The 57036-nt window shown below is 69.4% G+C and carries 54 protein-coding genes (2 of these 54 cut by a window edge); 22 read left to right on the top strand and 32 right to left on the bottom strand.

Annotation, left to right across the window (positions count from 1 at the left end; all coding sequences use genetic code 11):
* Together LCL87_RS11185 and LCL87_RS11180 are read left to right on the top strand one after the other, a co-directional pair.
* Nucleotides 1–660, top strand: partial view of a sigma-70 family RNA polymerase sigma factor gene (locus LCL87_RS11185; protein ID WP_225019556.1) — the 3' portion only. The gene continues 6 nt to the left of window position 1, outside the view; only the last 660 of its 666 coding nucleotides appear in the window; its start codon lies off the left edge, out of view; its stop codon occupies nucleotides 658–660.
* Nucleotide 661: 1 nt separating this feature from the next.
* The gene (locus tag LCL87_RS11180; protein ID WP_225019554.1) at nucleotides 662–1381 is read left to right on the top strand and encodes an anti-sigma factor; all 720 of its coding nucleotides are present in this window, start codon (nucleotides 662–664) and stop codon (nucleotides 1379–1381) included.
* A gap of 70 nt (nucleotides 1382–1451) precedes the next feature.
* Here the strand turns inward: LCL87_RS11180 and groL are convergent, their stop codons facing one another.
* The 4 genes from groL to LCL87_RS11160 form a co-directional block, all read right to left on the bottom strand.
* A complete protein-coding gene (groL, locus tag LCL87_RS11175) occupies nucleotides 1452–3065 on the bottom strand; it encodes a chaperonin GroEL (protein ID WP_225019552.1) in 1614 nt (537 codons plus the stop codon).
* Between the two features lie 116 nt (nucleotides 3066–3181).
* Nucleotides 3182–3484 carry a co-chaperone GroES gene (gene groES, locus LCL87_RS11170; protein ID WP_005518479.1) on the bottom strand — a complete coding sequence of 101 codons (303 nt, stop codon included), beginning with the start codon at nucleotides 3482–3484 and terminating at the stop codon, nucleotides 3182–3184.
* Nucleotides 3485–3682: 198 nt separating this feature from the next.
* Complete coding sequence (locus tag LCL87_RS11165; RefSeq protein WP_225019550.1) at nucleotides 3683–4117, bottom strand: hotdog fold thioesterase; 435 nt, start codon at nucleotides 4115–4117, stop codon at nucleotides 3683–3685.
* Nucleotides 4114–5085, bottom strand: a complete 972-nt coding sequence (locus tag LCL87_RS11160; RefSeq protein ID WP_225019548.1) for a zinc-binding dehydrogenase — start codon at nucleotides 5083–5085, stop codon at nucleotides 4114–4116. Before LCL87_RS11160 ends, LCL87_RS11165 begins: the two co-directional genes overlap by 4 nt.
* Nucleotides 5086–5323: 238 nt before the next feature.
* On the opposite strand from LCL87_RS11160, the gene LCL87_RS11155 reads away from it, so the two are divergent.
* From LCL87_RS11155 to LCL87_RS11110, 10 genes are all read left to right on the top strand, one after another.
* Nucleotides 5324–6661: an aromatic ring-hydroxylating dioxygenase subunit alpha gene (locus LCL87_RS11155; RefSeq protein WP_225019546.1), complete on the top strand. Its 1338-nt coding sequence runs from the start codon at nucleotides 5324–5326 to the stop codon at nucleotides 6659–6661.
* Nucleotides 6658–7005 (top strand): bifunctional 3-phenylpropionate/cinnamic acid dioxygenase ferredoxin subunit, encoded by a 348-nt coding sequence (locus LCL87_RS11150; RefSeq protein WP_225019544.1) that lies wholly within the window; start codon nucleotides 6658–6660, stop codon nucleotides 7003–7005. The genes LCL87_RS11155 and LCL87_RS11150 overlap by 4 nt, the downstream gene beginning before the upstream one ends.
* A gap of 8 nt (nucleotides 7006–7013) precedes the next feature.
* On the top strand, nucleotides 7014–8240 hold the full coding sequence (locus tag LCL87_RS11145) for an FAD-dependent oxidoreductase (protein WP_225019542.1): 1227 nt from the start codon (nucleotides 7014–7016) through the stop codon (nucleotides 8238–8240).
* Between the two features lie 8 nt (nucleotides 8241–8248).
* On the top strand, nucleotides 8249–8806 hold the full coding sequence (locus LCL87_RS11140; protein ID WP_225019540.1) for a 3-phenylpropionate/cinnamic acid dioxygenase subunit beta: 558 nt from the start codon (nucleotides 8249–8251) through the stop codon (nucleotides 8804–8806).
* A gap of 64 nt (nucleotides 8807–8870) precedes the next feature.
* Nucleotides 8871–9752: an alpha/beta fold hydrolase gene (locus LCL87_RS11135; RefSeq protein WP_225019538.1), complete on the top strand. Its 882-nt coding sequence runs from the start codon at nucleotides 8871–8873 to the stop codon at nucleotides 9750–9752.
* Entirely contained in the window at nucleotides 9749–10585 is an 837-nt protein-coding gene (gene hcaB, locus LCL87_RS11130) for a 3-(cis-5,6-dihydroxycyclohexa-1,3-dien-1-yl)propanoate dehydrogenase (protein WP_225019536.1), read from the top strand. The genes LCL87_RS11135 and hcaB overlap by 4 nt, the downstream gene beginning before the upstream one ends.
* Entirely contained in the window at nucleotides 10582–12183 is a 1602-nt protein-coding gene (locus LCL87_RS11125; RefSeq protein WP_225019534.1) for an acyl-CoA synthetase, read from the top strand. The genes hcaB and LCL87_RS11125 overlap by 4 nt, the downstream gene beginning before the upstream one ends.
* Nucleotides 12180–12578 (top strand): hypothetical protein, encoded by a 399-nt coding sequence (locus LCL87_RS11120; protein ID WP_225019532.1) that lies wholly within the window; start codon nucleotides 12180–12182, stop codon nucleotides 12576–12578. Before LCL87_RS11125 ends, LCL87_RS11120 begins: the two co-directional genes overlap by 4 nt.
* A gap of 120 nt (nucleotides 12579–12698) precedes the next feature.
* Nucleotides 12699–13535 (top strand): class I SAM-dependent methyltransferase, encoded by an 837-nt coding sequence (locus tag LCL87_RS11115; protein ID WP_225019995.1) that lies wholly within the window; start codon nucleotides 12699–12701, stop codon nucleotides 13533–13535.
* Nucleotides 13536–13610: 75 nt separating this feature from the next.
* Complete coding sequence (locus LCL87_RS11110; protein ID WP_225019530.1) at nucleotides 13611–14609, top strand: endonuclease/exonuclease/phosphatase family protein; 999 nt, start codon at nucleotides 13611–13613, stop codon at nucleotides 14607–14609.
* Here the strand turns inward: LCL87_RS11110 and LCL87_RS11105 are convergent.
* The 5 genes from LCL87_RS11105 to LCL87_RS11085 form a co-directional block, all read right to left on the bottom strand.
* Complete coding sequence (locus tag LCL87_RS11105) at nucleotides 14582–16249, bottom strand: HNH endonuclease signature motif containing protein (RefSeq protein ID WP_225019528.1); 1668 nt, start codon at nucleotides 16247–16249, stop codon at nucleotides 14582–14584. The genes LCL87_RS11110 and LCL87_RS11105 overlap by 28 nt on opposite strands.
* A gap of 43 nt (nucleotides 16250–16292) precedes the next feature.
* Nucleotides 16293–17684 (bottom strand): decaprenylphosphoryl-beta-D-ribose oxidase, encoded by a 1392-nt coding sequence (dprE1, locus tag LCL87_RS11100; protein WP_510850741.1) that lies wholly within the window; start codon nucleotides 17682–17684, stop codon nucleotides 16293–16295.
* A gap of 49 nt (nucleotides 17685–17733) precedes the next feature.
* On the bottom strand, nucleotides 17734–18582 hold the full coding sequence (ephH, locus tag LCL87_RS11095) for an epoxide hydrolase EphH (RefSeq protein WP_225019526.1): 849 nt from the start codon (nucleotides 18580–18582) through the stop codon (nucleotides 17734–17736).
* Between the two features lie 78 nt (nucleotides 18583–18660).
* A complete protein-coding gene (locus LCL87_RS11090; protein WP_225019524.1) occupies nucleotides 18661–19593 on the bottom strand; it encodes a 3-carboxyethylcatechol 2,3-dioxygenase in 933 nt (310 codons plus the stop codon).
* A 65-nt stretch (nucleotides 19594–19658) separates the two neighbouring features.
* Nucleotides 19659–20465 carry an IclR family transcriptional regulator gene (locus tag LCL87_RS11085; RefSeq protein ID WP_225019991.1) on the bottom strand — a complete coding sequence of 269 codons (807 nt, stop codon included), beginning with the start codon at nucleotides 20463–20465 and terminating at the stop codon, nucleotides 19659–19661.
* Nucleotides 20466–20673: 208 nt separating this feature from the next.
* Between LCL87_RS11085 and LCL87_RS11080 the strand changes: the two genes are divergently transcribed.
* Together LCL87_RS11080 and LCL87_RS11075 are read left to right on the top strand one after the other, a co-directional pair.
* Nucleotides 20674–21270 carry an XRE family transcriptional regulator gene (locus LCL87_RS11080; protein WP_225019522.1) on the top strand — a complete coding sequence of 199 codons (597 nt, stop codon included), beginning with the start codon at nucleotides 20674–20676 and terminating at the stop codon, nucleotides 21268–21270.
* Between the two features lie 82 nt (nucleotides 21271–21352).
* Nucleotides 21353–23092, top strand: a complete 1740-nt coding sequence (locus tag LCL87_RS11075; protein WP_225019989.1) for a TIGR03767 family metallophosphoesterase — start codon at nucleotides 21353–21355, stop codon at nucleotides 23090–23092.
* Nucleotides 23093–23107: 15 nt separating this feature from the next.
* On the opposite strand, the gene LCL87_RS11070 is transcribed toward LCL87_RS11075, so the two are convergent.
* A complete protein-coding gene (locus LCL87_RS11070) occupies nucleotides 23108–23689 on the bottom strand; it encodes a potassium channel family protein (RefSeq protein WP_225019520.1) in 582 nt (193 codons plus the stop codon).
* A gap of 246 nt (nucleotides 23690–23935) precedes the next feature.
* Here LCL87_RS11070 and LCL87_RS25855 point away from each other — a divergent pair, with 246 nt between their 5' ends.
* Entirely contained in the window at nucleotides 23936–25345 is a 1410-nt protein-coding gene (locus LCL87_RS25855) for a DUF7159 family protein (protein WP_510850740.1), read from the top strand.
* Here the strand turns inward: LCL87_RS25855 and tsaD are convergent.
* From tsaD to tsaB, 3 genes are read right to left on the bottom strand one after another with little or no spacing between them, the layout of a single operon-like run.
* On the bottom strand, nucleotides 25290–26330 hold the full coding sequence (tsaD, locus tag LCL87_RS11060; protein WP_225019518.1) for a tRNA (adenosine(37)-N6)-threonylcarbamoyltransferase complex transferase subunit TsaD: 1041 nt from the start codon (nucleotides 26328–26330) through the stop codon (nucleotides 25290–25292). The two genes, LCL87_RS25855 and tsaD, sit on opposite strands and share 56 nt — an antisense overlap.
* A 5-nt stretch (nucleotides 26331–26335) precedes the next feature.
* On the bottom strand, nucleotides 26336–26833 hold the full coding sequence (gene rimI / locus LCL87_RS11055) for a ribosomal protein S18-alanine N-acetyltransferase (protein WP_225019516.1): 498 nt from the start codon (nucleotides 26831–26833) through the stop codon (nucleotides 26336–26338).
* Nucleotides 26830–27486, bottom strand: a complete 657-nt coding sequence (gene tsaB, locus LCL87_RS11050) for a tRNA (adenosine(37)-N6)-threonylcarbamoyltransferase complex dimerization subunit type 1 TsaB (protein WP_225019514.1) — start codon at nucleotides 27484–27486, stop codon at nucleotides 26830–26832. The genes rimI and tsaB overlap by 4 nt, the downstream gene beginning before the upstream one ends.
* Before the next feature lie 161 nt (nucleotides 27487–27647).
* Between tsaB and LCL87_RS11045 the strand changes: the two genes are divergently transcribed.
* Nucleotides 27648–28526, top strand: coding sequence for an oxygenase MpaB family protein (locus LCL87_RS11045; protein WP_225019512.1), 879 nt, complete (start codon nucleotides 27648–27650; stop codon nucleotides 28524–28526).
* A 10-nt stretch (nucleotides 28527–28536) separates the two neighbouring features.
* On the opposite strand, the gene tsaE is transcribed toward LCL87_RS11045, so the two are convergent.
* The 5 genes from tsaE to LCL87_RS11020 all read right to left on the bottom strand — a co-directional run bounded on the left by tsaE (nucleotide 28537) and on the right by LCL87_RS11020 (nucleotide 33663).
* Nucleotides 28537–29049 carry a tRNA (adenosine(37)-N6)-threonylcarbamoyltransferase complex ATPase subunit type 1 TsaE gene (gene tsaE, locus LCL87_RS11040; protein ID WP_225019510.1) on the bottom strand — a complete coding sequence of 171 codons (513 nt, stop codon included), beginning with the start codon at nucleotides 29047–29049 and terminating at the stop codon, nucleotides 28537–28539.
* Nucleotides 29039–30133 carry an alpha/beta fold hydrolase gene (locus tag LCL87_RS11035; protein ID WP_225019508.1) on the bottom strand — a complete coding sequence of 365 codons (1095 nt, stop codon included), beginning with the start codon at nucleotides 30131–30133 and terminating at the stop codon, nucleotides 29039–29041. Before LCL87_RS11035 ends, tsaE begins: the two co-directional genes overlap by 11 nt.
* A complete protein-coding gene (gene alr / locus LCL87_RS11030; RefSeq protein WP_225019987.1) occupies nucleotides 30130–31317 on the bottom strand; it encodes an alanine racemase in 1188 nt (395 codons plus the stop codon). Before alr ends, LCL87_RS11035 begins: the two co-directional genes overlap by 4 nt.
* A gap of 100 nt (nucleotides 31318–31417) precedes the next feature.
* Nucleotides 31418–32881: an NAD(P)H-hydrate dehydratase gene (locus tag LCL87_RS11025; protein ID WP_225019506.1), complete on the bottom strand. Its 1464-nt coding sequence runs from the start codon at nucleotides 32879–32881 to the stop codon at nucleotides 31418–31420.
* A gap of 5 nt (nucleotides 32882–32886) precedes the next feature.
* Nucleotides 32887–33663, bottom strand: coding sequence for a VOC family protein (locus LCL87_RS11020; RefSeq protein ID WP_225019504.1), 777 nt, complete (start codon nucleotides 33661–33663; stop codon nucleotides 32887–32889).
* Between the two features lie 73 nt (nucleotides 33664–33736).
* Here LCL87_RS11020 and LCL87_RS11015 point away from each other — a divergent pair, with 73 nt between their 5' ends.
* Nucleotides 33737–34108, top strand: a complete 372-nt coding sequence (locus LCL87_RS11015; protein ID WP_225019502.1) for a cupredoxin domain-containing protein — start codon at nucleotides 33737–33739, stop codon at nucleotides 34106–34108.
* A 40-nt stretch (nucleotides 34109–34148) separates the two neighbouring features.
* On the opposite strand, the gene glmS is transcribed toward LCL87_RS11015, so the two are convergent.
* Nucleotides 34149–36017: a glutamine--fructose-6-phosphate transaminase (isomerizing) gene (glmS, locus tag LCL87_RS11010; RefSeq protein WP_225019501.1), complete on the bottom strand. Its 1869-nt coding sequence runs from the start codon at nucleotides 36015–36017 to the stop codon at nucleotides 34149–34151.
* 67 nt (nucleotides 36018–36084) lie between these two features.
* On the opposite strand from glmS, the gene LCL87_RS11005 reads away from it, so the two are divergent.
* Nucleotides 36085–36969 (top strand): dienelactone hydrolase family protein, encoded by an 885-nt coding sequence (locus tag LCL87_RS11005; RefSeq protein WP_225019499.1) that lies wholly within the window; start codon nucleotides 36085–36087, stop codon nucleotides 36967–36969.
* A gap of 7 nt (nucleotides 36970–36976) precedes the next feature.
* Here LCL87_RS11005 and LCL87_RS11000 read toward each other — a convergent pair whose 3' ends face one another.
* The 10 genes from LCL87_RS11000 to eccCa form a co-directional block, all read right to left on the bottom strand.
* Nucleotides 36977–38548, bottom strand: coding sequence for a hypothetical protein (locus LCL87_RS11000; RefSeq protein WP_225019497.1), 1572 nt, complete (start codon nucleotides 38546–38548; stop codon nucleotides 36977–36979).
* Nucleotides 38548–38850 carry an N-acyl-D-amino-acid deacylase gene (locus tag LCL87_RS10995; protein WP_225019495.1) on the bottom strand — a complete coding sequence of 101 codons (303 nt, stop codon included), beginning with the start codon at nucleotides 38848–38850 and terminating at the stop codon, nucleotides 38548–38550. The genes LCL87_RS11000 and LCL87_RS10995 overlap by 1 nt, the downstream gene beginning before the upstream one ends.
* A 73-nt stretch (nucleotides 38851–38923) precedes the next feature.
* Nucleotides 38924–40261: a phosphoglucosamine mutase gene (gene glmM, locus LCL87_RS10990; RefSeq protein ID WP_225019493.1), complete on the bottom strand. Its 1338-nt coding sequence runs from the start codon at nucleotides 40259–40261 to the stop codon at nucleotides 38924–38926.
* 142 nt (nucleotides 40262–40403) lie between these two features.
* Entirely contained in the window at nucleotides 40404–40862 is a 459-nt protein-coding gene (rpsI, locus tag LCL87_RS10985; RefSeq protein ID WP_225019985.1) for a 30S ribosomal protein S9, read from the bottom strand.
* A gap of 44 nt (nucleotides 40863–40906) precedes the next feature.
* Nucleotides 40907–41350: a 50S ribosomal protein L13 gene (gene rplM / locus LCL87_RS10980; protein WP_225019491.1), complete on the bottom strand. Its 444-nt coding sequence runs from the start codon at nucleotides 41348–41350 to the stop codon at nucleotides 40907–40909.
* A 187-nt stretch (nucleotides 41351–41537) separates the two neighbouring features.
* A complete protein-coding gene (rocD, locus tag LCL87_RS10975) occupies nucleotides 41538–42779 on the bottom strand; it encodes an ornithine--oxo-acid transaminase (protein WP_225019489.1) in 1242 nt (413 codons plus the stop codon).
* Between the two features lie 166 nt (nucleotides 42780–42945).
* A complete protein-coding gene (locus tag LCL87_RS10970; protein WP_225019487.1) occupies nucleotides 42946–43227 on the bottom strand; it encodes a WXG100 family type VII secretion target in 282 nt (93 codons plus the stop codon).
* 79 nt (nucleotides 43228–43306) lie between these two features.
* Nucleotides 43307–43621, bottom strand: coding sequence for a WXG100 family type VII secretion target (locus tag LCL87_RS10965; RefSeq protein WP_225019485.1), 315 nt, complete (start codon nucleotides 43619–43621; stop codon nucleotides 43307–43309).
* Between the two features lie 180 nt (nucleotides 43622–43801).
* Nucleotides 43802–45109, bottom strand: a complete 1308-nt coding sequence (locus LCL87_RS10960; RefSeq protein ID WP_225019483.1) for a type VII secretion-associated protein — start codon at nucleotides 45107–45109, stop codon at nucleotides 43802–43804.
* Entirely contained in the window at nucleotides 45106–49101 is a 3996-nt protein-coding gene (gene eccCa, locus LCL87_RS10955) for a type VII secretion protein EccCa (protein WP_225019481.1), read from the bottom strand. Before eccCa ends, LCL87_RS10960 begins: the two co-directional genes overlap by 4 nt.
* A gap of 227 nt (nucleotides 49102–49328) precedes the next feature.
* Between eccCa and eccD the strand changes: the two genes are divergently transcribed.
* On the top strand, nucleotides 49329–50813 hold the full coding sequence (gene eccD, locus LCL87_RS10950) for a type VII secretion integral membrane protein EccD (protein ID WP_225019480.1): 1485 nt from the start codon (nucleotides 49329–49331) through the stop codon (nucleotides 50811–50813).
* Complete coding sequence (gene mycP / locus LCL87_RS10945) at nucleotides 50813–52207, top strand: type VII secretion-associated serine protease mycosin (protein ID WP_225019479.1); 1395 nt, start codon at nucleotides 50813–50815, stop codon at nucleotides 52205–52207. Before eccD ends, mycP begins: the two co-directional genes overlap by 1 nt.
* Here the strand turns inward: mycP and eccB are convergent.
* The gene (eccB, locus tag LCL87_RS10940; protein WP_225019478.1) at nucleotides 52204–53676 is read right to left on the bottom strand and encodes a type VII secretion protein EccB; all 1473 of its coding nucleotides are present in this window, start codon (nucleotides 53674–53676) and stop codon (nucleotides 52204–52206) included. The two genes, mycP and eccB, sit on opposite strands and share 4 nt — an antisense overlap.
* Before the next feature lie 112 nt (nucleotides 53677–53788).
* Between eccB and eccE the strand changes: the two genes are divergently transcribed.
* A complete protein-coding gene (gene eccE, locus LCL87_RS10935; RefSeq protein ID WP_225019477.1) occupies nucleotides 53789–55429 on the top strand; it encodes a type VII secretion protein EccE in 1641 nt (546 codons plus the stop codon).
* 3 nt (nucleotides 55430–55432) lie between these two features.
* Here eccE and LCL87_RS10930 read toward each other — a convergent pair whose 3' ends face one another.
* Both LCL87_RS10930 and LCL87_RS10925 read right to left on the bottom strand, forming a co-directional pair.
* Entirely contained in the window at nucleotides 55433–55987 is a 555-nt protein-coding gene (locus tag LCL87_RS10930) for an NAD(P)H-dependent oxidoreductase (protein WP_225019476.1), read from the bottom strand.
* Nucleotides 55988–56025: 38 nt separating this feature from the next.
* Nucleotides 56026–56595: a TetR/AcrR family transcriptional regulator gene (locus LCL87_RS10925; RefSeq protein ID WP_225019475.1), complete on the bottom strand. Its 570-nt coding sequence runs from the start codon at nucleotides 56593–56595 to the stop codon at nucleotides 56026–56028.
* Between the two features lie 71 nt (nucleotides 56596–56666).
* On the opposite strand from LCL87_RS10925, the gene LCL87_RS10920 reads away from it, so the two are divergent.
* Nucleotides 56667–57036, top strand: the 5' end (the start) of a protein-coding gene (locus LCL87_RS10920; protein WP_225019473.1) for an acyl-CoA dehydrogenase family protein. Its footprint extends 773 nt past the window's final position; only the first 370 of its 1143 coding nucleotides appear in the window; it begins with the start codon at nucleotides 56667–56669; its stop codon lies off the right edge, out of view.

Here is a 57036-nt window from a genome sequence, read left to right as displayed (position 1 = left end):
GCTACGGTTGTCCACTATGCACCCGAGCGAGCACGTGTGAGTTCGGCCGGATCCTCCGGTGGTGACGACTCCTGCCCGGCGGACAACGGCGGCCTCGTCGCAGTCCGCCGCGCCGAGTCCGACGAACTGCGGACACTTCTGACGCGCGTCGCGCGCGGCGACGAGGTCGCGTTCGCGACGTTCTACGACCGCACCGGCCCGCGCGTGTACGGACTCGTGCTGCGGGTGCTCCGCGACCCGGGATTCTCGGAGGAGACGACGCAGGAGGTCTACCTCCAGGTGTGGAAGTCGGCCGCCACGTTCGATCCCGGCCGCGGGTCGCCGCTGTCGTGGCTGATGACTCTCGCGCACCGCAGGGCCGTGGACCGCGTCCGATCGGAACAGTCGCACACCGATCGCGAGATCGTGTACGAGACCACCAACCGGACCGACGAGTTCGACGAGGTCACCGAGGAGGTCACGCGACGTGCGGAACGCGAGGCGGTGGTCGACTGCATGCAGGCGCTCACGGACATCCAACGCCAGTCGGTGACGCTCGCGTACTACGGCGGCCGAACCTACCGCGAGGTCGCGAGCGAACTGGGCGTCGCCGTTCCGACGGTGAAGACCCGCATCAGAGATGGATTGGCAAGGCTCAGAGGATGTCTGGGGGTGATGTGACATGGACGACGACCTGATCGAGTGGGCGCACCTGTACGCCCTCCACGCCCTCGACGACGAGGACCTGCGGGCACTCGACGCCCGACTGGCGGACGCCGACGCGACGACCCGGGCCGAGTTCGACACGGCGGTGCGTCTGGCCCGCGAAACGATGGCGGCCGCGAGTTCACTCGTCGCCGTCACCCCGCCCGCGGCGCTGCGCCGCAACCTGCTGCGGCAGGTGTCGGGCGACGATCTCGCGAAGCGCCGCAACGACGGGCGACGAAACGGCAAGCGCCGCTGGCAGATCGCGGTCGCTTCGGCGGCCGCGGCCGTCGTGTTCCTCGTCGGCGGTGTCGTGATCGGCCGGCAGTTCACGGAGGCGCCCCCGGCACCGTCGGTGACCGCGCAGATCCTCGACGCCCCGGACATGCAGTCGTCGTCGACGGACATCCCGGGCGGCGGCACCGCGACCGCGATGTTCTCCAAGGACGCGAACGCCGCGATGCTCGTGATGAACGGGGTCACCCCGCCGCAGCCGGACACGGTGTACCAGATGTGGTTGGTCCGCGGAGACGAGCCGGTACCGGCCGGCACGATGGGTCCGGATCAGGTCTCCCCCACCACGACTGCGGTGCTCGAGGATCTCGACGGCGCGACACAGCTCGGTTTCACGGTGGAACCGCCCGGCGGGTCGTCGTACCCGACGGGAACCATGTTCGCGTCCATCCCGCTCACCTGATCGCGAAAGCACGAGACCCCCGAACGAATTCGTCCGGGGGTCTCGGCGCGTTCAGCCGGAGCCGAGCAAATCAGTGAGCGTGGCCGTGGCCGTGATCCGCTGCTTCCTGAACCGGCTTCTCGACGACGGCCGACTCGGTGGTGAGCACCATGCGGGCAACCGACGCGGCATTGACGACCGCGGAGCGGGTCACCTTGACCGGGTCGACGACACCGTCGGCGAGCAGGTCGCCGTAGGTGAGGGTCGCGGCGTTGAAGCCGTGGCCCTTCGGCGCCTCGGACACCTTGCTGACCACGACGGCACCGTCGAGGCCGGCGTTGGTGGCGATCCAGTACAGCGGGGCCTCGAGCGCGGTGCGCACGACCTCGACACCGGTGGCCTCGTCGCCGGAGAGCGACGCGGCGACGTCGGTGAGTACCCGGCCGGCCTGCACGATGGCGGAACCGCCACCGGGGACGATGCCCTCCTCGACTGCAGCCTTGGCAGCGTTGACCGCGTCCTCGACCCGGAACTTGCGCTCCTTGAGGTCGGTCTCGGTGGCCGCGCCGACCTTGATGACGGCGACGCCGCCGGCCAGCTTCGCGAGGCGCTCCTCGAGCTTCTCGCGATCCCAGTCGGAGTCGGTGTTCTCGATCTCGCGCTTGAGCTGACCGACGCGGGTCTCGATGTCGGCCTCGGTGCCTGCGCCGTCGACGATCGTCGTCTCGTCCTTGGTGACGACGACGCGACGGGCGCTGCCCAGCAGATCCAGGCCGGCGTCCTTGAGCGTGACGCCCATGTCGGCGGTGATGACGGTGCCGGCGGTGACGACGGCGAGGTCGTCGAGGAACGCCTTGCGGCGGTCACCGAAGAACGGCGCCTTGACGGCGACGGCCTTGATCGTCTTGCGGATCGAGTTCACGACGAGGGTCGAGAGCGATTCGCCCTCGATGTCCTCGGCGATGATCAGGACCGGCTTGCCGGACTCGGCGATCTTCTCGAGCAGCGGCAGGAACTCGGGCAGGGAGCTGATCTTCTCGCGGTAGAGAAGGATCAGCGCGTCCTCGAGCACGGCCTGCTGCGCATCGATGTCGGTGATGAAGTACGGCGACAGGAAGCCCTTGTCGAACTGCACGCCCTCGGTCACGACGAGTTCGGTGTGCAGGGTCGAGGACTCCTCGACCGTGACGACACCGTCGACGCCGACGCGGGTCATGGCCTCGCCGACCAGCTCGCCGATCTCCTCGTCACGCGACGAGACGGTGGCGACCTGCGCGATGGCGTCCTTGCTCTCGACCGGCGTCGCGGCGGCGAGCAGCGCCTCCGAGACCGCGTCGGCGGCCTTGGCGATGCCGACGCCGAGGGCGATCGGGTTCGCGCCTGCCGCAACGTTCTTCAGGCCGGCCTTGACGAGGGCCTGGGCCAGCACGGTGGCGGTGGTGGTGCCGTCGCCCGCGACGTCGTTGGTCTTGGTGGCGACGCTCTTGACGAGCTGGGCGCCGAGGTTCTCGAACGGGTCCTCGAGCTCGATCTCGCGCGCGATGCTCACGCCGTCGTTGGTGACGGTGGGGCCACCGAATGCCTTGGCGAGAACCACGTGCCGACCGCGGGGGCCGATGGTGACCTTGACGGCGTCGGCGAGCTGGTCGACGCCGCGCTCGAGCGCGCGCCGGGCCTTCTCGTTGAACTCAATTTGCTTGGACATTGATTCAGCTACTCCTGAGATTCAGGGTTTCGTCCCGAAACGGATTTCAGGGTTACCGCCGGAAACGCACTCCGCCCCGGGTCCGTTGAGGAACTCCGGGGCGGGAGGCGTGAGGCCTACTTCGCGACGACAGCCAGAACGTCGCGAGCCGACAGGATCAGGTACTCCTGGCCGGCGTACTTGATCTCGGTTCCGCCGTACTTGCTGTAGATGACGGTGTCGCCCTCCTGGACGTCCAGGGGGATGCGCTTCTCGCCATCCTCGTCCCAGCGGCCGGGGCCGACGGCGACGACGGTGCCCTCCTGGGGCTTCTCCTTCGCCGTGTCGGGGATGACCAGGCCGGAGGCAGTCGTCGTCTCGGCCTCGTTGGCCTGGACGAGGATCTTGTCCTCGAGCGGCTTGATGTTCACGCTCGCCACGATGAGCCCTCCACTTTCAGGGGTTTGTCGGGCCCGAGGCTGTTCCTCGGACCACCATAAGTTCAGTCACCACGGTGACTCCTCACGTGCCCCGTCGTCGCGGGTGCCGGGACTCGCTCAGCGTCGACTAGCACTCTATACATGCGAGTGCCAGCACTCAAGGCAAACCTGAGTGCCGGCACCCGGGGACTGTGGTCGTCAGTACTGCGACGGCATCTCCAGCACCGCCATGGTGCAGCGGGACACGCAGACCAGCTTGCCCTCGTCGTTCACGATCTTGATCTCCCACACGTGCGTCTTGCGCCCCAGCGCGAGCGGCGTCGCCTCGCCGTAGACCCATCCCGAGCTCACGGGACGCACGTGGTTGGCGTTGATCTCCATACCGACACAGTGGAACTTGCTGCGATCGACAGCGAAGATCGCCGCCCAGCTCGCGAGGGTCTCGGCGAACGCGACGGACGCGCCGCCGTGCAGGACCCCGGCGGGCTGCTTGGTCCGCTCGTCGACCGGCATCCGTCCCTTGAGGGAGTTGTCGGTGAACTCGGTCAGCTCGATACCGAGGTTCCGGTTGAGCGTGTCGACGCCCTTGCTGTTGACGATCTCGACGGAGGGCTCGCCGAACCAGATGCTCACGAGACCTTCACCACGACCTTTCCGTTGACGTCGCCGTCGATCATGGCCTGGAAGCCCGCGTGGATGTCCTGCAGCGGGATGACGCGGTCGATCTTCGGGCGCAGGCCGGTGGCCTCCATCATCCGCAGCATCGACACCAGTTCGGCGCGGGTGCAGCCGGTCGAGCCCAGGATGCGCTGCTGCAGGTAGAAGATGCGGGTCAGGTCGGCGGGCGGGTTGGAACCCGATGTCGCGCCGGCGATGACGATCGTGCCGCCGGGACGCAGCGAGCGCATCGAGTGCGCCCACGTGGCCTCGCCGACGGTCTCGATGACGACGTCGACCTTCTCGGGCAGGCGGGCGCCCGCCTCGACCGCCGTGTGCGCACCCAGCTCGAGCGCGGTGGCGCGCTTCTCGGCGCTGCGGCTCGCGGCGTACACCTTGGCGCCCGCGGCCGCGGCCAGGCTGATCGCTGCGGTCGCGACGCCGCCACCGGCGCCCTGCACCAGCACGCGGTCGCCGGCCTTGATCTGGGCCTGCGTGAACAGCATCCGGTACGCGGTGGTCCACGCGACGGGCAGGCACGCGGCCTCGTCGAACGACAGCCAGTCCGGCTTGGGGATCAGGTTGCGCTCGGGCACCACGAGGTACTCGGCGAACGCGCCGTCGTGCTGCTCGGACAGCAGCGCACGGCCCGGGTCGAGCGTCTCGTCACCCATGCCGCCGTCCGGGTCGGCGATCACCGGGTAGACGATCACCTCGTTGCCGTCCTCGTCGACGCCGGCCGCATCGCAGCCGAGGATCATCGGGATGCGGTCGGCCGGGTGCCCGACGCCACGCAGCGTCCACACGTCGTGCATGTTGAGGGCGGACGAACGCACCGCGACCTTGGCCCAACCGTCCGGGACGACCGGGTCGGGGACCTCGCGAAGTTCGAGTCCTCCCAGCGGGTCGTCCGCGTTCTGGGCGACGGCGACGGCTGCGAGCATGGAATCTCCTGTGCTGTCGGACACAGCGACCGGGTGCGGCGCTGCGAAACATCTGTTCGGGTACCCATGTTCGGCCCGCCCATATATCCCGCGCGAGCGCGCGTGCCGCACCTCGGCACGACCGCTGGCATCGAAAGCCGTCGCGGCTGTCTCCTGTTGTCATACCCAGCTGGGTCTCGCGCCCGGCTGGTCGACGTCACGTCACCGTCCGTATCGTCCAAGTTCAAGGAGACGACACATGTGTACCTCCGATGGAGGGGGCCCGATCAAGGGCTCGATCCAGAGGCCGGCCGCCCTCACCAAGTTCGTCGACGTTTCGACCATGGTCGACACCGACAACGGCTACGTCGACCGCGCCGTCTTCACCGACCAGTCGATCTACCAGCAGGAGCTGCGTCGCATCTTCGCGCCGAGCTGGCTGTTCCTCGGTCACACGTCGCAGATCTCCAAGCCCGGCGAGTTCCTCACGACCTACATGGGGGAGGACCCGGTCATCGTCTCGATGGGCAAGGACCGCAAGATCCGGGCGTTCCTCAACTCGTGCCGTCACCGCGGTGCGCGGGTGTGCCGTGCCGACTTCGGCGCCACCAAGAACTTCACGTGCACGTACCACGGCTGGAGCTTCGACACCGCCGGTCAGCTGGTCAGTGTCCCGAACGAGGCCGGCTACCCGGAGACCTTCGACAAGAAGGACTGGGGCCTGGTCGAGGTCGCCCAGATCGACACGTACCTCGGGCTGATCTTCGCAACGTGGAACCCGGCCGCGCCTCCGCTGAAGGAAGCGCTCGGCGGCATGACCTACTACATGGACGCGATGCTCGATCGCGACCCCGAGGGCACGGTCGCCGTCGGCGGCATCCACAAGTGGGTGCTCGACGGCAACTGGAAGCTGGCGGCCGAGCAGTTCGCCACCGACTGGTACCACGTCAACATGTCGCACGCGTCGGCACTGATGGTGCTCTCCCCCACCGGCCGCGGGCCGAAGTCCGAGATCGTCAACACCCCCGGCCGTCAGTTCAGCGACCCGATGGGTCACGGCGCCGGCTTCCCGACGCATCCGCGCAGCCGTTTCGACGCGCAGCCGGTGCACGAGTACTACGACTACGACGCACTGCGTGAGCGCCTCGGCGACGAGCGCGTCGAGGGTCCGATGACCACCGGACACGCGACCGTCTTCCCCAACTTCTCGTACCTGCCCGTCAACGGCAGCATCCGGGTCTGGCACCCCAAGGGGCCGGACAAGATGGAGGTCTGGGCGTGGACCATCGTCGACAAGTCGATGCCCGAGGACGTGCGTGAGGCGCAGCGTCTCTACAACCTGCGCACCTTCGGTCCCAGCGGCATCTTCGAGCAGGACGACGGAGAGAACTGGAGCGAGTGCCAGTCCATCGCAGGCGGTTTCATGACCAACAGTGTGCCGCTGAACTACCAGATGGGCCTGGGCTCCGAGCGTGAGGACGGCGTCTACCCCGGCAAGACCAGCGAGCTGTACAGCGACGCTGCCGGACGCGGTTTCTACCGGCGCTGGGCAGAACTGATGAACACACCGGCATGGCACGAAAAGGGCGCGAAGTGAGCGAGACCATCACCAAGATCAAGGTCGGCGCTGTCGGCGACATCGAGGACGGCGAGGCGCTGGTCGTCGACGCCGAGCAGACCGGCACGGGCGAGCCGATCGCGGTCTTCCACGACGAGGGCGAGTACTTCGCGCTCAACGACCGGTGCAGCCACGGCGAGGCGTCCCTCGCGGACGGCTGGATCGAGGGCGGCCAGGTCGAGTGCCCGCTGCACTCGGGCAAGTTCTGCCTGCGCACCGGCTCCGTGTTGTCCATGCCCGCCACCGAGGACGTCGCGGCCCACAAGGTCGAGGTCACCGGCGACGAGATCTGGCTGTACCCCGGCCAGGCAGCCGCGGAGTGACTGATCCGATGAGCACTCCCGAGCGCATCGTCGTCGTGGGTGGCGGACTCGCCGGCGTCAGTGCCGCCGGCGAACTCCGCGCCCGCGGCTTCGAGGGTGAGATCACGCTGGTCGACGGCGGACCCACGCCGTACGACCGTCCGCCGCTGTCCAAGGCGTTCATGTTCGGCACCGCCGACGAGGCCGACCTCGCACTGGCAAAGCCGGATTGGTATGTCGTGCAGCGGATCACGCTGCGCACCGGGTCCGCCGTAACGGCCCTGAAGCCGGACGAGGGCCTCGTCGAACTCGCCGACGGCACCCGCCTGGACGCCGATGTGACGATCCTGACCACGGGCGCCGGCGCCCGTCCGCTGCCGGTGCCCGGCGGCGACCTGCCGCAGGTTCACCTGCTCCGCACGATCGACGACGCCCGCGCCCTCAAGGCCCGGCTCGTCCCCGGTGCACGCCTCGTCGTGATCGGCGCCGGCCTGATCGGCGCCGAAACCGCTTCGGCGGCATTGCAGCTCGGCGCCCAGGTCACGCTGGTCGACCCGATCGATCCGCCGATCGTTCCCGCGGTCGGCCCGGAGATGGCGCGCTACCTGCACGACCAGCACGCCGAGCACGGCATCGCCCTGCACACCGCGGGTGTCACGGAGATCCGGGAGACCGGCGACTCGGTGACCGTCGTGCTCACCACCGGTGAGGAACTTCCCGCCGACGCGGTGCTCGTGGGAATCGGGTCGATCCCGTCGACCGAACTCGCCGAGTCCGCCGGCCTCGACGTCGAGGGCGGTGTGCTCGTCGACGAGAACTTCCGCACCAGCCACCCGGCGGTGTTCGCCGCGGGCGACGTCGCTCGCCGCCGCGAGTCCGACGGCACGCTGCACCGGCGCGAAGAGCATTGGGAAGCAGCACAACTGAACGGACGTGCGGTTGCCGCCCGCGTCCTGGGGCAGGAACCCGAACCCGAGTGCGCGGGTTGGTTCTGGTCCGACCGGCACGGCATCCACGTGCAGGGCGTCGGATCGATGGCCGCCGAGGGCGAGACCGTGATCCGGCCGCACCCCGACGACGCCGCCCGCCCGCAGATGGTGTTCCGGGTCCGGGGCAACACCCTGGTCGGAGCCGCGTTCATCGACGGCGGTCCCGCAGTGCGGGCCGCGCGCATCATCATCGACCGCGCACTTCCGGTGGATCCGGCCGCTCTGGCCGATCCGTCCGTCAATCTGCGCAAGCTCGCCAAAGGATGACTCGACTCATGGCAACCGACACCACCGCGGCCGCCCAGCGGCAGGCCGCTGACGCCGACACCCACTTCCGGGTTCAGCAGTTCTACTTCCACGAGGCCGAACTGCTCGACGACGGCCGCTTCACCGACTGGCTCGACCTGCTCGCGGAGGACCTGCACTACTGGGCCCCCACCCGCAGCAACCGTCTGCGCCGCCAGCAGTCGCTCGCGATCGCCGCGCGCGGCGAGGCCGCGTTCTTCGACGAGACGCGGGCGAGCCTGGCGTGGCGCATCCGCCGCTTCGACTCCGGCATGGCGTGGGCCGAGGATCCGCCGTCGCGCACCCGCCACCTGGTGAGCAACGTCATCGTCCGTCACGCCGACGAGGACGAGCAGGAGTTCGGGCAGTGGTACGTGCGCTCTAACTTCCTCGTCTACCGCAACCGGCTCGAGCGCGAGGTCGACATCTACTCCGGTGGCCGCGAGGACATCCTCCGCGAAACCGAGAACGGCCTCGTCGTTGCCCGCCGCACGATTCTCCTCGACCAGAACGTGTTGCTGGCCAAGAACATCAGCACCTTCTTCTGATTTCTCATTCCCCTCGGAACAACCAGGCGACGATCCTCCCCAGACACAAGGAGCGCGTGACACAGTGACAACGAATGCAGCGGCAGAGACGGCCGTGACCACCCGCGAGGTCGAGACCTCGCTCGGCACCATCAAGGTGAGCGAGGCCGGTAGCGGCCCGGTCCTGGTGATGCTGCACGGCGGCGGCCCGGGCGCGTCGGCGATCGCCAACTACAGCCAGAACCTGCCGGCTCTGACGCCGCACTTCAAGGTCGTGCTGCCGGACCAGCCGGGCTTCGGTGGCAGCTACCGCCCCACGGAGGAGGACCTCCAGGAGCGGAGCATCACGCAGATCACGGTGGATGCGCTGATCCAGACGCTCGACGCGATGGGCATCGAGGAGTTTCACCTGATGGGCAACAGCCTCGGTGGTGCCGCCGCGATCGCGCTCGCGCTGGCGATCCCGCACCGCGTCACCCGGCTGGTGCTGATGGCTCCGGGCGGCGGCTGGCTGCCGTTCGGCCCGACGCCGACCGAGGGCCAGAAGGCGATGTTCCGCTACTACAACGGCGGCGGCCCGACCGTGAAGAAGATGAAGGACTTCGTCCGCACCATGGTCGCCGACGCCAAGCAGTTCGACGACGCCAACATCCAGGCGCGCTACGAGGCGTCGCTCGACGAGAGCCACACCGAGTTCTACCACCGCTACAACGCAGCATTCGCGCGTCGTCACGGCATGGATCCGCTGTGGCGCGACGCCCACAAGATCAAGGCGCCGACGCTGCTGCTGTGGGGCACCGAGGACCGCACCATCACGTTCGAGGGCTCGCAGCTGATGCTCAAGCAGATCCCGAACGTGCAGCTGCACGCGTTCAGCAAGTGCGGCCACTGGGTCCAGGTCGAGCGGCAGAAGGAGTTCGAGCGCCTCGTCACCGACTTCCTCGCGGACTGTACGGAGGATCAGTGACCGGGTGGCTCGAGGGCAATGTCGCCCTCATCACCGGTGGCGGCTCCGGACTGGGCCGGGCCGTCGCCGAACGATTCCTCGACGAGGGCGCATCGGTCGTCGTCGCGGACCGTGATCCTGCCAAGCTGAGCGAGCTGGTGGAGGCGGCCGGCGATCGCGCCGACCGCGTCCACACCGTGGAGGCCGACGTCCGGTCCACCGCGGACCAGCATCGCGCCGTCTCGGAGGCCGTCACACGCTTCGGTAAACTGGACACCCTGGTGCCCAATGCCGGCATCTGGGATTACCAGCGCTCGATCACCCGGCTCGACGGCGAATCGTTGTCGGCGGCGTTCGACGAACTGTTCGCCATCAACGTCAAGGGTTACCTGCTGGCCGTCGAGGCGGCGTGGCGCGAGCTGGTCAAGACCCGGGGCAGCGTCGTGATGACGCTGTCGAACTCGGCGTTCTATCCGAACGGAGGCGGTCCGCTGTACACCGCGAGCAAGCACGCCTGCCGCGGACTCGTGCTCGAACTCGCGTACGAGCTGGCCCCGAAGGTCCGGGTCAACGGCGTCGCCGCCGGCGGCATGCGCACCGACCTGCGCGGCCCGGAGTCGATGGGCATGGCCGACCGTTCCATCGAGGCGTCGTTCGCCCGCAGCGCCACGACGGGTGACAACCCGCTGCTGCCGTTGCACGACGCGAGTGTCGACCCCGCCGATTTCACGGCGCCGTACGTGCTGCTGGCCTCGTCGGCCAACAGCTCCAACATCACCGGTGCAATCATTCCCGTCGACGGCGGCATCGCCGCCCGTGGGTTCCGCACCGCAGCAGGCGGAGACGATCTGTGAGCACCGAGAAGCACCCCGTCGACATCAGCCCCGCGCGTGCGCTGCAGAACCTGGGCCGGTTGCACGGCGACCGCACCGCGCTGATCTACGAGGACCACACGGTCGACTACCGCGAACTGACGGCTCGGGTGCACGCGATGGCGCTGACCCTCCACGCGTCGGGTGTCCGCAAGGGCGACCGGGTGGCCTACCTCGGCCTCAACAGCCCGACGTTCCTCGTGACCTATCTCGCTTCGGCGTGGGTAGGCGCGGTGTTCGTGCCGATCAACTTCCGCCTGGCCGCGGCCGAGATCGCCTACCAGCTCGGTGATTTCGGACCGCGCGTTCTGGTCGTCGAGCCCGGTCACATGCCCGTCGTCGACGAGATCGATCCGGCGGTCCTGCCGGCGCGCCTGCTCGCGGTCGACAACGACGACGCGGTGCCGCTGACGGACGAGCCGGGCGAGCGTTGGGAGCGGCTGACGTCGGCCCTGGCTCGCGGCGCGGCCCTGGATCTCACGCTGTCGCCGCTGCCGCGGTATGCGGACGACCTGGCCGCGCTGATGTACACGTCGGGCACCACCGGACGTCCCAAGGGCGTCATGCTCACGCACGGCAACATCTGGTGGAACTCGTTCAACGTGGACTCGGTGGTCGAGACCAGCCGCAGCGACGTCAACCTCGCGGTGGCGCCGTTGTTCCACATCGGCTGCCTCAACTCGTTCACGCTGCGCAGCCTCGCCCGCGGCGGTGCGACGCTGGTGCGTCGCACGTTCGATCCGGCGCGGACCCTCGCGGACCTCGTCGAGTACAAGGTCAACACGATCTTCGCGGTGCCCGCCATGTTCTCGGCCGTCGCGCAGCTCCCGCAGTTCGCGGGTGCGGACCTGTCGCAGCTGCGATCGGCGATCGTCGCGGGCGCGCCCGTGCCGCCGAGCCTGGTCAAGGAGTACGGCCACCACGGGGTCGCGCTGCAGCAGGCGTGGGGTCTGACCGAGACCGCGCCGTTCGCGACCTCGCTGCCGCCCGAGCGCACTCTCGAGCGGGCGTCGTCGGCAGGTCTGCCGATGCCGTTCTGCGAGATCAAGATCGTCGACCCGGCCACCGGAACGACGCTCACCGAACCCAACGCGGCCGGTGAGATCTGTGTGCGGGGACCGAACGTGACCCAGGGCTACTGGGCCAACCAGCAGGCCACGGATGCCGCGTTCGACGCCGAGAACTGGTTCCACTCCGGTGACCTGGGCTGCCTCGACGAGGAGGGCTTCCTCTACATCGTCGACCGGATCAAGGACATGATCATCACGGGCGGCGAGAACGTCTACCCGGCCGAGGTCGAGCGGGTGCTCGTCGAGTACCCGGGCGTCACGGACGCGGCCGTCGTCGGCGCCCCCGACCCCAAGTGGGGCGAGATCGTCGTCGCCGTCGTCGTGGTGTCCACCGACACCGATCCGACACTCGAGGAGATCCGCGACTTCACCAGCGAGCGACTGGCCCGGTACAAGCTCCCCAAGGAGATCCTCGTGCTGGATTCCCTGCCGCGCAACGGCTCCGGAAAGCTCGACAAGGTCTCGCTGCGCAAGCTGGCAGCAGCCGGACACGGTTCCCTGAGCCGATGAGCACCCCGGGCTGGCCGCTGACGTACACCGTCGACGACGGTGGTACTTCGCACGAGGTCCGCGCACGGTTCGCCGTGCGCGGGCCCCTCGGGAACGCGTACCCCGCCGGCATCGCCGACCTCGAACTCGACGTGCAAGGGCTCCGTGACCCCGGCGCCCTCCGCGGACTCGGGGAACGGATCCTGCGGGAGAACCCCGCATGTCGGCGGGTCGTGCTGCCGGTCCCGGCCGGTGACCTCGACGCGATCGGATTCGCCGAGGACGCCGGATTCCGCTACGTCGTCGACGTCGACGTTCCGGGAGAACGCGGTGAGGTCACCGAACTCTCGCTCCTGGTCCTGGAACCGGGCTGGGTCGCGGACGCGCCGACCGCGGTCAACGACCTACCCCTCTGATCAGTGCCAGCCCTGAAGGGCGGTCGGATTCGCCCGAATCCGACCGCCCTTCAATCGTTTTCGGGCGTTCGTGCGGCGCGCCTCCCTCACCTGAACGTCAGGTTCTGGTACTTGGTTGAGGTGAATACACCTGTCACGCCGAGCCCCTCGGCCCTCATGTCCGCCGCCGCCCGAGCCGCCCACGCGATCGTGGACTCTCCCCCGCATCTGATCGTCGACGACACCGCGCGCCTGATCTGCGAGACCGCCGGCAGTCCGTCACCGCTCGACTTCCACCTCGCCCACCCCGGTGAGCCGGTGCTCGCCGCCGCCCGCCTGTCCACCGCCACCCGCAGCGCGTACACCGAGCGACTGCTGCGGGCGTCGGGCATCCGTCAGTACGTCGTGCTGGGCGCGGGCATCGACACGTCGGCGTGGCGGATGCCCGCGTCGTGCACCGTCTGGCACGTCGACCTTCCGGGCGTGCTCGCGTGGCGCTCGTCCCTGTTGGAGAGGGCCGACGTCCCGGATCGGGGAGTCTCGGTACCGGCGGACCTGTCGGCCGATGATCCGGTAGCCGAACTCGTGCACGCGGGCCTTCGTGCCGACGAGGCGACATTCGTGTCCTGGCTCGGGGTGTCGATGTATCTCGATGCGGAGGCCGTGCAGCGAACCTTCGCGTCCCTCGGCACCCTCGCGCCGGGCACGGAGTTGGTGTTCGACCACATCGTTCCCGCGACCGACCGCGACGGCGCGGGCAGCGACTACGCCAAGGCCGTCGCGGCGGCGGTCGGCGCACAGGGCGAGCCGTGGCGCTGCACGCCGGTCCTGACCGAGCTCGACCAGTGGCTGGCGGACGCGGGGTGGTCCACCGTCGAGTCGATCGGTGAGGCCGACTCCGTTCCTCCGGGATTCTGGGATCGGGCCGACGCGCTGCACCCGATGAACTTGGTCCGATTCACCCACGCCCGGCTCTGACCGGGGAACGACATCGGGCGAAACGGATAAACTGCGGCTTCTCGAGCTTCTCGATCGACGACGGAGGGGGATCCGATGACGGGCTCGATCGTGCTGCGCCGGGCAGCGGCGGTAATCGGCGGTGTCGGCATCGCGTCAGGACTGGCCGCACTGGTCGCGTTCCGGTCCGGCGCGTCCACCAACGTCGTGATCGTCACGGCGTCGTTCGCGCCGTTGCTGCTGGCGGTGACGATCGTGGGGGCGATCGTCACCGCTGCCGCGCGGCAGTGGATCCTGCTCGGGGTCTCGGCGCTCGTTGTCGCGTTGGGCGCGTGGGCCTTCGGTCCGTTGTGGGTCGGCGGTGCGTCGGGCAGCGACGGGGAGCCGACCGGGCCGTCGATCCGCGTGATGCAGTCCAACATCATGGTGGGCTCCGCCGATCCCGCCGCCCTCGTGCAGGCGGTCCGAGATCGGGGTGTCGATGTGCTCACGCTCCAGGAGCTGACCGATCCTGCCGTGGCTGCACTCCGTGAGGCCGGCCTGGAAGACGTTCTGCCGCATTCCTTCCTGGAACCACGCCATGGCGGCAACGGCGCCGGCATCTACAGCCGGTTTCCGTTGTCGAACGGACGGCTTGTGGACGGCATGGCGCTGACGAACCTGGTGGTCGACGTCGACGCCGGATTGGGCGAGCCGGTGGTGCTGTACGACGTGCATCCCGTGCCCGCGTACATCGCGCCGGCCGAACACTGGACCGAGGACTTCGATCGCCTGCGGGACGCGATGGATGCGGCCGCCGTCCACGACAACGTGATCGTGAGCGGCGACTTCAATGCCACCTATTCGCACCGCAAGTTCCGGGATCTGCGCCACGGCGGCTACGTCGACGCCGCGGACCAGTTGGGCGCGGGCATCCTGCCGACGTATCCCACCGACAAGCGCTATCCCGCGATCGTCGGGATCGACCACATCCTCACCAAGGGCGCGCAGGCGACGTCGCTCGAGCGCATCGAGGTGGCCGGGTCGGACCACTACGGGCTGATCGCGGAGCTGCGATTGAACTCCGGTCAGAATGGCGGCACCTCCTCGTCGTAGTAGGTCGTGGGCTTGACCCGGCTGATCCTGCGCGGCAGTCTCGGCACCAGCGCCGGTGCGGCGTCGCGGACATACATCCCGCCGGGCAGCGTGACGGTGGTGGTGCCGTAGCGGCTCGCCCACACGACGATCCCGCCGCCGAGCATCGTTGCCCCGCAGCGTCCTATCGTCTTCAGGTTGTGGTGGAACTGGCACAGGCACTGCAGGTTCGACACGATCGTCCAGCCACCCGCGATCGGGTTGCGGTGCGAGAACGGCACCACGTGATCGAGTTGGCAGCGCGCGGCCGGCACCGAACAACCGGGAAAGCGGCAGTGGCTGTCCCGCGTGCGCACCATCGCCGTGGTGGCGGCGTCGGGGCGGTAGACGAGCGCTCCGGCTTGTGGCTCGCTCAGCCCGCCATGGCCGTCCGGATGGCGCCCTCGCCTCATCGCCGGATCGGCCTCGAGCGCCGCCTCGATCCCGGAGACGATGGTCCCGGTTCCTGGAGGTGGGGGTCCCGCGTTCTCCCCCGACCGATTCGCATCCCGGTGTGGAACCCGTCCGCCGCGATGCCGCGTCCCCCGGGCCCGGAACACGTGGAGGCCCCGTCGCCGCTGCATCGGTTCCGTCGGCGGGCCGGTGGGCCGGAGATCGTCGGCTGCACCGGCGTCGGCGTCGGCGCTCTCCATCCCGTCGGCCACGAGTCCGAGTTCGGTTGCCAGATCGACCATCTCGGTGAGTATCGACCGCCAGGTAGCGTCCTCGGCGAGCATGCGCGCGAGTTCGGGATCGATAGGACCGTGCCCATCGATGTACGCGGGCGACGCGGTGAGTCCGAGCAACGTGGCGATATCGACGGTGATCTGCACCAGCGGCTTCCGCCGCGACGGCATCGCGGCTGCGCCCGCCTTGGGACAGTCGGGCTTCTCGCACGTGCAGGGCAGCGCGGATTCACCGTGCAGCAGGGCCACGAAGGCGTCGACGAGAAGGCTCTGCCGACCGCGGCGGTCCTTCCTGCACACGGTGTCTGCCATCTCGCACACCAGTTGCCACGCAGCCTGCCCCTGCTCGGCAGTCAGGACCGCGGTGAACTCCGACAGCGGTCCCACAGGACGCACCTTCACCCGGCACTCCGCTTCGGCGAGTTCGCGATCCGAGGCCGCCTCATCGGGGCTCGCACGCACGATCAGTTCCCGAATCTCCCGCCCCAGCGCCGCGGGGGCCAATCGCCGTGCAGATCGGACGATCTCGGCTTCGAGGAGGGCAACGGTTTCCGGCCGGAGTCCCGTCGTCTCGCGATGAATCCGCCAAACGCGGGCGTAATCGAGTTCGCCGGCGAGAAATGCGGCGCGAGTGAGCGGGAGGCGGAGCCTCAGGTCCACTCCGAGGTCACAGAAATAAGAGGCCATCGTGTGCGAACAGCCCAGCCGGGTGGACACCTCGGCGATCGCCTCGTTGCCGCAGTCGCGAATGTCGCCGCCACGCAATGCGACATCACGCTCGAGTGCCGACAACGCCAACTCCCCTGCCAGCAGCACCTTGCGGGCGGCATGCGCGTTCTCGATGCGCGCCAGCCCCGACAACTCGACGAACCGCAGCGTGTCCCGCGCGACCTCGGCCGCCGCCAACTCTTCGACCCCACCCCCGGATTCGAACATAGTTTCGATCATACGGGTGGCCACCGACAGGAAGCCGGTGCGTTCAGTCGTCGCTGGTCACCAAACGCAAACGTCTGGCCAGGTCGGACACGAAGACGCCTTCGGGGTCGGCCCCGTCGCGGACTGCGCGCCACTCGTCGAGGCGGGGATACATCCGAGCCACGCGGTCCGGTGTCGTACGGGAGTCCTTCGCGAAGTAGAGCCGCCCGCCGGCTGCCAGCACGCGTTCGTCGAGTTCGTCGCAGAAGCGGCCCAGTCCCGGCCTCATCGGGAAGTCGAGACTGAGCATGAATCCCGGATGCGGCCACGACAGCGGAGCGGGGTTGCCGTCACCCATCCGCTTGAAGACGTTGAGAAACGATCGGTGGCCGGACTCGGCGATCAGGCGCACGATGTCCGCGAGCTGCTGTTCGGCGCCGTACGGAATCGAGAACTGGTACTGCAGGAAGCCTGCACGGCCGTATGCACGGTTCCATTCACCGAGCAGGTCCAACGGATGGTAGAACTGCGTCAGATTCTGAACTGTCCCGCGTCCGTGCTTGGGATACATGCGATGCGCGGCCTCGGCCGCGAGCGCGATCGTGAACCGATTGACCATCCCGGACGGAAAGATGTCCGGAACGGTGAGCAACTGAGGTGCGTTGAACCGCAACGGATCGCGACGCAGCTTGGGCGGCAGCTGGTCGAGGGAGGCCAGCGAACCGCGGGTGAACCCTGCGCGTCCGAGCTTGGGTCCGGTGGAGATCGTGTCCGGCACCGACATCGAGTAGTCGTAGCCGTCGTCGGATCCACCCGTCAGCAGTTCCATGGTCTCGTCGAGATTCGACGTGCGGTCGTGGTCGGCGATGAAATACGCCGTCTCGGTGCGCTTCATCCGCACCCGCGCACGCACGACGATCCCCGTCATTCCCATGCCGCCGACGGTCGCCCAGAACAGCGCCTTCTCTTCGCAGGTCGGAGTGAGCGTGCGAACGGAGCCGTCGGCCGTGAGCAGGTCCAGGGATTCGACGTGATTACCGAAACTGCCGTGCGAGTGATGGTTCTTGCCGTGGATGTCGGCGCCGATCGCCCCACCGACGGTGACCTGCCTCGTTCCGGGTAGGACGGGAACCCACAGCCCGTGGGGAAGAACTGCGCGCATCAAGGTGTCGAGACTGACCCCGGCGTCGACGTCGACGATGCCGGTGTCCGGGTCGATCCGATGGATTCGGTCGACGGCGGTCATGTCCACGACGAGGCCACCGGCGTTCTGCGCGGGATCGCCGTAGCTGCGCCCCAGCCCACGTGCGATGACTCCTCTCGGGCCTGCGCTGAGGACGGCCCGGGCGATGACCTCGACGTCCGGGGTGGACAGCACATGAGCGGATGTTGCTGCGCACCTGCCCCATCCGCTGAGGGAACGCCGCTCGGTTTCGAACTCGGTCGTCACAGTCACCGGACCAAGATAGCCACGTCGCGTCGCGTCCCCCCGCCGTTCGCCGCACTCACGCGACATCGTCACGCCCCACAACCCTCGCCAGATGCGCGCGCAACGCCCCCGCCACGACGCCCGGATCCTCGAGCATCGGGATGTGCCCGACACCCGGCAGCACGATCTCCTCGACATCGCCGGGCAGTTCGTCGAGGAAGCGCTGTATGCAGGTGTCCCGCGGGAGGAAGGTGTCGTACTCCCCCAGGATCAGCGACGTCGGTGCGGTGACCCGGTCGAGTCCGGTGAGCGGGCCGTCGCGTAGAAAGGCGAGCAGGATCGGCAGGTAGACCGAGCAATGCGACACCGCCCGAATGACATTCGTGGCGTCGTCCGGATCCACCCGGCTGACGTCGTGGCTGCAGTTCGCGATGACCGGCCGTTGGAAGAACCGACTCGCGGCGGCACGGTCACCGAGCAGCCGCGCGAGCGCCATCAGCGGATACTGCGCCACGAACCCGGAACCGACTCGGAACTCGTGGCGGGAGAAACGCTTCCACCCGCCTCCCGGATTGACCCCCGCGATCGAACGGGCCCGGCCGCGGCGCGCCAGCTCGAACGCAACCTGACCGCCCAGCGAGTTGCCGGCGACATGGCAGGTGTCCCAGCCGATTGCGTCGAGTTCCCTTTCGATGCCGTCGGCGATCCCGGCGATACCCAGGTCGCGCCACCGCAACCGCCGCCCGCCCCAGTGCCCGGGCATCGTGAGCGCGAGAACGTCGTAGTCGGATGCCAGATCGTCGGCCACGCGATGCCACACGTGATGCGACAGCGTGAAGCCGTGCAGCAACAGCACCGGCTCACCGGATCCCCTGCGATACGCCGACGTCACCATGTCGTCTCCTCCCCCGAGGCGTCCCTTCATGGGTAGCACCCGGGTCCGGGAACGACAAGGGCCGGGCGTCCCCGACAGACGCCCGGCCCGATGCCGAAGAGAGAGAAACTACTTCGCGGTCGTCACCGCGAAGCCGGCCACCCACTCGGGGATGGCGCGGTAGTAGCGCGACTGCAGTTCGTACGAACCGGAGGCCGCGAGCGCCGCGTACGCCGCGATCCACGTGCGGACCTCGTGCGACGAGCCGCCGCCCTGCGCCTCGAAGAACTCGTTGGTCCAGCCGTCGAACTGCTCGATGTCGCCGGACGCGACGATGTCGAGAACCTCGTTGTCCCACTCGGGGTTGAGCGGCTTGCGGGTCGACGTGCCAGCAGCCAGGTCGATGCCGGACTGCACGACGCGCTGCTCACCGCGGGCCCGCTGCTCCGGGGTGGGCGGGTTGCCCAGGATCAGCGCCTCGGCGACGCGCGGCGGCGCACCCTCGAGGATCGGCACCGGCGGATCGTGCGACAGACCACCCGACGCGAGGAACAGCACGCGCTTGTCGAGCCGCGCCGCGGCTTCGCCGAGCGCCTTGCCGAACTGCCGGATGCGACGTACGGGGCCGAGCGGCGCGGCCACACCGTTGATGAAGACCGGCACGGTGGGCACCGACTGGATGCCGCCGAACAGCATCTCCAACGGCTGCACGAAACCGTGGTCGACGACCATGCGCGCCGAGATCGTCAGGTCGATGTCACGCTCGAGGACGCCCTTGGCGATCGTGTCGGCCGCCTCGTTGTCGACCAGGATCTCGCCCTCGGCGGAACCGAAGTCGCCCACCGCAAGCGCACCCGTGGCGACCGCGAACGGGGGCATCTTGCCGTAGAAGAAGCCGTTGTAGTGGTCGGGCGCGAACAGCACGACGAGTTCGGGGTCGTACTCCTGGATGAACGCGCGCGCCCCGGCGATGGCGTGATCGACCTCGTCGAGCACCTCCTGCGCCGGATCGTTGAGCCCGATCAGCGGGGAGTGGGACAGCGCAACCAGCGCAACTGACATGAACGGCTCCTTCGGCCTGAATCAATGTCCGGGAGAAGTTCGCTCCCGGGAGTCGTGGTGGGCCGCTACGACGCGAGCGCGACCTGCGACGCGCTCAACGCGCGCGACGCCGCCATGCAGACCCGTCGCAGCGCCGGCTCCGCAGTCGCGGGCGAGTAGCGAGAAACCTGACCCGACACCGAGAACGCCGCGACCGGCCTCGCTCCGGCTCCCGTGACGACGCCGCCGACGCACACGAGGCCGTCACGGCTCTCCTCGTGATCGAAGGCCACTCCGGTGCGGCGGATCTGCGACAGCTCGCCGCGCAACCGGCCGATGTCGGTGATGCTCTTCGCAGTCCGCGCCGACAGATTCGAGCCGATCAGTTCCTCGGAGTCCTGACCGGAGTACGCGAGCAACGCCTTGCCGACCGCGGTGCAGTGCGCGGGCACGCGCCCGCCGACCCGGGAGGGCGATGCGACGGTTCGGTGGCCGTACAGCTTGTTGATGTAGAGGACGTCGGGGCCGTGCAACACCGCGAGGTGCACCGTCTGCCGGGTGGCCTCGTAGAGGTCGGCCAGGAACGGGGTGAGGACGTCGCGGACCGTCGAGTGCTGCGGCGCGTACACGCGGCCACCGAGGTTGTGCAGCTCGGAACCGAGCCGGTAGTCACTGCCGACCCGCTCGACGGCATGGTTCCGTTCGAGCATGCCGAGGATGCGGAAGGCCGTCGACTTGCTCAGCCCGGAGCGGCGCGCGAGTTCGCTCACGCCGACGCCCGTGTACGCCTCCTGGCCGAAACTGGTGAGCAGGCTCATCGCCTTGTCGACGGCCGCACGGCCGTCCCGGCTCGAACCCGAACGAGACAGATCGGTTAGTTCCTGCACGCCCATCGATCCCACCACTTCACTCTGCGAATCGGACATCTCCGGCGCGACCAGGCGCCTCGACCGAGTGTGCCCACCTGGCGTTTGCATGTCAAGATTGACGATAGTGATATTAAAAGTGACACCCCGCCCGGCTCGGCTTTAATCGTCTGGAGCATTCAGCTCATTCGACAGCACCGGACCGAGGCGAGCACTTCGACCGAGAGGAGGGTCCGTGGACAGCAATGCGCTGATCGCACGCAATGTTCAGCGGTTCCGCAACGAACGGCAGATGAGCATGGGCGACCTCGCCAAGCGGGCGGACCTGTCGAAGCAGACCCTCTCGAAGATCGAGCAGGGTGTAGGCAATCCCACAGTCGAGACCATCGATGCGATCGCGGCCGCACTCGACGTGCCCCTGCGACGCCTCGTCACCGAGTGGGGCACGCGCGTGTTCGTGGTGCGCGCCGGCGAGGGCGTCTGGAACGACAAGACCGGGACGGGGACGACCAAGGTCCTCGACCAGATCTACGGCTCCGGCTACGTCCGTACGAGCATCATGCGACTGAAGGCGTCGGCGACCCAGACCCCCGACGACCTCGTTCGACCCGCGGATTCCGCCGGAACCCTCATCCACGCCTACGTCATCAGCGGCAAGGTTCGCGTCGGTCCCGCCAACGAACTGGCCGACCTGGGCCCCGGCGACTTCGTGCAGTTCCCGAGCGACATCCCGTGGGTGCTGGCCGCATCTTCCGCCGAGGCCACCGTGCACGTCGTGACGACGATGCCGCAGGTGCCGCAGTTCGGCCCGCTGAGCGACGAGAACGCCTGAGCGACACAACCTGCAAGATCACGCCGAACGTTACACTCTGGGCAGGTTTGTCACCTACAGTGTCCGCGTGGGTGAACAGCAGATGAACGGTATGAATCGGCGCACCTTCCTGGGAGCTGCCGGTGTCGGCGCACTCGGGATCTCGGCACTGCCGCTGGTCGGCAACCGATCGTGGAATCCGCTCGCAGCGCAGGCCTATGCGGCCGCACCGCTGCCGGCGTCGATCGCGGGCACGACCCTCGAATCCGTCGCGGTTCCGCTGGGCTCCAGCGGATACCGCCGCCTCACCGCAGGTCCGGGTTGGCCGCTGGTCGTCCGGAGCGACCTCGCGGAGGCCAAGTCCGGGCGCGAGGACCGTCGCACCGACCTGGCATCGATCGTCCAGCTCACCGACGTCCACGTGCTCGACGCCCAGTCGCCCGTGCGGTTCGAATACGTCCACCCCTTCCAGGGCGCGGCGTTCCGCCCGCAGGAGACCATGACCGCCCAGGGTCTGGTCTCGCTGATCGATCGCGTCAACTCGCTCCGCAAGGGGCCGCACACGCTGCGCGACTTCGACGCCGTCGTCACCACGGGCGACAACACCGACAACAAGGAGTTCGTCGAACTGGGCTGGTTCCTCACGGCCCTCAACGGTGGCGTCATCACTCCCAACACCGGTGACCCGACCCGGTACGAGGGCGTGCAGAATTCGGGTGCCGACCTGTACTGGAACCCCGAGTCGTCGATCCAGGACATCTACAAGAAGACCGGCTTCCCGGAGGTGCCCGGCCTGCTGCACGCGGCGCTGCAGCCCGTCACCAGCCCGGGCCTGAGCACCAAGTGGTACTGCGTGTTCGGCAACCACGACGATTCCGTCGAGGGCACCCTGCCGAGCGGCATCCCGTTCCTCGAGCAGATGTACACGGGCAACAAGAAGTTCGAGGTGCCCGACTCCTCCGACCAGGCGGCCCGCATCTCGAGCGCCCTGAGCTCTGACCCGACGGCAGTGCTGAACCTGCTCTCGGCGATCACCACCCCGCCGCGGACGGTCACGCCCGACGCCCGCCGGCACCCGTTCACGCCGCGCGAGTTCATCGCCGCCCACCTCGATCCCGCCAACACCGGTCCCGGCCCGGTCGGCCACGGCTTCGCGCCCGACGCCGACGAAACCGGTATCGGCTACTACACGTTCGAGATCTCACCGGGCGTCATCGGCATCAGCATGGACTCGACCAACCGCGCCGGCTTCGTCGACGGTTCGCTCGGCGAAGCGCAGTTCCGGTGGATCGAGCAGACCCTGCTCGCCGGCAGCAGCAAGTACTACGACACCAACGGTGCGCTCGTCACGCAGAGCCGCACCGACACGTACTTCGTGCTGTTCAGCCACCACACCAGCACGACGATGGCGAACACGCTGCCCGATCCCGAGCGCCCTCTCGAGCCGCGCATCAAGGGCGCGCAGCTGGTGGATCTGCTGCACCGCTTCCCGAACGTCCTCGCCTGGGTCAACGGACACACCCACGAGAACCGGATCACGCCGCAGGTCGGCCAGACGCCCGAGCAGGGCTTCTGGGAGATCAACACCGCCTCGCACATCGATTTCCCGCAGCAGGGCCGGATCATCGAGGTCGTCGACAACAACGACGGCACCGTCTCGTTGCTGACGACGCTGATCGAGGCGGACAGCCCCTACCAGGTCAGCTACGACGACTTCTCCCCCGCGGGCCTGGCCTCGATGTACCGGGAGTTCTCGTTCAACGACATCCACGCGGACCCGAAGCTCCTGGGCGGCTCGCCGGACCACAACGTCGAGCTGGTCCTCGCGACGATGCGCGCGTAGACGCCGGGAAAACTGTCACCGGGAGGCCGGTGGGGAGCCCTGCTCCCCACCGGCCTCCTGCGTGTCCTGGAGCGCCCGGCCCCACTTGACGGCCTGGGTCAGCAGTTTGACGCCGACCGCGAGCATCACCAGGTTTCCGACGATCATCACCGTCACGACGGCGCGGGCCGGTTGGGTCACGGCGGCGATGTCCCCGAACCCGACTGTCGCGAACACCGTGAGGGTGAAGTAGAGCGCGTCGATCCGCGTCAGGGTCTCGTTGAACGACCCCGGATCCATCTGTGACAGAAGGAAAGTCGTCGTCGCCGACCCCAACAGGTACACGGGCAGAGTCACCGCCAGGGCCTCCGCCGCCCGCACCGCCGGCGTCGGCGAGTGAACGATCTGCCGGACCTGCCAGGCACACAACCCGACGACGACCAGTACGCCACCGACCAGCACCACGACGGCACCCGCGTCCGGCAGACGATCCATCGGCAGCGCGAAGTAGGCGATCAGCAGAATCACGACAGTGCTGGCCGACCGTAGCAACGCCTTTCGCAGCATCCGGCGCCGGTCGTGGCGGCCGAGGCTTGCCAAGTGGATCGCGTCGGACATGAATCCTCGCTTCCGAAGTCGCTCGCGGCGCTCACTGACGGACCGACGGCGGTCCGTCGCCCCGCGAATGTCCGGGCCGACCTGCACCGACGCACACCCGCCGAGCGCCGTCACCCGACATTGGGTAACGTTCGGATAACGACGCCTGTGGTCGGCAAGGAATTATCTCAGTTTCCGACCCGGGCAGCTCGGAACACGAGCGAAGTGACACGAGCGAACTCGAACACCGAAAGCAGGAGGTGGACAATGCGAAACTCACTCGGTATCTCCACCGGAGCAGCCGGGGTGTGCAGCGCACTCGTCTCCTCCGACGAGACGGGCGTGCAGGACGTCGAATACCGCACGATCTCTGCCGACCTCGGCACGCAGACCGATCCGGGCGATCTGGCACTGTCCGCGATCGGGCTGATGACCATCCAGGTTCCCGATCGCCGCATCGAGCCGGACGCCATCGCGGTCGCGTACCGCACCGAATCCCAGGCTGCCGCGGTGCGTTCCGCGGCGAAGTCCCAGAAGCGAGCGATCCGGCTGGTCCCCGAGACTGCCGCCACCCTCACCTACCTACGCAGCACCGGACTCGTCGCGCAGTACGGCATCATCGCCCTCGTCGACCTCGGTGCGTCGGGTCTCACCGTCACCATCGTCGACCAGGCCGACGGCACCGTGTTCTTCCGTGATCGCACCGCAGCGGTGAGCGCGGACGCAGCGGCCGACGAACCGGGAAGCGATGCCGGTGCTCGCGTGGCCGAGTTCGTGTCGGAGGTCTTCACGCAAGCACTCCAGCGACCCGAGGCGCTCGTGCTGGTCGGCGGCGGTGCCCGGATCCCCGGAATCGCTGCCGCCCTCGAGACTGCTTTCGACGCCACGACCATCGAGGTCACCGAACCCGAGGCCGCGACCGCGAAGGGCGCAGCACTGCTCGCCGGATCCCCCGAACGCCAGAAGTTTCCACTGGTCACCGGATCCGGTGGACGAGTCTCCGGCGCACTCGTGGCGGCCGTCGTGGTGGGTGGACTGATGCTCGGCTACGGCGTCAAGGAGATGGTGCCGCAGAGCGAGGAGAACTACTCCCCCACCGGCAGCCAGGTGATCGAGACACCCACGACCAGCCCTTACGAGCCTCCTCCCGCACCTCAGGAAACGTGGCTCCCGACGAAGGATCCCTACCCGACGACAACGTCCGTCCCCGTGCCGCAGCCGCCTCTGCCGACATACGACTACAGCACGCCGGAACCGAGCACGAGCTACCCGACGTTCGACGAGACGCCTCCCACGACCACGGAACCGTCCGCCGAACCGACCACGACGACACCGCCACCGACGACGACCACGACGACACCGCCGGACGATCTGCCGTGGATACCGCCGAAGTGGCCCGAACTGCCCACGTGGCTACCGGAAATCCCCAGCATCTCACCGCCGGATACCGGGACTCCGCCGACTCCCGAACCGCCGGAGACGTCCGGTCCGGCAGAGACACCGGAGCAGACACCGGAATCGGGGCCCGCTACGGGGTCCAGCGAGACGGCCACACCCCCGACCACCACACCTCCGACCACGACACCGGCGCCTGAGGCACCGATCGCGGCCGGCCCCGAGATCAGTCCCGAATCTGGCTCACCGACACCGGAAGTCCCGGATTCGTCGCCGAGGTGAGCGCCGACGGCTGCGCGCCGCCCGCGATGAGGTGGGCGCCGAGCGCCGCGATCATCACACCGTTGTCGGTGCACAGCCGTGGGCGGGGCACACGGAGCGTGAGACCCGCTGCAGCACAACGCTCCTCGGCGAGCGAACGGATCCGCGAGTTCGCCGTCGCACCGCCGCCGAGCACCAGGGTGTCGACGCCGACGTCCTGCGCGGCGCGCACGGCCTTCATCGTCAACACGTCCGCGACCGACTCCTGGAAGCCCGCGGCGACGTCGGCCACCGGAACCTCTTCGCCCGCACGCTGCTTCGCCTCGACGAACCGTGCCACCGCCGTCTTGAGGCCCGAGAACGAGAAGTCGTGACGCGCGTCCCGCGACCCGGTCATGCCGCGCGGGAACACGATCGCGTTCCGGTCACCCTGCTGCGCGAGACGATCGAGCGCGGGCCCGCCCGGGAAGCCGAGGCCGAGCAGACGTGCGACCTTGTCGAACGCCTCACCGGCCGCGTCGTCGACCGTGGTGCCGAGTTCCACGATCGGCTTACGGCCCAGTTCCTCGACATGCAGCAGATGCGTGTGCCCGCCCGAAACCAGCAGCGCGACGCACGGCGGCATCGGCCCGTGCTCGATAGTGTCGACCGCGACGTGGCCGCCGAGGTGGTTGATCGCGTAGAACGGCACACCCCACGCCGCCGCGTACGCCTTGGCCGCGGCCACACCGACCAGCAGCGCGCCGGCCAGGCCGGGGCCGATCGTCACGCAGATCGCGTCCGGCTTGTCGATTCCCGCAGCCGAGAGGGCACGCTTCATCGTCGGCACCATCGCCTCGAGGTGCGCGCGCGACGCCACCTCCGGCACCACACCGCCGTAGCGGGCGTGCTGGTCGACGCTCGACGCCACCTCGTCGGCGAGGAGTTCGCAGCTACCGTCGCCGTGCCACCGGACGATGCCGACGCCGGTCTCGTCGCACGAACTCTCGATCCCCATCACGATCATGGCCGTCACTCCTTGCCCCGCCGCTCCGCGGCCTCCGCGTCGATCAATGCCGGGCGACGCATCGTGAATGCGTCCGCGCCGCTCGGCTGGTAGTACCGCTTCCTGGTACCGACGATCTCGAAGCCCTCACGCTGGTACAGGGCGATCGCCGGCTCGTTGTCGGTGCGAACCTCGAGGAACACCGGTCCGCCCCACTTGTCCGCCACCCGCAGCAGTTCGTCGAGCAGCGCCCCACCGATCCCGCCGCGCTGCGCCGCCGGATCGACACCGATCGTGTGCACCTCGGCCTCCGGAGTGATGCTCGTCCCGAGCAGGGACACCCCGGCGTAGCCGATCAGTGCGTCGCCGCCGTCGCGCGCCGCGAAGTAGCGATTGTGGCCACCCGCGAGCTCCGACCGGAACGCGTCCGCGCTCCACGGGTCGTCGCCAGGGAACAGCAACTGCTCGAGCTCCGCGCACCGGTCGGCGTCGGTGTCGGCGAGCGGGACGATACGAAAGCTCATTTGCGCCGGTCCGCCAACTCCACCGCGTCCGGTCGGCGCAGGTACAGCGGCACCAGCGGCTCCGGCTCCACCCCGACACGCAGTGCCTGCGCCGCGACCGCGACCAGTCCGGCGGGCGACGGCGTCTCCACCGGCAGCACCGGCAGATCGAACAGGTCCACGTGCGACGCCGACCCGGCGATCACCTCGGACGGCTCACCGTCGAGCTCGGACGGCTTGATCACCTCGGGTCCCTCGACCCGAGTCCCCTGCGAGTAGCGCGCCCAGTACACCTCGCGCCGGCGAGCGTCGGTGACCACCAACAGGTCCCGGCCGTCCGCGGCATCCGCGGCGATCGCGTCGAGGCTGCACACGCCGTGGACCGGGATACCGAGGGCGTCACCGAACGCGGCGCCGGTCGCCATCCCCACCCGCAGGCCGGTGAACGGCCCGGGGCCGACGCCGACGACGACCGCGTCGAGATCGGCAGGGGTGTGCCCGGATTCGGACAGGCACTCGAGGATCTGCGGCGTCAGGACCTCGGCATGCGCGCGCGGGTCGAAGGTCACCCGTGTGGCCAGCGCCTGCGGGGCGTCGGCGGCGGACTCGGGGTCGAAGCGCACGACTCCCGCGGTGACCGCGGGGGTGGAGGTGTCGATGGCAAGCACAAGCACGATGTACCAGGTTACTCGCACTTCACGAGGCTCCCCGGACCGGCCGACCGGCCAACTGTCGAACGTCGTTTCGGCGCGTCGGCTTGGTGCAAATGTTTGTTTTCGGGAATATCTCCGGCAATGCCCCGCCGGGCAGTCGGGTGACCAGGAAAGGTTGGGCGATGAGCGGGGCAATCGAGAATCTCGAACAGCAGGAACCTTCGGCACGTCAGGACGACGGGCTCTTCGGGCCGGACAGCGTCACCTGGCGCCTGTTCGCCGATCCCGCGTCCACGCTCGGCGCCGTCTGCGGCGTCCTGCTGCAGACCCTCAACCCCGACATGATGACGCTGTTCAGCAAGGTCTCCGACAACTACGGCGACCCGGTCGGCCGAGCGGCGCGCACCGTGAAGTACCTCGACACCACGATCTTCGGTGACACCGCGCACGCCCTCGCCGCCGGCGAAGCGGTGCGGCGCATGCACAAGCATGCGCAGTGGACCGACGAGCGCACCGGCCGGACCCTGGTCGCCGACGAGCCGGACTGGCTCGCCTGGACGCACAACACCCTCGTGTGGGGCATCCTGCGTAGTTCCGAGTTGTACGGCCCGAGCCTCACGGCGGCCGAACGCGACCGCTTCGTCGTCGAGCAGCACCGGGCGGCCGAACTCGTCGGCATCGACCCGTCCACGCTGGCCGCCACCCACGCCGAACTCGACACCTACATCAACGCCCAGGTGGACTGGCTGGCCGTCACACTGCCGGCGGCCGAGGCCACCGTCGCGCTACGCAAGCCGACGCTGAAGGGCAACCCGATCAAGGTCGCGTCGTCGGTGGTGATCCAGGACGGCATCATCGCGCTGCTGCCCGAGTGGGCACGCACCATGTTCGGAGTCGCCGGCCGCCCGATGAGTCTCGGCGGCGCCGCCCGGGCGACCCGCCTGCTCATGGCAGCCGCCCGGCGCAACAAGCCCTACGAGAAGCTGATCGCCGACATGCTCTCGGAGGTCGACGCGCACCCGTACCGCAAGGTGCGCGGCATCGACGGGGTGCGCCGCTGACCTACCCGCGTCAGCGAGCGGCGGGGCCGGCGACCCACTCCCACACGGCCGTACGGACATCCGACTCCGGTTCCCGCCGCAGCCGCACCCGCAGGTGCCGATCCGCGAGATGCTCGACCACACCCTCGCCCCACTCCACCACGACGACGGCCGACGCGAGATCGGTGTCGAGGTCGAGTGCGTCGAGCTGGTCGTGCATGTCCACGGCCGCATCGGCGGCCACCGCCTCGTTCAACCGGTAGGCGTCGACGTGCACCAGTGCGACAGGGGCGCCGCCGTCCGGCCGGGCCCCCGCCCGGTGCTCCCGCGCGATGATGAACGTCGGCGACGTCACGCGCCCCTCGACTCCGAGCCCGGCCGCGATGCCCCGGGTCAACGCCGTCTTGCCGGCACCGAGCGGACCGTCGAGCACAACCAGGTCGCCCGCCCCGAGGTCGGCCGCGAGCGCGCGTCCGAGCGCCTCGGTGTCCTCGGTCGTCGGTAGGGTCGCCTCGCCCCGTCCGGTCCGCGTGTCAGCCGACATCTGTTCGCTCCAGTCCACCCACCAGCGCCGAATTCTCGCGATCCTCGCGTCTCGACACGGCGCGCCGGACCAACCGATCGATCGCATCGGAGGTTACCTGCGGGAACTCGAGCTCCACGAGATGGCCCGCGTCGCGCACCCGCACCAGCTCGGCGCGGGACAGCCCGGCGGCCAGCGCCTTCGAGCTGGTGAACGGGATGATCATGTCGGCGTCGCCGCACAGCACCAGCGCCGGAACGTCGTCCAGCACGGGCAGCGCCTCGGATTCGTCGTGCAGTTCCAGGGATTCGAGGAAGTTGACGATCGTCACCACCGAGATGTCGTTGAGCATGCCCTCGGAGAACTCGACCAGCCGCGGACTCACCTCGGTGCCGTACGACGCCGCCCGCAGGATCGGCGAGATGATCGCGCGGGCCGCGCCGCGCGCCTGCTGCACGACGCCGGGCGCCGTGCGCACCGCGAGGCGGAACGCATCGATCACCGGATTGTTCAGGTTGCGGCCGAGCCCAGACTGGTTCAGGCCCGCAGCCGTGGTCGCGATCAGTCCGACGCCGATCACCCTGTCATCGAACAACTCCGGGAACTGACGGGCCATCGCGAGGATCGTCATGCCGCCCATCGAATGCCCGACCAACACCACCGGACCCGACGGCGCCGTCGCCTCGATCACGGCGGCCAGATCACGGCCCAGCTGCGCGATGGTGCAGCTCTCCGCGGTCGGCGTCCCGGACTCCCCGTGCCCGCGATGGTCGTAGAACACCATCCGCACCGAGTCGCCCCACCGCTCCGCGAGCTGCGTCCGCTGGAAGTGCCACGACTCCGACCGAAGGCAGTACCCGTGCACGAAGATCACCGTCAGCGGCGCGTCGGCGGGACCGACCTCGCGGACCGCCAGCGGAATGTCGTCCTCCGTCGTGACGACGCGACTGCGGTCGCGGGAGAACACCGTGAAGTCCTCGGACGCGTAGATCTCCGGACCCCGGCGGGTCGTCGCGGCCTTCACCACGTTGAGCCCCGCCAGCGTGCCGATCGCCGCGACGCCCGCCACACCCCCGAACAGGCCGAGCCTGTTCAGGATGTTCATGACCGCCCGCCCGGGCCTCCGACATAGGTCCGGACCGTCCGGCCTCGCACCGAAGTCACCACCTCGTAGTGGATGGTGTCGAGCGCATCCGCCCAGTCCTGCGCGTGCGGCACGCCTTGCTCACCTTGCTCGCCGTCACCGAAGAACACCGCGGTATCGCCCTCCCGGACCCCGGCGCCGTCCGGCCCGAGATCGACGACGAGCTGATCCATGCAGACCCGGCCGATACCGGGGCGCCGATCGTCGCCGAGCCACACCTCGAACCGTCCGCCCAACGCACGCGGAATACCGTCCGCGTAGCCGACCGGCAGCAACGCCACCGTCGTGTCGTGCGGCGCCACCCACGTGTGCCCGTAGGAGACGCCCTCTCCTGCCGCCACCTTCTTCACCAGAGCCACCCTCGATCGGAACGTCATGACCGGCCGCAGGCCGAACGTCCCCAGATCCGGAACCGGGGACAGTCCGTATATCGCAATTCCGGGGCGAACCATGTCGAATCGCAGGTCAGGACGGGTGAGGGTGGCCGCAGAGTTCGACAGATGTGCCGCCTCCGGGACCAGCCCGATGCGCTTGGCATCCGCGAGTGCACTCGTGAATCGCTCACGCTGCTCGTCGATCACCGGGTGGTGCGGTTCGTCGGCGTGCGCAAGGTGCGAGAACACGCCCTTGAAACGGACGGCGCCCTCCGCCTCGACGCGCGCCAGGTCCTTCAGGAAGTCCGTCCACTCCTCGCGGGAGACGCCGTTGCGGTTGAGGCCTGTGTCGACCTTGATCGTCACGGTGGCGGTCTTCCCGACCTGGCGGGCCGCCTCCGCGACCGCGGCGAGGTGCCGCGGCGACGACAGGCCCAACTCCACCCCGGCGGCGACCGCGGGGGCGTAGTCGGAATCCGCGGTGTGCAACCAGGACAGCACCGGCGCGGTGATGCCCGCGTTCTTGAGTTCGAGGCCCTCGGCGAGCGTCGTGACACCGAGTTCACCGGCGCCGGCCGCGAGCGCGGCCCGCGCCACCGGCACCGCACCGTGGTTGTAGGCGTCGGCCTTGACGACCGCCATGACCGTGGCGCCGCCCGCGTGCTCGCGCAGGATGCCGACGTTGTGGGCCACCGCATCGAGGTCGATCACTGCCTCCGCCTGAGGCGCCGCCGCAGGTGGAGGCGTGTCCGCCGCCGTGGGGGCGCTCATCGTGGTCGGGTCGGTGTCGGTCTCCTGCGCGGTGGTACTCACGAAATTCGATCCTGCCACTCGTCAGGAGGAAACTCCTGCACGGGTCGAAGCCGACCAGTCACGATTCGGGCACATGTGAGCTCGGGAACACCCTCAGTATCCGGATCGCCGATCGCAGATGCGCGAGCAGTGTCGATGCCGAGATCGGCGCGAGGCCGGCGTCCCCCGTCTCGTCGGAGCCCTCCCGAGCCCCCAGATTGGCCGCGAGCGAATGCGCTCGCGCGCCCGCCGCTGCGGCCAGGGACGGCTCGAGTCCGGTCGCCATCAACGCGCCGATCACCCCGGACAGGACGTCGCCGGACCCCGCCGTCGCGGCCCACGAACTGCCCGCGTCGTTGACGTATGCCCGGCCGGACGGATCCGCGACCACCGTCGCCCGCCCCTTGAGCAGGACCGTCACACCCCACTCCGCGGCCAGCGCGCGCGTCGCCGCGACCCGGTCGGGGGTCGGTGCGACGCTCGTGAGCCGTTCGAACTCACCGGCGTGCGGTGTCAGCACGGTGGGGGCGGCGCGGCGCCGGACGAGGTCGGGGTGCTGCGCGAGCAGGTTGAGGCCGTCGGCGTCGACGAGCACCGGGACGTCGGAGTCGAGCACGGTCCGCAGCTCCCCGAGTGCAGCGTCGTCGGTGCCGATCCCGGGGCCGACGACCCACGCCTGCACCCGACCGGCCTCGGCGGGCGACGGTGCCGCCACCACCTCGGGCCAATGGTTCAGAACCTCCGCCGCGGCCCGTCCCGCGTAGCGCACCATTCCGGCCGTCGCCGTCACCGCCGCGCCCGCCGACAGAACCGCCGCCCCCGGGTAGCGCCCGCTGCCCGCGACCACCCCCACGACGCCCTGCGTGTACTTGTCGTCCGCCGCACGGGGCACCGGCCACAGCCGGCCCACTTCCGCCGGATCGAGCGCCTGCAGGTCCGCTCCGGGGAGCGTGAGACCGATGGGCACCAGTTCGACGCGACCGCACCGCGCGGCAGCGAGCGCGTGCACGGGCTTGAGCGCGCCGAACGCGACGGTGACCGCCGCCGTCACCGCGGGACCGTCCACCGCACCCGTGTCGGGGTCCACGCCGCTCGGCAGGTCGACCGCGACGATCGGGGCGTCGAGTTCCGCGACGATCGCCGCAGCAGTCGGCCGCAGCGGCCCCTTTCCGGAGATACCGACGATGCCGTCGAGCACCAGATCGGGATCGCCCGGATCCGGCGAGACCCGCCCGCCCGCGGCCCTCAACGCGGCCAGTCCGGCCGCGTGCGCGCGTTCCGGGTTCAGCAGGACCGCGGTGACCGCGACGCCGCGACGGCGCAGCAGCGCGCCCGCCCACAGCGCGTCGCCGCCGTTGTCGCCGGATCCGACGAGGAGCGTGACCCGGCGTCCGGTCACTCCCCCGGTCCGCGCCCGCAACTCGTCCGCCGCCACGCACGCCAGTCCGTAGGCCGCGCGGCCCATCAACGTGCCGTCCGGCAGGGTCGCCAGCAGCGGCGCCTCCGCGGCCTTGACCTGCTGCGCCGTGTAGTAGTCGCGCATTGCCGTCAGGCCGCCACCGGGCCGGAGATCATGAACCGCGCACCGTTCGGATCGGCCACCTGCGCCATCCGACCGTACTCGGTGTCCCACGGCTGGGTGAGGACCTCACCGCCGAGCTCGACGACCCGGGCGATCGCGACGTCGGTGTCGTCGACCTGGACGAACATCTGCCAGTGCGACGGCACCTCGGCCGGCAGCGCCTTGCTCGCGTCGTAGATCCCCGCCAGATCCTCCCCGCCGAACCGTCCTGTGGAGTAACGGAATTCGTCGCTGTCACTCAGTGTGGCGAGATCCCAGCCGAAAACGTCACGATAGAACGGCAGCGCGGCGTCGTAGTCCTTACTGACCAGCTCGAACCACCCTGGCGTGCCGGACTCGCCGACCACGCCGAAACCCTTGTGCTCGGCCGGCTGCCACGCGCCCACCACGCCGCCCGACGCATCCACGAACAACGCCATCCGCCCCTGCCGCGGCACCGTCATCGGCTCCATCATCACCTGGCCGCCGGCCTTCGCGACCGCCTCCGCGGTGGCGTCCGCGTCGGCCGTCGCCAGGTAGGTCGTCCACAGGTTCACGTACGGATTCCCGGGATCCCCCGGCATCGCACCGGCCACCGGCTTCCCGCCGGCGAAGAACATCACGTAGCCGCCGTACTCCTCGGAGGAACCCTCGTGGGTCCACCCGAACAGGGCGTCGTAGAAGGCGGTGGCGCGATCGATGTCGGACGACTGCATATCGATCCAGCACGGGGCGCCCAGCGGGGCGGATTCACGGGCAGGCATGGCAACTCCTCGGTCGACTCGAGGTCGTACAGGTGTCGGAGGACACACTCGCCGTCAGACTACGCTGAATTGCATGAAAGCACGGGCAACCGCGATGGCCATCGGAATCGCTTTGGCTGCAACCCTTTCCGGGTGTAGCTCGGATTCGGGGGGCGGTGCCCCGGCAGACCTTCCGGGCGGCGCGGACAAAGCGCTCACCGTCGAGGTGAAGAACATGGCCTACTCGCCGGCATCGATCACGATCCAGGCCGGCCAGACCGTGACGTGGGTGTTCGACGACCGCGGCGTCCCGCACGACGTCGTCGGACTGGGCAGTGCCGAGTCCGTCCTGCGCAGCCCTCTGCTGAAGACCGGCACGTGGCAGTTCACGTTCACCGAACCGGGCACCTACGACTACACGTGCTCGCTGCACCCGGACATGCTCGGTGTGGTCGTGGTCGTCTGACCTTCAGGTCCGACCACGACCACACCGAGCCGTCGAGAAGCTATTCGACGGTGACGGACTTCGCGAGGTTGCGCGGCTTGTCGACGTCGAGGCCGCGAGCGACCGCGACCTCCGCGGCGAACACCTGCAGCGGAACCGTCGACAGCAGCGGCTGCAGCAGCGTCGGCGCCGCCGGGATCTCGATGAGGTGATCGGCATGCGCCCGCACCGCCTCGTCGCCCTCCTCGGCGATCACGATCGTCGTCGCACCACGCGCCTTGATCTCCTGGATGTTGGAGACCAGCTTCGAGTGCAGCACCGCGCGACCCTTCGGCGACGGCATCACGACGATGACCGGCAGGCCGTCCTCGATCAGCGCGATCGGGCCGTGCTTGAGCTCGCCCGCCGCGAAGCCCTCGGCATGCATGTACGCCAGCTCCTTGAGCTTGAGCGCACCCTCGAGCGCCACCGGGTAGCCGACGTGGCGACCCAGGAACAGCACTGCCGACGAGTCCGCGAACTGGCGGGCCAGCGCCCGCACCGGCTCGACGGTCTCGAGGACGCGGGACACCAGGTCCGGCATCGCCGCGAGGTCCGCGTACTCGCGGGCCACCTCGTCCGGGTACTTCGTGCCGCGTGCCTGCGCCAAGGCCAGCCCCACCAGGTAGTTCGCAGTCACCTGGGCGAGGAAGGCCTTGGTGGAGGCCACGGCGATCTCCGGACCGGCCCGCGTGTAGAGGACGGCGTCGGCCTCGCGCGGAATCTGCGCACCGTTGGTGTTGCAGATCGCCAGCACCCGGGCCTTCTGATCCTTCGCATGCTTGACCGCCTCGAGCGTGTCCGCGGTCTCACCCGACTGCGAGATCGCGACGACGAGCGTGGAGCGGTCCAGCACCGGGTCGCGGTAGCGGAACTCGCTGGCGAGCTCGACCTCGACGGGCAGCCGAGTCCAGTGCTCGATCGCGTACTTCGCGAGCAGGCCCGAGTGGTACGCACTGCCACACGCCACGACGAAGACCTTGTCGACGTCGCGGAGCTCCTGATCGGACAGCCGCTGCTCGTCGAGCACGATCGTCCGGTCCACGAAGTGGCCGCGCAGGGTGTCGGCGACGGCCTGCGGCTGCTCCTGGATCTCCTTGAGCATGAAGTAGTCGTGGCCACCCTTCTCGGCGGCCTGCAGGTCCCAGTCGATTCGGAAAGCGCGGGTGTCGGCGGCCGCATCGTTGCCGAAGAAGTCGGTGACCGAGTACCCGTCCGCAGTGATCACCACCGCCTGGTCCTGGCCCAGCTCCACCGCATCGCGGGTGTGCTCGATGAACGCCGCGACGTCGGAGCCGACGAACGTCTCGCCCTCGCCGACACCGATCACGAGCGGCGTCGACCGGCGCGCCGCGATGATCATGTCGGGATGGTCGGCGTGCGTGAACACCAGCGTGAACGCACCCTCGAGCCGGCGCAGCACCGCCAGCGCGCTCTGCAGGAAGTCACCCGCGGTGGGACCGGACTCGTACGCCTTGGCGACGAGATGGACGGCGACCTCGGAGTCGGTGTCGCTGAGCAGATCCACCCCGGCCGCCTCGAGCTCGCCGCGCAGCGGGGCGAAGTTCTCGATGATGCCGTTGTGCACGACGGCGAACCTGCCGCTCGCGTCCCGATGCGGGTGCGCGTTGCGGTCGGTGGGCTTGCCGTGCGTCGCCCAGCGCGTGTGACCCATGCCGGTGGTCCCGACGAACTTGTCGGCCCCCACCTCGGCGAGTTCCGCCTCGAGATTGGCCAGGCGTCCGGCCTTGCGCTCGGTGGACAGCCCGCCGGCGCCGTCCGCGACCGCGATCCCGGCAGAGTCGTAGCCGCGGTATTCCATCCGCCGCAACGCCTCTACGACGACACCCAATGCCTGGCGGTGGCCCACGTAACCCACGATTCCGCACATGGTTCACCAGGGTACTTGGGTGACCGTGTGGAGCGAACTCGGTCCACGATCGGATAACGTCACACCCGTGGCGCAGACACCTAAATCCCTGGTATCCAAGCTGTCCAAGCGTGGCCCGCACAAGGTGCTGCGCGGCGATCTCGCGCTCGCGGGACAGCCCGGCGTGGTCTACACACCCGCCGAAGGATTCAACCTCCCCGCAGTCGCCTTCGGCCACGACTGGATGGTGGGCGTCGACAACTACACGGACACGTTCGAACACCTCGCGTCGTGGGGCATCGTCGTCGCCGCGCCGGGGACCGAACGCGGCCCGGTGCCCTCACATCTCGGCCTCGCCGCCGATCTCGTCACAGCCCTCGACATCTGCACCGGGGTCCGTCTGGGACCCGGCCGGATCAGCGTGCAGCCGGAACGCCTCGCGGTGGCCGGCCACGGCATGGGGGCAGGCGCAGCCGTCCTCGCAGCCGCGCAGCACACGACGATCAAGGCGGTCGCCGCACTGTTCCCCTCGCCCACGTCGCCCTCCTCGGCGGTCGCGGCGGGCCGGGTCTCGGCGGCCGGACTGATCCTCGCGGGCGCGAAGGACGTCGACTCGCTGAACAGCGACGCCCTCGCCCTCGACGACGCCTGGCGCGGAGCGACGCTGCTACGCGTCGTCGACAAGGCTTCCGACTCCGGACTCGTGGAGGGGCGCCGCCTGCTCGGTTTCCTCGGCGTCGGCGGATCGGAACATCGCACCCAGCGCGTGACGCGCGCCATGATGACCGGCTTCCTGCTGCACCGGCTCACCGGCGACAAGGCCTACGCGGCATTCGCCGACACCGACGCGCACTTCCCCGGCACGCACCCCGCCGTCCGGGAGGACGCCGAGCACGCCGATCACCCACTCGATCCCCGCGAGCTCGCCGCGCACCGCGCCGGCACCCAGGCCAGCCGGCTGCTCGGCAGCTGATCCCGCCTCACATCGCGCCGGCCTCGGCGAGCGCGACTCCCTGATCGTCGCCTCCCGGCGCCGGAGAACCCACCTCCGCGAGGGTGGGGTCGACGGCTCCGGCACCGACAGGCGGTGTGCCCGCCGGCGTTCTCGTGCCGCGGACCGGATTGGACCCCGCCGCCGGGCCGACTGCGCCGGGTGAAGCCTGCTCTGCCGACGGCTCCGGGGCCGGTGATTCAGGTGCGGGCACGCAGTAATCGGCAGGCGCGGGCGGCTCGGGTGCGGGTTCCGGGCAGTCCGTTTCGGGCGCGGGTTCCGGGCAGTCAGGTTCGGGCGCGGGTTCCGGGTCGGGCGTTGCCGCTACGGGTTCCGTGTCCGGTTCGGGTTCGGGTTCGGGCGCTGGGGCCGGCGGCGCGGGTTCGGGTTCGGGTTCGGGTTCGGTTGCTTCCGCAGCGCAACTGCACTCGCAATCACACGCGCACCCCGGCCCCTCGGCCGGGCCCGGATCCAGGTTGAGACTGCCGGTCTCCCGCACCGCTGCCGTCACCTCCGCGACCACCTCGCCGACGATGCCGAGCGCGACCTGGGCGACCGTTCCGGCGATCGCCCCCGCCGCACGCACCGCGCCCTCGATCGCGAGCGATCCGCCCGTTCCGCTCGTTCCAACCGATCCGATCGCGACGCCGGGATTCGGCACCGACGGTGCGGTCCCGGCGGGTGTGGTCGGGGCAGCCGGCACTGCACCCGTCACCTGGGCACCGACTGACCCCGTGCCGGCGCACGTCAGCCCGGCCAGGCTGCTGGTGGGCGGCGGCGACGCGGGAGCCGTCGCGCAGGCCGCGACGGTGATGGGTGCCGACAGCGGCGGCGGGCATGGCTGCGGCAGCGGTGCCCCGGCGGCGGAACACACGTCCTCGATACAGGCCGGGGCCCGGACGGCACTGTCGTCCATCGTGCAGAACACGGCGTCGAGGGTCTGGAACACTTCCTCGACCGCGTATTCCGTTTCGTCACACAGTTCGACGAACTGCTCGGTGGTGTCGCGGACCCGGGCGAGGAATACCTCCACTGCCCAGTTCGCGGCGTCCTCGGCCGCCGAACCGAAGTTCACGGCGGTCATGACGATGTCGTCGACCTCGGCCGCAGTGCGGCCACACGCGCGATCCGGATCGAGACTCGCGACCCACTCGGCCTTGCGTGCGGCGGCCTCCCGTAGCACGTAATCCGCCTCCACCAGCGCACAGCGAACGTCGTCGAGATCGCCGCGCAGTCGAGCGGCCCGATCCAGGTGCTCGGCGAGATGCGTGTCGGCAGACTCGGCTGCCCGCCCCCGCCACGCCTGCCCGACGGCCGACCGAACTCGCTCCTGGTCGTCGCACTGCCGTGCGATGTCCGCGGCAGCCCGCGTCACCACATCGATGTCGGCGGCGAGCGCGTCGAGTCGGATGTCGCGCTGCTCGAAGTAGCGCGCCTCGATCTCGTCGTAGGTCGGAAAGCTGTCGCCGGTACCAGCCCGTTCGGCCACGAATGCCGCACGCGGAACGAACGTCGCGAAGAATCGCAGCCAGTCCGCGGCCGTCCTCAGCACGGCCTCCATCACAGTGTCCCGAGTGACACGACGTTGCCGGAGGTGGCAGTGTCCCGGTCCTCGTAGGCATCGACCGTCTCGGCCAGCCCCCGCGCGATGTCCGCTGAACCCGTCGCGAACGCTCCGATCGCCCGCGCGAGCCGCAGGTAGCCCTCGCGGATCGCGCGTTCCCGGCCGGGATCGTCGAGACCGTTGCCGAACTGGCACTGGCCGACCCTCCAGACGAGGCCACGGGCGCCGTCCGCGCTCACCCGCAGCGACTGCGCCGCCGCCCGTACCCCCGCGACGTCGATCTCGACCACGTCTGCCATCGGTTCCGCCTTCCGCGCTGTCGATCTGGATCCTTATGCCCAGTTCGACGCAGCAGGCCTTCCTCCGGTTCCGTCAGGCCGACGCGACGTGCCCGGCCAGCGTCTCCGCGATGCGCTGCGCCCTGTCGAGGTCTGCGGCCTCCACCATCACGCGCACCAACTGTTCGGTGCCGGACGGTCGCAGCAGCACCCGTCCCGTGTCGCCGAGTTCGGCCTCGGCTGCCGCGATCGCCGACAGCACCTGCGGCGCCCCGGCAACGGCGGCCTTGTCCGCGACCCGGACGTTGATCAGCACCTGCGGCAGCGACGTCATCGCCCCGGCCAGCGTCGCGAGGGACGCACCCGTCCGCGCCATCCGGCCCATCAGCCGCAGGCCGGTGAGGACGCCGTCGCCCGTCGTTCCGTGGCCCGGGAGCACGACGTGGCCGGACTGTTCGCCGCCGAGGCTGAAACCACCGGCGCGCAGTTCCTCGAGCACGTAGCGGTCGCCGACCGCGGTGGTGCGCAGCTCGATGCCGGCCTCGCGCATCGCGATGTGCAGACCGAGGTTGCTCATGACAGTGGCGACCAGGGTGTTCTCGACGAGTTCACCGGATTCGTGCATGCCGATTGCCAGGACGGTCATGATCGCGTCACCGTCGACTACGGCTCCGGACGCGTCCACCGCCAGGCAGCGGTCGGCGTCGCCGTCGTGGGCCAGGCCGAGGTCGGCGCCGTGTTCGACGACCGCACGCTGCAGCCCTTCGAGGTGCGTCGAACCGCACCCGTCGTTGATGTTCAGTCCGTCGGGTTCGCCGTTGATCGCGATCACCGTCGCGCCGGCGGCGCGGTACGCCTCGGGGGCGACCGTCGAAGCGGCGCCGTGCGCGCAGTCGACGACGACGGTGAGCCCGTCGAGGCGGGAGTCGAGAGCGTTCGCGAGATGCGCGAGGTACCTGCTGGTGGCATCGAACGCGACGTCGACGCGGCCGATGCCGGCACCGGTAGGCCGGCGGCTGGGACCGGCCGCGATCGCGGCCTCGATCCGGTCCTCGATCTCGTCGTCGAGTTTGTGGCCTCCGGCCGCGAAGATCTTGATGCCGTTGTCCGGCATCGGGTTGTGCGACGCCGAGATCATCACTCCGAGCGCGGCACCGTATGCACCGGTCAGGTATGCGACGGCCGGAGTCGGGAGGATTCCGACGAGCACGACATCGACACCGGCCGCGGTGAGTCCGGCGGTGACGGCCGCCTCGAGCATCTCACCGCTGGCACGCGGGTCGCGGCCGACGACCGCGACAGGTCGCTCCGACGCGGGTCCGGGGGGCGCGAGTACCTCCGCTGCTGCGGCGGCGACCTTCAGCGCCAACTCGGCGGTCAACTCGGCGTTCGCCAAGCCCCGCACGCCGTCCGTGCCGAACATACGACCCATAGATTCCGACCCCTCCAGATCCGGGCGAGCATTCAGGTGAAACACGAAAGCAGGCGTCCGGAAGCGAATGAGCTCTTCGAACGCCTGCTCTCGTGGAAGAACAGGTGCCGAAGCCGGCACGAATGCCGGCTCCGGCGACACATCAGCGCTTGGAGTACTGAGATGCCTTGCGGGCCTTCTTCAGGCCGTACTTCTTGCGCTCGACGGCGCGAGCGTCACGCGTCAGGAAGCCGGCGCGCTTGAGCGCGGGGCGATCCTCGGCGGTGACCTCGATCAGCGCGCGGGAGATGGCGAGACGCAGCGCGCCTGCCTGACCCGACGGGCCGCCACCGGTCAGCAGCGCGGTGATGTCGAACGACTCGGTGCGCTCGACCAGGACCAGTGGAGCCTTGATCAGCTGCTGGTGCACCTTGTTCGGGAAGTAATCCTCGAGGGTGCGGCCGTTGAGCTTGAACTCACCGGTGCCGGGGGTCAGGCGGACGCGGACGACCGCCTCCTTGCGACGACCGACGGTCTGGACCGGGCGGTCGATCACGATCGGAGCCTGCGGAGCAGCCTCGTAGACCTCGGCAGCCTCGGACTCCGAGGTGTACTCGGTCATCTCGTCAGCCGCGACCTCGACGGCCTCGTTGAAGTCTTCGTTGCTCACTGGGCGACCTGCTTGATCTCGAACGGAACCGGCTGCTGCGCGGCATGGGGGTGGTTCGGGCCTGCGTAGACCTTGAGCTTGCCCGCAATGGCGCGGCCCAGCTTGTTCTTCGGGATCATGCCGACGACGGCCTTCTCCACCAGACGATCAGGGTTCTTCTCGAGAACCTCGCCGACCGAACGGGACTTGAGGCCACCCGGATGTCCGGAGTGGTGGTACAGGAACTTGTCCGTGCGCTTGTTGCCGCTGATGGCAACCTTGTCAGCGTTGATGATGACGACGAAGTCGCCACCGTCGATGTGCGGCGCAAAAGTGGGCTTGTGCTTGCCGCGGAGCAGGTTCGCTGCCTGCACGGCAAGGCGACCGAGCACCACGTCGGTGGCATCGATGACGTGCCACGTACGGGTGACGTCACCGGCCTTCGGGGAATAGGTAGACACAGAACTTCCTCGTCTGTTCGTTTCCGCTGCTGGTCTGGCGCGCCTCGTGCAATGCACGGCTGGTCCTCGGCGACCAGTTGAGACCCGAGAACCATTTCCCTCCCCCGCACACGAATGCGCGGCGAGAGATGACACGCCGACGTAGAAGACTACCGGCTCCCGCCCGGCAGGGTCAAAAGCGCCCGGCTCATCCGAGCGCAACGGACAGCTGTTCCACCGCCCAGCCGAGGTCGGCCCGGGAGATCACCAGGGGCGGCGCGATCCTGATCGTCCCCTCGTGCGCGTCCTTCGCCAGCACCCGCCGGGCCAGCAGACGTTCGCAGATCACGCGCGCGGACGGCTGCCCCGGGGCCAACTGCACACCGGCCCACAGCCCACGTCCACGCACCTCGGACACCCGGTCCGCGGGTAGCTCCGACAGCAGCCGGTGCAGGTACTCCCCCAGTTCCCGGCTGCGTTGCTGATACTCCCCGGTCTCGAGTAGCCGCACCACAGCGCTGCCGACCGCGCATGCGAGTGCGTTGCCACCGAATGTGCTGCCGTGCTGCCCCGGGTGGATGACCCCCATGACGTCCCAGTTCGCGGCGACCGCGGACACCGGCACGATTCCGCCGCCGAGGGCCTTGCCGAGCACGTAGACGTCCGGCACCACCGACTCGTGCTCGCACGCGAACGTCTCGCCCGTCCGGCCCAGGCCGCTCTGGATCTCGTCGGCGATCATCAGCAGGCCGTGCTCGTCGCACAGCTTCCGGACCGCGGCCAGGTAGCCGTCGGGTGGGACCAGCACGCCGGCCTCGCCCTGGATCGGCTCCACGAGGACCGCGACGGTGTTCTCGGTGATCGCGTCCGCCAGTGCCGCGATGCTGCCGTACTCGACCGAGGGAAACCCCGGAGGGAACGGCCCGAAACCGTCGCGCGCGTCGGGATCGGTCGAGAATCCGACGATCCCGATCGTGCGGCCGTGGAAGTTGCCGCGAAACGTGATGATCTCCGCTCGGTCGTGCTCGACGCCCTTGACGTCGTAACCCCACTTGCGTGCGAGCTTGAGCGCCGTCTCGACGGCCTCCGCGCCGGTGTTCATCGGCAGGACCGCGTCCTTGTTGCACAGGCGCGCGACATCGGCACAGAAATCGGCGAACCGATCGTGCTGGAACGCGCGGCTGGTGAGTGTGAGCCGGCCGAGCTGCTCACGGGCCACCGCGACGAGCGCGGGATGCGCGTGCCCGAAGTTCAACGCCGAATACCCCGCCAGCACGTCGAGGTACTCGACACCGTCGACACCCCGCACCCAGGCTCCCGAACCGGATTCGATCACCACCGGGAGCGGGCTGTAGTTGTGGGCGCTGTGCGCGTCGGCCCGCGCGAGCTCCGCCCGTGTCTGCTCCGTCACCGACACGAGATCGGCTTCGGGCTGTCGTCCCACCGTCATGATCCGCCTCCCGGTCCGGCACGAGGCACCACCGCATTCGGATCACGTCAGTATCCGCCGACCGGCGCTCGGCGGCAATCGTTCTCGACCGGAAGGCGCCGCGGACACACGTGTGCCCCGACGTCTCTCCTACGTCGGGGCACACGTTTCAGGCGTAGTGCGGAGGCTACGCCCAGCTGTTGGCAGCGGCGGTGTTCACCTGCTGCATGTCCGCGTTGCCCTGACCGACTACACGGCCCACGGCGTCGAGGATCTGGTTGAGCTCGTCGGCGGCCGCATCCCACTTGGCCTGATGCTCCTGATACGCTGCGGACGCCGCGCCGTCCCACTCCGCGACCATCGGGGCGATCGAGGTCTTGAGATCACTCAGCTTCCCGTTCATTTCCTTCTGGAGGGCATCGATTCGAAGCTGGAGCGCCTCGATCTGACCGAACGAATAACGCATCATGTGCTGCTGCTCCTCTGTGACTGTGGTCCGGGATCGGGATTGTTGTCCGGGATCCCGGTGGGTGATCCGGGGATCGAAATCAGATGTTCAGGCTGCTTGCGACGTTGTTGAGCGACGACGTGTGGTCCTGCTGCGTGGTATCGAACGTCACGCTGTTGGACTTGATGTTCTCGCCGATCGACTGGAGGGCGTCGTTGAGCTTCTTGGCACTACCGTCCCAGCGCTCCATGAGGCTGTGGAAAGCGATCGCAGCCGATCCCTCCCACGCCCCGCGAATGCCGTCCACCTCGGACCGGAGGTTCCCGAGCAGTCCGGCGATCTCCTCACGGACGTCGCTGACGCGACGCGACGTGTCCTCCATCGTCGAGACTGTGGTCTTCATCTGATCGCTCACTCTGACTCCTTGGGAATCGTTTTCGCGTTCCGCGTCCCGGCCCGAGTCAGCCCCCCGTGAAACAGCCACAGCCGGCCTCGGCTCTACCAGTTCGCGCCTACATATGGTTCGACGCAGCGACAGGTGGATTCGGTTCCATTCGTCCCGAGACTTTTTCGGAGGTCTTCGCCGGACGCGGATTCACCGGGCGGGACCGACCGTCACGGCGCGAACTGCCTGCTCGCAGTCGGCTGCGATCGCCTCCCACCCGACGTCCCGGTACTGGCACCCCACGCTCACCTGCACGTCGTCCTCCACCAGCACGAACCACCGCACCCGCGATCCGTCTGCAGGTGACTCGACGTACCCGACGGACCGTCGTCCGCCGAACTCGAGGTCGGGGGTGAAATCGGAGAACGGCCCCGCGGCCCCGCGCTCACCGATCTTGCGTTCGAGCCCGCGCACCACCGGATCCCACCCCGAGCCGACGGCAAGTTCGGTGGGCAGGACCACGATCCGCCCGCCACGGCCGTCGTCCGGTACCAGGTCCAGCCGGCCCGGTTGGTCGCCGCGAACCTGCCACGTGTCGGGCAGTTCGGTACTCGCCCTGCCGATCTCGACGCGCTGCAGCGGGGCCGCCGCAGACGCTCGATCCGATCCACCCGTGTGCCGGACGGCGATCACCGACACCGCCGCGATCAGCAGTGCCACCGCTGCCACCGCCGCGCCGATCACGACGGACCTCCCGGTCGTGCGCACCGGCGCAGGCGCCGAGACCTGATCGACCCACGATCTCCGGTCCGGCTCGGATACGACTGCGCCCGAGCTCGATTCGGACGGCGCGGCGCGACAGGCGACGAGCGCCTCCGGTGGCACCACCCGCACGTCCCGGCCGCAGCTCGTCGACAGCAGACGGGCAACCGCATCGGCGGACGACCCGACGACGCAGACGGTCCCGAAGGACCCACCCGCACTCACCTCGTCGATCAGTGCGTCCACCACCGAGATTCGCGCGGAATCGGCCTCGACGTCGAGGGTTCCGGTGCGTGGCGCAATTGCGCAGGCCGCGATCGCCCGCGCGCCCTGCGGGCCCGGGCGGACGGCCACGACGGTGGTCGACGTCTCGGCGCACTCGACGACGATCCATCCGCCCGTATCCGCCGGTGTGGGAACCGCGAGCGCGATCGGCACGGTCTCCACATCGTTCGCGGACCGCCGTGCCGCGGCACCCAGAACGGCGCGGCGCGAATGCCCCCAGTGCGACGGATGGAGAACCGTCATCACATCGACGAAACCGGCTCGTCCCGAACCGTTTCCGACGGCTCGACCGATGACGGACGCGAGCATCTCGACGGTCGGTCGAACGTGCTGCGCCGAGTAGACGAACTCGTCGTCGATCCCGTCCAGGCAGTCGCGCAGCGCCGAGTCCGGGGACGCGACGACACCGGTCGTCGCCCCCACCCACACGGCGTCGGCCGCGAGGTGGACCACGACCGACCGCGAGGTCACAACGGGGGCAACCATGCGACCTGGACGAGCGAGGTCCCACCACGGGTCACGTACGTCCCACGACCGGACGGCATCTCGGAAGGTCGTACCGCACCGACGAGGTTGCCCTCGTCGCGGTTTCCGCTCATGACGATGCCCGCCGGTACCAGGTCCCGGATCCGGGCGATGACCGGTTCGTACAGTGCCCGGGACGCACCGCCGGATCGACGCGCGATGATCACGTGCAACCCGAGGTCCTTCGCGTGCGCGAGGTAGTCGATCAGCGGCGTGAGCGGATTTCCGCTCGACGTCGCGACGAGGTCGTAGTCGTCGACCACGACATAGATCTCCGGACCCGACCACCACGACCGTTCACGCAACTGTTGCTGCGTGGTCTCCGGGCCGGGCATCCGACTGGCGAGGATTCCTGCCAGGTCGTTCATCATCGTGGTGAAAGTCGTTGCGGAAGCGGCGTACCCCGCCAGATGATCGCCTTCCACGACACCGAGGAGCGTGCGGCGGTAGTCGCCGATGATCAGCTTCGCCTGCTGCGGGCTGTTCGACTCCATCAGTCCGAGGCAGATTCCGCGCAGCAGCGTGGTCTTGCCGCACGAACTGTCGCCGAACACCAGGAAGTGTGGTTGGTCGGAGAGATCGAGACGGACCGGAGCCAGTTCGGCTTCGTCGATGCCGATCGGCACGGACAGGCACGGTCCCTCCTCGGGCCACCGTCCGGCCAGCGCGGAGAGCAGGTCCGTACGGGGAACCCGTTCCGGCAGCATCCGGACCGGCGGAGCCGACTCGCCGGGATGCAGCGCCCGGATCCGTGCCACCGCGTCGGCGACACCCGCACCGAGGTCGTCGCTGCGGGCCACCCCGTCCAGCCGCGGCAGCGCCGACAGCAGGTGCAGCCCGTCGCGCGTCATTCCCCGTCCCGGACGTCCGGAGGGAACCAGCACGGCCTTCGCCCGACCGATGTCGGAATCCGTCGGATCGCCCAGACGCAGTTCGATCCTCGTGCCGAGCTGATCCTTGAGTGCCGGTCTGATGTCGGCCCACCGCGGCGTTGCGAGGACGACGTGAACTCCGAAAGACAGCCCCTGCCCCGCGAGCGCGGCGATCTGCGCCTCGAGCGTCTCGAAGTCCTGGCGGATGCTCGGCCAGCCGTCCACGACGAGGAAGACATCCCCGAACGGATCCTGCGAGACTCCGGCGGCACCGTCGCTGTGGTCCCTGCGCCGACGCCGGAATTCCGCCATCGACTCGATGCCCAGTTCGCGGAACCGGCGTTCCCGTCGGCGGACCACGGTGGCGATCTCGGCGACGGTGCGCCGCACGAGGTCCACATCGAGGCGGTTCGCCACGGACCCGACGTGCGGCAGGCCGGACAGTCCGGCCAGCGTGCCACCACCGAAATCCAGGCAGTAGAACTGCACCTCGCGCGGCGAATGTGTCGCGGCCATCGACAAGATCAAGGTCCTGAGCACCGTCGACTTGCCCGACTGCGGCCCGCCGACGACCGCGACGTTGCCCGTGGCCCCGGCGAGGTCGGCGAGCAGTACGTCGCGGCGTTGGTCGAACGGACGGTCGATCACGCCGATCGGTGCGCGCAGCGGCTCGGGCGCGGGCGCCGGGAGCCCCGACTCGGTGTGTGGCAGCAACCGGTCGAGCGTCGGCGACGTGGCGAGCGGCGGCAGCCACACCTCGTGCGCGGCCGGCCCGCAGTCCCGGATCCGGTCGACGAGCACCTCGAGCAGCGATCGAGCGTCGGACTCCGCCTCGGGCAACACGTCCGGGACACTCGGGGCGATCGGTTCGTCGGGGGCGGGCAGCGCGACCGGTTCCGCGGTGAACAATCGGGGTCGGAGATCAGCGGTCGGAGTCGCCGCGCTGGTCGTACCGCGCGCCCGCTCCCTCTCGTACGGTCCGGAGACGTACGACGCCTGGAACCGCACGATCTCCGCGGAGTCGCACTTGAGGTAACCGGCGCCCGGCGACGCCGGCAGGTGGTACGCGTCGGGGACACCCAGAACGGTTCGGGACTCGTTGGCCGAGAACGTCTTCAGACCGATGCGGTACGACAGGTGACTGTCCAGGCCGCGGAGCTTGCCCTCCTCGAGCCGCTGACTCGCGAGCAGCAGATGCATCTGCAGGGACCGCCCGAGTCGACCGATGGCGACGAAGAGGTCGGCGAACTCGGGTTGCTGGCTCAGCAACTCGGAGAACTCGTCGACGACGATGAACAGGGCCGGCAGCGGAGCCAGGTCGGCACCGGCGGCGCGGGCCTTCTCGTAGTCGGTGACGTTCGCGAAATTGCCGGCGGCCCGCAACAATTCCTGTCGGCGGTTCATCTCGCCCGCGAGTGCGTCCCGCATCCGGTCGACCATCGCGATCTCCTCGGAGAGGTTCGTGATGACCGCGGCGACATGCGGGGCCTGGTCCAGTCCGAGGAAGGTGGCACCGCCCTTGAAATCGACGAGGACCAGGTTCAGAGCCTCCGGCGAGTGTGTCGCTAGCAGGCCCAGCACGAGCGTGCGCAGGAACTCGGACTTGCCCGACCCTGTTGCGCCGATGCACAATCCGTGCGGGCCCATTCCGTTCTGGGCGGCCTCCTTGAGGTCGAGTTCGACGGGGCTGCCGTCCACTCCGACACCGATCGGCACGCGGAGGCGGTCCCGTCCCTGACGGGGCACCCAGGCCCGCGCGGGATCGAATCGACCCACGTCGCCGAGCCCGAGCAGCTGGCTCCATCCGGCCGCGACCGGACCGTCGCTGTCCGCGCTCGCATCCGCCGCTGCGGCGTCCGCGAGACGATAGGGCGCGAGGCGCCGCGCAGCGGACAGCGCCTCACGAACGGTGAGTGCGTCCGCGACCGCGAACGTCTCGACGCCGGCCGCGCTGCGGGCGCCCAATGCGCCGTCCTGCACCACCAGCTGCAGTCCGCGCGTCGCGGTCAGTCGCGGGCAGTACTCGCTGAGGTCGAGCAGCGTCACCGAGTCGAGCCCGCCGTCGGCCACCATCGCGATGTCACCGGCGAGGATGCCGCCGTCGACCACCACGACGACCTGGGGGACGCCTTGGAGCGGGGACGTGGTCCGGGAGAACCGTCCGCGCATCGCCAACAGACCGCCGAGGGCGGCGTCGAGTTCCAGGACGGAGCCGTAGATCATGCGGGCCGGCCCCAGCCCGTCGACACTGTCGGGGTGCTGCGCGTGTGGCAGCCACTTCACCCAGTCCCACTCGCTACGGGTGTCGGGCCCGCACACGACCGCGACCTGCAGCAGATCGGGACCGTGGAAGGTGCACAGCTGCAGCAGCATCGCGCGCGCGAGACCTCGCGCCACCTCTCGGTCGCCGTCGATTCCGATTGCCGCGAAGCCGCGCAGTGACACCGCGGTCGGCAACTCGGCAACGACAGAGTGGGCCCGCACGAACCGCCTCAGCGCGACAGCGGAGACCGGCTCGAGATCCTCGACCGGCCCCGTCTCCGGCGGGATCAGACGCGTCGCCAACCGCTGGCTGCCGCGTCCCACCCGTACGTGGCAGAAGTCCGTGTCGGCAATCCTGCGCTCCCACATCCGCGAGGCACCCGACAGCGTCCAGAGCGTGTCCGGATCGGGATGGCTCCATTCGAGCGCCTGACGCTGCTGTCTTCCGGTGTCGAGGGCGTCGCGCCGCAACTGATCGAGGTAGCGCAGATAGTCCTTGCGGTCCTCGTTGGTCTCACCGGCTTTCGCACCGCCGCCCCGGCCGGATCCGGCGAGCATGCCCAGCGTCGAGACCAGCATCATCACCGGGAACAACAGCGACATCGGACTCGCCGCCATGCCCGACGTGAACATCAGGGCCACCATCCCGACCATCGCGGCGACCATGACCAGCGGCAGCAGCTTGGTCATCAGGTTGCCAGGAGTGGCCCGGGGAATCTCGGGGGGCGTCTGCAGGCTCACCTCGCCTCCGGGTGTGCGCGGCGACTCCCGTCGCGCCTTGCGCACGAAACGCACAGTGCCCATGCTTCCACCCCTAGAAGACCGCGAATCCCCCGCCCGGCGCGACGCTTCCACCGCACCGAGTCACCCCCCACGGGCTCCGGACTCGCGAACAGGAAACTACCGCACTCCCCCGACAGGTGTCGCAGAGGTGTGGTCGAGCAGGTCCGGCCTACCCGGTACAGTGCGGGTGTTTGCGAAAACAGCTGTTCGGATGGGGATCCGAATCGCAGATTCCGGGGGGAACGATCGTGACAGTGCTGCGCGCCGACCAGACGACCGGCGGTACGACCGGCGCCCGACCACGTGGCGCTGCCGACCTGTGCCGACTGACGATTCTCACGCCGCACAGTCAGATCGACCTCGCGCTTCCGAATTCGGTGCCGGTCGACCTACTGATACCCGGAATTGCCGATCTGGTCGAGAAGCACAGCGCTGCCAACGACTTCGACGTCACCGGCGATCGTCTCCAGCCGACACGATGGGTGCTGTCCCGGGTGGGCCGACCTGCGCTGTCACCGGCGTCGAGTCTGCAGGAACACGGTGTTCTCGACGGCGAACTCCTCGTCTTCGACAGTGTGGAGGCGAGCCCGCCCCCGCCCCTGTTCGACGACGTCATGTACAACGTGGCGGTCGCCGACACCGGACACGCGCACCCCTGGACTCCGCGGATCGCACGCCTCACGGGCTCCGCGATCGCCGTCGCCGCTTCCGCGGCCGCGGCGTTCGTGCTGCTCCGTACCGAGGGAGCCACCGCATCGGTGTTCGGAGCCGCCGGCGCCTTCGCCGTCGTCGTGGCCCTTCTCGTCGCGGGAGCGGTCGCCAACCGGGTGTACGACGACGCCGGCGCGGCACTCACGCTCGGCACGGCAGCGCTGCCGATCGCGTTCGCGTCGGGCGCGCTGATCGTCCCCGGCGACGACCTGCCACCGGACACGTTGCTCGGGCTCGTGATGGTCGGTGCCTGCGCGGTGCTGGCCCTGCGCGCCGGCGGCGTCGGGCACGCCGTGTTCACCACAGCCGCGTCGATCTCCCTGCTCGGATCACTCGCCGCGCTCGTCGCGGTCCTCACCGAGCAGTCCACGCGATCGGTCGGCGCGATACTCGTCGGCTGCGCGCTGTTCGGACTCGTCTTCGCAGCCCGGATCGCGATGATGCTCGCGAAGCTCCCACTGCCCCCGGTGCCTGCGCCCGGCACGTCGCTCGACCCCGCCGAGGACGACGCCGACGATCTCGACAACGCCCGGAGCATGCCGTCGTTCGCGACGGTCGAACGACGCGCCGAGCACGCCCGGCGCTATCTCACCGGACTGATCGCGGGTTCCACCCTGCTGACCGCGACCGGCGCACTCCTGGCAGCGACGCCGAGCGCGTCCGACGGAATCTACTGGCCGGGAACAGCTCTGGCCGTGGCAGCGGCGGCAGTGTTGATGTTCCGCGGACGGACCTACAGTTCCGCCGAGCAGGCCGTCCCGCTCATCGCCGGCGGCAGCGCCGTGCTGATGCTGCTGTCGGTCGCGACAGCAGTGGTGGTCCCGAGCGCCGCCCTCGCGTTGTTCGCGGTCACCGCACTGCTCGTCATCGCGGCCCTCGTCCTCGGAGTCGTCGTCCCGCAACGGACGTTCTCGCCGGTGCAGCGCCGCGCCGCCGAGATCGTCGACTACGCGGCGATCGCCGCCGTCGTACCTCTCGCGTGCTGGGTGTCCGGGCTGTTCCTCGCCGTGCGCGGGCTGTGATGCGCATGCGCCCCACCGCACGGTCGGCAGCGATCGTCTCGCTCCTCACCGTCGCGACGACGCTGTCCCTCGGCGGACTCGGGTCCGCGGTCGTCCCGTCGCCCATCGACCCCGGCAGGCTGCCGGGGCCCGCCCGTCCCGCCCCCCTCGCGCCCACCGAGCAGCGCAACGCATGTGCGGTGGCGCTGTCGTCGGCCGACGAACCGAGCACTCCTCTTCCGCAGCGCACGATGGACTTCGAATCGGCGTGGCCGCTCACCCGCGGGGCCGGCCAGATCGTCGCGGTGATCGACACCGGCGTGGCCCGTCATCCCCGCCTGCCCGGCCTGATTCCCGGCGGTGACTACGTCTCGACGGGCGACGGCACCGGCGACTGCGACGCGCACGGCACCATCGTCGCAGGTCTCATCGCCGCGGCACCCGTGCCGACGTCAGGATTCGCCGGCGGGGCTCCCGACGCGCGGATCGTGACGATCCGCCAGTCCAGCGCCAACTTCTCGGAGACCCGCCGGCGGGACGATCCGAACGACGTCCAGAACACCTCCGGCTACGGCAACACCCAGACGATGGCGATGGCGATCCGTCAGGCCGTCGACAACGGCGCCACGGTCGTCAACATCTCCGAGGTGGCGTGCCGGTCGGCCTCCGACGGCATCGCCGACCAGTCGCTCGGAGCCGCTGTGCACTATGCCGCCACCGTGAAGAACGCAGTGGTCGTCGCCGCAGCGGGAAACTTCCGCTCCGGCGGTTGCATGGCCCAGAACCCGGGGATCGACCCCCTCGACCCGGGCGCGGACCCCTGGGATTCGGTGGCCACCATCGCAACTCCCGCGTGGTACGACGACTACGTGCTCACCGTCGGATCCGTCGATCCGGACGGCGCGGCATCCGAATTCAGTCTCGGCGGCCCGTGGGTGGACGTGGCGGCACCGGGCACCGGCATCGTCTCGCTCGCGCCCGACGGCACCGGCGAGACTCGCAGCTGGCTGAATGGTCAGGGACAGCAGATGCCCTTCGTCGGAACGAGTTTCGCGGCTCCTCTCGTGTCCGCGACGGTGGCGCTGGTGCGCGCCAGGTTTCCGCAGTTGAGCGCGCAGCAGGTGATCGCCCGGATCGAGGCCACGGCGCACGCACCGGCCGAGGGGTGGAACCCGTTCGTCGGCCGCGGCGTCGTCGATCCCGTGGCCGCCGTCACGGCGGATCTGCCCGACGCCGACGTCGCGGCGCCGACGTTCGCGTCGGCGCAGCTTCCGACTCCGCACCCGCCCCCACCACCGGACACCCGGCCCCGCACGGTGGCACTGGCCGCGACCGGAGGAATCGTCACGCTCGCACTTCTCGGCGTCCTGGCGTCGCTGCCGCTGCGCCGTCGAGCGGCGTCACGACGCGACTAGTTGCCCGCTGCCACCGGCGCCGGATCGGCATCGGGAGACACGCCGTCGTGCGCGACCAGCGCCGCCGCCCTACCGAGAGTCGGCCCGGGAGCGAGCAATTCGACGATCCGCCACGGCGCCGGTGCACCCGGCACCTCGAACCCCAGAGCCTTCGCCGCGTCGGCGTTCTCGACCCCGTACAGGACGCCGGTGTCGGCGACGAAGAACAAGCCACCCTTGCGGGCGCTGCCGGACTCGACGCCCGTCGTCTGCACGAAACCGCCGGCGCCCGGACGCACGTAGGCGAAATCCGCGTGGTCGCCGGAGCCGTCGGCCTGCGCCAGGCGAACCGAGCGCGCATCGTCCGGGATCGGCAGCGAACGCCCGGCCGCCACCGTGAGCGCCGCGTCGACGGATCCGGAGTCGTCGCCCTGCGCCGTGCCCTGCGGTGTCCAGGTCAGGCAACCGACCGGCTCGTCGGACGGGTCCGCGAGCCGCGGCGGGACGGCCGGGAAGGTCGCCACGTCGAGTACGTCCGCCAACGGCGCCTGGGCCAGCGCGTCGGGGCTGACCGTCGCCATCTCCGACTGTCCCTGCGAATCGGCGAACTGGATGAGAAGCGCTGTGGCGGCGCTGATCTCCTGCACGCCGTCCCGGAGCACCACGTAGTAGCGGACGTCGTCGCCGCGCATCAGCTTGACGACGGATCCGACGGTCCGCCCGGCGATCTGATAGGTCGGCGCGGATCCCCGGGACTCGATCTGCGGCGGCGTGATCGGAAGCGTCTCCGGGATCGCATTGAGCAGTCCGCGCCCGATCGGACGCGGCTGCGCGCCTTCGAGTCCCAGTGCACGGGTCACCGCCCGGTCCCGGAGATCGATCTGCGCCCGATGGCCGTCGTACACGAGATAGGTGTCGGCGCCGTGCGAGACGAGCAGCGCACGATCGGAGTCGAGCGGACCGATGCGATCACTCCATGACGGCTCACCGACGACCACCGTGGTTGTGACGGAATCGGTTCCGTCGGAGGCGACCGTGTCGCACACCGTCCACGGCCGGCCGCCGGTCGAACCCGCAGGAAGCGCCGACGGGGCGCCCGGGATGCCGACCAGCGCGCCGCGTGGCCGGGACTCGATCTCCGATCCCGATACCGTCACCGGCTTCGCCGCCTCCCCGACGATCAGTCGCGCGGACGCAAGGTTGAGCACGGGATGGAGCGCGTCGTTCATCACGACGAACATTGCGCCCGAGTCTTTTCCGACGACGATCGTCGCGTTGCCGATCTTGTCCTGCGGACGGAACAGCGCCAGCGCCGCGGACCCCGCCAGCACCAGACACGCCACGACGATCCCCACCCCCAGGGCGCGCGACTGCGACCGCATCGGATCGCTCAGCATGCGCACGTCCTTGCGGACGAGCGCATGCTCCATACGGCGGACCAGGAATCGGTATCCGCTCACCTGCCATCGAGTCGTCGGCTGTGCAGCCATGTTCCCTCCCCCAAGAGGCGCACGCTTCGGATCCACACAGTACAGTTCGCTCGAAAGCACTCTTCGGCGGACGACTGCTCGCTCCGTCTGGTTCAGGTATCGGGGAGGAACCGTGGACCATTTCCGTGCCGGACGCCGTCCGAACACGGCTGCCGCAGCACTGGTGACGACCGTCGTCGTCGCACAGTTGGTCGGCGCAGCCGTGTGTCTGCTCGCGCTGCTCGCCGGGCTGCCGCTGTGGGCTGCGGTCGTCGTGGCCGCGGTATTCGGCGGCGCACTGTTCACCCGCGTCGGTGGCCGGTTCGCTGTGGCGTGGGCCGAGACGGCGCTGCGCTCGCTCGGCGACCGCAGACCGGGGATCGGGCGCACCACCGACTTCCACGCGCCCGGCGAGACCGTCGGCCTGCACTGGATCGACGGACAGGTCGTCGCGGTCGTCGAACTGCTTCCACCGCTCGGACATTGGACCCGGGTGACGCCTGAGCACGTCGACTCCCCCGACCACGTTCCCGTCGCGGCGCTCGCCGCGTGCCTGAATCAGCACGACGTCACCCTCGGCGGCATCGACATCGTGGCCCACGGCAGTCGCGCCGTCACCGGGACCCCCGCCGCCGACGTCTACGACAGCCTGGTCGGCCCCCTTCCCGCCATCGCCCGGCGCACCGTGTGGGTGGCGCTCCGGTTCGACGGCGCCGCGAACGGCGCTTCCGTCGCGCGCCGCGGCGGCGGCGAGGAGGGCGCCGCACGCACCGTCGCGGTCGCGGCACGACGAGTCGTCCGGGCCCTCGCCGACACTGGCTGCGCCGCGCGCATCCTGCCGGCGGCCGACGTGGAGTCGGCCGCCGCCCTCATCTGCCGCGGCGTCCACCCCGACACGATGGACCAGCACTGGTCCCATGTACCACTCCAGGGCATGTGCAACACCGGCAACGCGATCGATCCCCGACATCTCAGCCGCGAGCTGCTCACCGCGGTGTGGGCGCAGCCCGGCGTCGGGACGACGGTCACGGTGCGTCTGCGTCCCGGCGCGGACAAGGACTCGGTACTCGTCGGGGCCGCGTACCGGACCACCACCCGAGCCGTGCCGTCACGAGGTCTGCGGCACCGGGGCCGGATCTCGATGCAGGGCCGGCACCGTGCCGCTCTCGTCGCGCACCTGCCCGTCTCGTCACCCGACCTCGACGCCCTCACACCCCTGCGCGCGACCTCCCCGGACCTCCTCGACGGCCTGCACCTGCCGGTAGCCGGTTGTGGGCAACTCGTCGGATCCGACGCTCGAGGCCACGCCGTCACAACCCGACTGTCCGGCCCCGGAGTGCGTGACGTGCTGGTCGGCGGCGAGCTGTACCTCGCCCAGCAGGTGGTGTTCCGGGCCGTCGGAACCGGCGCACGGGTGCTGGTCCACACCGACCGGCCCCATGCGTGGACGACGCTGGTGGAGGCGATCGGCGCACCGTCACGACTCCGAATCGCACACGGATCCTCTTGGTCCGAGACAGGATTCGACACGCTCGTCGTCGACGGGCCTCCGGCGCCGCCGGCCCGGCCGGGCGTGACGACCGTCCATGTCCAGCCCACTGCTGTGCCCGCGTCGGCGACGGTCGCCGTCTCGATACTTCAGCCCGGGGCGTCCGGCGACCGCGTGATCCTCACGACGGGAGGACACAGCATCGAATTGGCGCTCGTGACGATTTCGTCGGAGACCGCCTTCCTCGGACGTCCGCGCCAGTCGCGACTCGTCGGCACCCACTGAGCCTCAGCCCGGATAGGGCGCGTGCTCGCGTTGTGTCCGCAGGGCGTCGCCCCACCACGCCAACTGCGTGAGAATCCGCCCGGCGGCGTCGTTCGCGGCGCCGTCCGCCGGGTCGAAGCGCTTGCGCGCCTGGTGAAAACTGACGGACTCCCGGATCGAGACCATGTGCAGTTCCGCGACGACCTGGCGCAGTTGCTCCACCGCCCGCAGCCCTCCCGACATCCCTCCGTACGCGACGAAACCGACGGGCTTGGCACGCCACTCGTACTTGACGGTATCGAGTGCTGTCTTGAGCGCCGCCGGATAGCCGTGGTTGTACTCGCTCGTCACGACGACGAAGGCGTCCGCGTGCCCGATACGTTCGGTGAAGGCGTCGACCTCAGGAGAATGCGAAAGATCCTGCGGCAGAGACGCGTCGGCGAGGTCGAGGACCGCGGTGTCGAACTCGTCGCGTGCACCGGCCCGTTCCACGAACCAGTCGACGACGACGGGCGCGAACCGCTTCACACGGACGCTGCCGACGATCACCTCGAGTCGCAACGGTCGATCCAGCTCCATCGGCCACTCCCTTCCGAGTCCGATCGTAGAGCGCCGGATCAGAGTCCGCGGGTCAGGAGAACCGCCAGTTCCTGGTATGCCTCGGCGTCGTCGAGTCCGGTCGACGCCGCCACCTGCCGCTGCTGGATCCGCACCATCGCCGCGGCGGCGATGTCTCCGACGAACGCAGCATGCGCGTCCCTCAGCTCCCCCGCCTCGACCCCTTCGGTGATGAGTTCCTGCACCCGTCTCGCCGCGAACCGGGTGTTGCGCTCGTACACCTCGCGGGCCGCGGGATCGGCCGCGAGATCCTCCATGAACCGCGCCGACGCCGGCCGCAACTGCTCGCCCACCGCCTCGAGATACCTGCGGATGCGGTCACGCGCGTCCACCGCACCTGCCACGCTCGCCTCGACCTGCTCGGTGGCCCCACGGAAGAAGTGCACCGTGGCCGCCCGGACCAACTGTTCCTTGCTGTCCGCGAGGCGGTACAGCGTGGACTTCGAGCAGTGCAGCCGCGCCGCCAGGTCGTCCAGGGTGAGGTGCGCGAATCCCTCGTCGAGAATCAGGGTCACGAGCGCGTCGAACAGCGCGATACGTCGAGCCGTCATCTTCACCGGGGTTGCCATACGCCAGACGGTACTGCAGTATCGCTTTCAGTACTACTTTTCGAAGCTCGTCAATCCGCGAGGAGACCGCCGTGCCCGTCGAACGCCTGCTGCCCACCCAGGAAGCCCACGACCTGATCGACCTCACCCGCGACGTCGCGGACAAGGTGCTGGCACCGATCGTCGACGAGCACGAGAAGACCGAGACATTCCCCGACGGTGTCTTCCCCGCACTCGGCCGCGCCGGACTGCTGAGCCTGCCGTACCCGGAGGAATTCGGCGGCGGCAACCAGCCCTACGAGGTCTACCTGCAGGTTCTCGAGGAGATCGCGGCACGCTGGGCGGCTGTCGCGGTCGCCACCAGCGTGCACAGCCTGTCGTGCTTCGCGCTCGCTACCCACGGCACCGACGAGCAGAAGGCGCAGTGGCTGCCCGACATGCTCGGCGGCGAGACGATCGGCG

The sequence above is a fragment of the Prescottella equi genome, from assembly GCF_020171745.1.
GTDB classification, from domain to species: Bacteria; Actinomycetota; Actinomycetes; order Mycobacteriales; family Mycobacteriaceae; genus Prescottella; species Prescottella equi_A.
Note: the sequence above shows the minus strand (reverse complement) of the source record. Positions and strands in the feature narration are given on the sequence as shown.

Bases quoted from the DNA above. Each gene is read 5' to 3' on its own strand.
- LCL87_RS11180 (WP_225019554.1), top strand. From the start codon at position 662: ATGGACGACGACCTGATCGAGTGGGCGCACCTGTACGCCCTCCACGCC.
- groL (WP_225019552.1), bottom strand. From the start codon at position 3,065: ATGTCCAAGCAAATTGAGTTCAACGAGAAGGCCCGGCGCGCGCTCGAG.
- LCL87_RS11160 (WP_225019548.1), bottom strand. From the start codon at position 5,085: ATGCTCGCAGCCGTCGCCGTCGCCCAGAACGCGGACGACCCGCTGGGA.
- LCL87_RS11155 (WP_225019546.1), top strand. From the start codon at position 5,324: ATGTGTACCTCCGATGGAGGGGGCCCGATCAAGGGCTCGATCCAGAGG.
- LCL87_RS11145 (WP_225019542.1), top strand. From the start codon at position 7,014: ATGAGCACTCCCGAGCGCATCGTCGTCGTGGGTGGCGGACTCGCCGGC.
- LCL87_RS11140 (WP_225019540.1), top strand. From the start codon at position 8,249: ATGGCAACCGACACCACCGCGGCCGCCCAGCGGCAGGCCGCTGACGCC.
- LCL87_RS11120 (WP_225019532.1), top strand. From the start codon at position 12,180: ATGAGCACCCCGGGCTGGCCGCTGACGTACACCGTCGACGACGGTGGT.
- LCL87_RS11110 (WP_225019530.1), top strand. From the start codon at position 13,611: ATGACGGGCTCGATCGTGCTGCGCCGGGCAGCGGCGGTAATCGGCGGT.
- LCL87_RS11105 (WP_225019528.1), bottom strand. From the start codon at position 16,249: ATGTTCGAATCCGGGGGTGGGGTCGAAGAGTTGGCGGCGGCCGAGGTC.
- ephH (WP_225019526.1), bottom strand. From the start codon at position 18,582: ATGAAGGGACGCCTCGGGGGAGGAGACGACATGGTGACGTCGGCGTAT.
- LCL87_RS11090 (WP_225019524.1), bottom strand. From the start codon at position 19,593: ATGTCAGTTGCGCTGGTTGCGCTGTCCCACTCCCCGCTGATCGGGCTC.
- LCL87_RS11085 (WP_225019991.1), bottom strand. From the start codon at position 20,465: ATGGGCGTGCAGGAACTAACCGATCTGTCTCGTTCGGGTTCGAGCCGG.
- LCL87_RS11075 (WP_225019989.1), top strand. From the start codon at position 21,353: ATGAACGGTATGAATCGGCGCACCTTCCTGGGAGCTGCCGGTGTCGGC.
- LCL87_RS11070 (WP_225019520.1), bottom strand. From the start codon at position 23,689: ATGTCCGACGCGATCCACTTGGCAAGCCTCGGCCGCCACGACCGGCGC.
- LCL87_RS25855 (WP_510850740.1), top strand. From the start codon at position 23,936: ATGCGAAACTCACTCGGTATCTCCACCGGAGCAGCCGGGGTGTGCAGC.
- tsaD (WP_225019518.1), bottom strand. From the start codon at position 26,330: ATGATCGTGATGGGGATCGAGAGTTCGTGCGACGAGACCGGCGTCGGC.
- rimI (WP_225019516.1), bottom strand. From the start codon at position 26,833: ATGAGCTTTCGTATCGTCCCGCTCGCCGACACCGACGCCGACCGGTGC.
- LCL87_RS11045 (WP_225019512.1), top strand. From the start codon at position 27,648: ATGAGCGGGGCAATCGAGAATCTCGAACAGCAGGAACCTTCGGCACGT.
- tsaE (WP_225019510.1), bottom strand. From the start codon at position 29,049: ATGTCGGCTGACACGCGGACCGGACGGGGCGAGGCGACCCTACCGACG.
- LCL87_RS11035 (WP_225019508.1), bottom strand. From the start codon at position 30,133: ATGAACATCCTGAACAGGCTCGGCCTGTTCGGGGGTGTGGCGGGCGTC.
- alr (WP_225019987.1), bottom strand. From the start codon at position 31,317: ATGAGCGCCCCCACGGCGGCGGACACGCCTCCACCTGCGGCGGCGCCT.
- LCL87_RS11025 (WP_225019506.1), bottom strand. From the start codon at position 32,881: ATGCGCGACTACTACACGGCGCAGCAGGTCAAGGCCGCGGAGGCGCCG.
- LCL87_RS11020 (WP_225019504.1), bottom strand. From the start codon at position 33,663: ATGCCTGCCCGTGAATCCGCCCCGCTGGGCGCCCCGTGCTGGATCGAT.
- LCL87_RS11015 (WP_225019502.1), top strand. From the start codon at position 33,737: ATGAAAGCACGGGCAACCGCGATGGCCATCGGAATCGCTTTGGCTGCA.
- glmS (WP_225019501.1), bottom strand. From the start codon at position 36,017: ATGTGCGGAATCGTGGGTTACGTGGGCCACCGCCAGGCATTGGGTGTC.
- LCL87_RS11000 (WP_225019497.1), bottom strand. From the start codon at position 38,548: ATGGAGGCCGTGCTGAGGACGGCCGCGGACTGGCTGCGATTCTTCGCG.
- LCL87_RS10995 (WP_225019495.1), bottom strand. From the start codon at position 38,850: ATGGCAGACGTGGTCGAGATCGACGTCGCGGGGGTACGGGCGGCGGCG.
- glmM (WP_225019493.1), bottom strand. From the start codon at position 40,261: ATGGGTCGTATGTTCGGCACGGACGGCGTGCGGGGCTTGGCGAACGCC.
- rpsI (WP_225019985.1), bottom strand. From the start codon at position 40,862: ATGACCGAGTACACCTCGGAGTCCGAGGCTGCCGAGGTCTACGAGGCT.
- rocD (WP_225019489.1), bottom strand. From the start codon at position 42,779: ATGACGGTGGGACGACAGCCCGAAGCCGATCTCGTGTCGGTGACGGAG.
- LCL87_RS10970 (WP_225019487.1), bottom strand. From the start codon at position 43,227: ATGATGCGTTATTCGTTCGGTCAGATCGAGGCGCTCCAGCTTCGAATC.
- eccCa (WP_225019481.1), bottom strand. From the start codon at position 49,101: ATGGGCACTGTGCGTTTCGTGCGCAAGGCGCGACGGGAGTCGCCGCGC.
- mycP (WP_225019479.1), top strand. From the start codon at position 50,813: ATGCGCATGCGCCCCACCGCACGGTCGGCAGCGATCGTCTCGCTCCTC.
- eccB (WP_225019478.1), bottom strand. From the start codon at position 53,676: ATGGCTGCACAGCCGACGACTCGATGGCAGGTGAGCGGATACCGATTC.
- LCL87_RS10930 (WP_225019476.1), bottom strand. From the start codon at position 55,987: ATGGAGCTGGATCGACCGTTGCGACTCGAGGTGATCGTCGGCAGCGTC.
- LCL87_RS10925 (WP_225019475.1), bottom strand. From the start codon at position 56,595: ATGGCAACCCCGGTGAAGATGACGGCTCGACGTATCGCGCTGTTCGAC.